Genomic DNA, 55,476 nt, shown 5'->3' with positions numbered 1-55,476 from the left:
ACACGCTGCGTCCATCGCCGGTCTGCTGCTGACCACTGATTGCATGGTGGCCGAGCTGCCGAAGAAGGATGCTCCGGCAATGCCGGACATGGGTGGCATGGGCGGCATGGGCGGCATGATGTAATTGCCGGTCAGACGACCTTTTGCACCAACAACAACGCCACCCTCGGGTGGCGTTGTTGTTGGTGCTTTCAGTTGAACGGTTGTTTGCAATATGTGATGTTCGTGATAGATTTCAGGTTACTGTCAATTTTCTGACGCTATCATGGAGAGAAGGGTATGGCTAGTTATTACGCGAAAGAGTTCTACAACTACACCACAGCAACCGGCACAACTGGGAATGACTATTTCCAGCCGAACGTCGGTGATTCCACTACTACGGCGCTGGCTGGCAATGACTACTTGTTCATCCATAATGGCGGCAACCATATTGCTGATATGGGTGATGGGAACGATCTTGTTGAAATTGGTAGTGTAGGTTCTTCACGGATCAATCTGGGAGCGGGCAACGATACCCTTGAGGTTTGGGGATGGAATGCCGACAATAAATCTTCTGTCCATGTCATCGGTGGCGCGGGTAATGATGTAATTATTGCTGGTGACGGTTCTTCCTTCGACCGCATTGATTACAGTTATGTCACTTCTACTACTGGATTTAATATCAACCTTGATGCTGGAATTGCCACGTCAGGTGCTGAAAAAGATCTAATTTCTGGATTCGAGCTCGTAGTTGGCACCAAGAATGCAGACACTATCGTTGGTGATGAAAAGTCGAATGTCTTGGGTGGTGGTGCAGGTAACGATAAGTTGTATGGCGGTGCCGGTGGTGATGAGCTTGAAGCAGGCGCTGGTAATGACTACGTTGATGGCGGTGCCAATGATGGTTTTGGTTGGAGCGCTGATTGGTACGAAGTTTATTCTGATGCCGCCATGCGCGTTGATTTGACCAAGCAGGGTGTAGGTCAGCTTGTTTCCACTCTTGAGGGAACTGATACGCTGGTGGGGATTGAAAATGTTCGTACCGGTCAGGGTGATGATGTGATCATTGGCGATGCTGTTGACAATTCCCTCAATGGGGGCATGGGCAAGGATACCATTACCGGTGGAGCTGGGAATGACACTCTGCGAGGAAACTGGGAGCAAGAGCAGGCAGCTGACTCGCTGGTTGGTGGCACGGGCAATGATTACTACCAAATCAGCAGTGGCGACATTGTCGTCGAGGCTGCGGATGCCGGATGGGATCGTGTTTATTCGGATATTGACTATACCCTAGGAGCCAATCTCGAGGGACTTATCCTGGGGGGGCGTGCCCGTAATGGCAATGGTAACTTTCTTGCCAATCAGCTCGATGGCAATTCGGTGGCTAATAACCTGTATGGCGGAGCTGGCGACGACTCCATTAGTGGCGGCGGTGGCAGTGATACACTTATTGGATCTACTGGAACAGATCAGCTGACTGGCGGCACGGGTGCTGACACATTCGATTTCAATGCGCTTTCTGAGCTAGGCCTGAACGGAACGAAAGACATGATTATGGATTTCGCTATCTGGCAAGATGATAAGATCGACCTTTCCAGCATTGACACCAATGCTGCCTTGGCTGGCGATCAGGCATTCACATTCAGTTCGACCGTACCAGTTGCCGGAGGTGGCTTGAACAAAGTATGGTTCAACGGCTGCATTAACATCAGCATTGATGCAGACAATACTGCTGAATACCAAATTGAACTGGTGGGGCTCACATCTGTGACGGCCGACAGTTTCATTCTGTAAATGATTTCGGAGGTCTGGTAGTTCCGGATCAATAACATCGCCACCTTCGGGTGGCGGTGTTGCTTCATGGGGGTATGATTCAGGAGTGAATAAGCTCTATCAACTTAGGCAAGCAAACACTCTGAAGATCATATTGGCTGATCGCCGTCAGCCGTGCCTGCTCACGCAGGGGGTGGTACTTCGTTGGATTGCTCATTGCGCGGGTGATGGTAGCAGCAATGCCTTGATGATCAAAGAAATCAACCAGCAGGCCATTTCGGCCATCCTTAATGACCTCGGTAACTGGCGTGGTATTTGAGCCGATGACGATGCACCCCGCTGACATTGCTTCGATCATGGACCACGACAAGACAAACGGGTAAGTCAGATACAGATGTGCGCTGGAAATCTGCAATAGGCTGAGGTAGGCGTGGTAGGGCAGTTTTCCCGTGAAATGCACTCTTGCATGGTCAATCTTGTCTGCTACCTCTTTCAGGTAGAGCTTGCGATAGCCCCCTTCGGGTGGCTTGCGACCATATGAGACATCATCTCCTCCGACCACTACAAATTGAGCGTGAGGATTTTGTGCCATCATGATCGGTAATGCGCGCATGAACGAATGAAAGCCCCGGTAGGGCTCCAGGTTGCGATTGACAAAGGTCACTACCTGATCGCGGCGGGTGAGCACGCGGCCATCTGCCAGCGTGAAAGAGGCTTCTGGGTTGGGAGCAACCTGAACAGTGTCAATGCCGTCGTGTACGACAGCAATTTTATGATGAAACTCCGGGGGATGCACGCTTTTCTGCCATTCTGTTGGCGCAATTCCGAGATCGCAATCGAGCAATGCTTGAGTAAGGGTCGAATTCTTAACCCTGATTCGGCAATAATCATCCAGATTGGATCCGAACTCTGGGTCAAACCCAACGTCGGCGCCCGTGCCTCGGTAGTAAAATTCACAAAAAGAGATGATTTTTGACTTCGGAAATACATCTCTGGCGAATAGCATCTCTCCCCAGCCGGGGTGTCCTAATAGAATGTCCGGATAAAATCCCCTTTTTTTGAGATCCAGTAATACGCGGGTTACTTGCTGCCCCCTACGAATATTGCCTTCGAATCCCTTGAGGTATGGGTGGGTGTGTTCACCCGCAGCATGTGGTGATTTATAGCCAATCAGCTTCATATTGTGGGGTAGTTCCGCCCCGTTGAAGCGCTGCCGAACAAGATGCTCCTCTCCGATGCCCACGACCAAATTGTCCGGTTTTTTCGCAAGTGCGGGGAATAAATGCTTGTATTGGCCGGGGAAGTTCTGATGGATTAGTAGATAGCGCATAATACGGAGCTCAAAATTCCAGACGATAATTAATCACAAATTGCCTGATAAGTATGCCTTGCAGGGGCCTGTAGCAGCATTCGCTTATCCAGCTCCAGTCCGACCAGCATCCCGCCCCACACGCAGCCAGCATCAAGTGCAATGACGTCAGGGGTGATTTTTACTCCCAGAGCGGACCAGTGGCCGAACAGGATAGGCTTGGGGAGTGACTGACGCCTGGGCCAGTCAAACCACGGCAGGAAACCGGGCTGGGCGCGGTCCCCTTTGAAGGCCATGGCGAGTTCACCGCCGTCATTCAGAAAACGCATGCGGGTGAAGGCATTGATGGTGAAACGCGCGCGGCTCAGTGGATGCCGGCTGGCGGTCGGCCAATCAGCAGGGCTGCTGCCATACATGGCCCCCAGCAGGTTTGCAAACTCTGGGGCTGCGAGTTGCGCTTCCACCTGTCGGGCTTCATTGTGGGCGTCATCCAGTGACCAGCCGGGCCAGATACCGGCGTGACACAGCAGATAATCTTCCAGTTCGATCAAGAGCGGCTGCTTGCGCAGCCAGTGCATCAGCACATCGACGTCAGCGGCGGCCAAAACGTGCAGGGTGGAGTCATCCGGCTTGCGAGTGGTCGCCTTGGCCCAGCACGCCAGCAGATGCAGGTCATGATTGCCCAGCACCACGCGCGTGCAGTGCTGATGACTGTGCACCCAGCGCAGCACATCAAGCGACTTTGGGCCGCGGCTAACCAGATCCCCTAGCAGATAGAGACGATCGTGGCCGGGGTCAAAGCGGATTCGGGCCAGCAGGGCCATGAATTCGTCAAAACAACCCTGCAGGTCGCCAATGGCATAGCGCGCCATCCCCTGTGCTCCGCTTTTTTCGAGCTTGCAAGGGTAACAAGCCCGGCGTGCAGGTCCAAGTTCCTTTTCGCGATTGTTGCACGACAACACGCGTCGCTCCGAGTTGCTCATAATGGGGTAAGGGAATGCGGTGGAGAGTGTGATGGGGCGATACGGGTTAATCGTAATAACGCTGCTGGCTGGTCTGGTCATGACGGCATGTCAGCGCACCGGGACGACTGCCTGGCAAGGCTATGTGGAAGGCGAGTTTGTCGCGATCGCCAGTCCGCAATCGGGGCAGCTGGATGCTTTGCTGGTGCAGAAGGGGCAGCGTGTCACGGCCAGTCAGCCGCTGTTTGTGCTCAATGCCGTACGTGAGCGGTCCCAGCTGGAACAGGCGCAGCAGCAATGGTTGGCTGCCCGCGCGCAGTTGGCTGATCTGGAGCAGGGCAAGCGAGCTCCAGAGGTTGCCGAGGTCGAGGCACGCCTGGCTCAGGCACTGGCTGATGCCGAACGGGCGAAACAGGTGTTGAAGCGCAATGAGGCCTTGTATCGCGAAGGAGGGGTCTCGGGGCAGCAACTGGATGATGCGCGCAATCTGGCTGCAGTGAGCGATGGGCAAGTGAAACAGCAGCAATCAGCCCTGCAGGTTGCCCGGCTCGCTGCACGTACAGACCAGATCCGCGCACAGAGTGCGCTGGTTGCGGCCGCCAGTGCGGCGGCGACACAGGCCACTTGGCAGTTGGAGCAGACGGCCCAGCGTGCGCCGCAGGATGCGCTGGTGAGCGACACACTCTACCGGGCCGGCGACTGGGTTGCTGCCGGCCAGCCTGTGCTGCGCTTGTTGCCGCCACGGAACGTCAAGCTGCGGTTTTTTATCGGCGCCGAGGCTCTTGCTCGTCTGCCTGTTGGCGCAAGTGTGGGTGCCCGGTGCGATGGCTGTCAGCCCTTTGCGGCACAGGTCAGCTGGGTGGCTCCGGGGCCGGAATTCACCCCGCCGGTGATCTACAGCAATGAACAGCGGCACAAGCTGGTCTGGCTAGTCGAGGCTCAGCCCGCCAGCGGAATTGCCATGGCGCTCCACCCCGGTCAACCCGTTACGGTCCATCTGCCATGACCATCGGAAACGAGTGGGCGATTGCGGTCGATGGATTGAACAAGCACTTTGGCGACAAGCATGTGGTCAATAATCTCTCCCTGCGCGTGCGCCCCGGTGAGATATTTGGCTTTCTCGGCCCCAATGGCAGTGGCAAAACCACCAGCATCCGCCTGATGTGCGGCCTGCTGACACCGGATTCGGGCAGTGGCTCCTGTCTTGGCTACGACATCGTGCGCGAGGCTGAGCAGATCAAGCGCAATGTGGGTTATATGACGCAGAAGTTCTCGTACTGGGATGATCTGACGATTCGCGAGAATCTGGATTTTGTCGCGCGCATGTATGAGATGCCGGATCGATCGGCAGTTGTTGCCCGTGCCCTGGACGAGCTGGGGCTGGCATCGCGCGCCGGGCAGCTGGCCGGCAGCCTGTCCGGCGGCTGGAAGCAGCGGCTGGCGCTGGCAGCGTGCATGCTGCACCAGCCCAGACTGCTGCTGCTGGACGAACCGACTGCTGGCGTGGATCCAACTGCAAGGCGGGATTTCTGGGCTGAATTGCACCGGCTGGCGGCGAAGGGCATCAGCGTGCTGGTGAGCACACACTATATGGATGAAGCCGAGCGCTGTCACAAGCTGGCCTACATCGCCTATGGCAGTTTACTGGCGCAAGGCACGGCCGGTGAAATCGTTGCGGCTGCGGGACTGGCAACAGTATGTGTGCGTGGCAGCGGGCTGGGCAGTGTTGCCGAGCAGCTGGAGCGGCACCCTGCTGTGAGCCAGACGGTGGTGTTCGGTGACACCTTGCATGTCAGTGGCCGCGATTTGCCGGCACTGCAGCATGCCGTCGGGGTGGAACTTGCCGGGCGGGGGCTAGGGATTGAAGTGATCCCGACCGGGCTGGAAGATGTGTTCATCCATCTGATGAAGCAGGCCCGGGACAATTTCGCGGGAGCAGACGCATGAGTGGCTGGTCCTGGACACGCTGGTGGGGCATCGTGCTCAAGGAGTTCCGGCAATTACGCCGCGACCGTGTGAGTTTTGCCATGGTGATTGGCGTGCCCATCATCCAGATGGTGCTGTTTGGTTATGCGATCAACAGCGATCCCCGTCATCTGCCCACCGCCGTGATCGTGCACGAGCCCTCCGAGTTCACCCGCAGTTTTGTGGCTGCGATGCAGCATTCCAGCTACTTCGACGTGCTGCCCGCATTGGATTCGGAGGCCTTGGCCACGGCGGCACTTGATCGGGGTGAAGTGATGTTTGTGCTGACGGTTCCTCCCGGCTTTACCCGTTCGCTGTTGCGGGGTGAGCGGCCGGACTTGTTGGTCGAGGCCGACGCGACTGACCCGACCGCCACCGGCATGGCGCTCTCGGTCTTGCCCGAATTGGCGCGCCAGGTGGCCTTGCGCGAGCTGGATGGGCCATGGCTCAAGCTGAGGCCTGCCGATCCGCCATTCGGGGTGATTGTGCATCGCCGTTACAACCCGGAAGGCATCACCCAGTACAACATCATTCCCGGCCTGATGGGGGTGGTGATGAGCATGACACTGGTGATGATGACCGGGCTGGCGATGACACGTGAACGCGAGCGGGGCACGATGGAAAATTTGCTGGCCACGCCGGTGCAGCCGCTCGAAGTCATCACCGGCAAGATCGTGCCCTATGTGCTGATCGGGCTGGTTCAGGCCACGGTGATTCTGCTGGGCGCACGCGGACTGTTCGACGTGCCGTTCTCCGGAAATCTGCTGGCGGTCTACCTGGCCGCCTTGCTCTTTATCGCGGCCAGCCTGGCTGTGGGCATCACGCTGTCTTCACTGGCGCGCAACCAGCTGCAGGCGGTGCAGCTGACCATCTTCTATTTCCTGCCGAATATCCTGCTGTCGGGCTTCATGTTTCCATTTCGGGGAATGCCCGAGTGGGCGCAGCGAATCGGCAGCATCCTGCCGCTGACGCATTTCAACCGGCTGATGCGCGGAATCTTGCTCAAAGGCAATGGCTGGGCCGAGCAGTGGCCCCATATCTGGCCGCAGCTGCTGTTTACCGCGCTGGTGATGCTGGTGGCTGTGCTGGCGTACCGCAAGACACTGGATTGAGGGGTATGTGCACAGGTGCTCAATAAACAATGGATCAATTGTGTATGGGGTGTAGGGTATGATGGTGCTGCTCTGGGCGTGTGGTTTTCGGTATGGCGCTGTCTATAGTAGACATGCGCTTGCCCGAAACCTTGAGTTCTCTTGAAAGACTGAACCATGACTGAAAAAACCAGCACATTTTCGCCTGAAGAACAGCAGCGAGTAGCAGAAGCTGCATTGCGCTCGATTACACTGGCCACCTCGCGCAAGCAGGGTGAGGCCTTTTACCGGGCGCTGGTTCAGGAACTGGCACAGGCGATGGATGTGCACTACGTGATCGTCGGCGAACTGGTGCGCACCGAGACCGGGGCCGAGGCAATCCAGACATTGGCCGTCAGGGCTGGCAATGACTTTATGGCCAATATCCGCTACGAACTGGCGAACACGCCGTGTCGCAATGTGGCGGATCAGTCGATGTGCTTTCATCCCTGCAATATCCAGCAGGATTACCCGCTGGATACCCTGCTGGTTGCCATGCAGGCCGAAAGCTATATCGGCATGCCGATGATCGGTTCCCAAGGCAAGACCCTAGGGATTCTGGTCGCACTGGATGTGCGACCGATGGATGAAGCCAAGCGGGTGTTTGCTTTGTCCCTGTTGTCGATTTTCTCGGCGCGGGCCGCTGCAGAGCTCGAACATCAGCACCGGCAGGCGGAGCTGGAGGCGGTAATCAGTGAGCGCACCAGCCATCTGAAAAAGGCACACCGGCGGCTGCTGGAGCAGGAAAAACTCGCGGCCCTGGGCAGCATGGTGGCGGGCATTGCGCACGAGATCAACACGCCGCTCGGCGTGGCTGTGACGGCATCCAGCAGCATCCAGCATGAACTGGGCGAGCTCAGGGCGGCACTCAATGCTGAGAAAGTCTCACGCAGCGAGTTGCTGCGCCTGCTGGCAACGCTGGAGGAGGCGACCGAAATGACGGTCAGCAATTTGCTGCGTACTGGTCAGCTGGTCAACGACTTCAAGCACCTCGCCGTGGCTCAGGAGCGCGAGCAGGTGGAATGTTTCCCGCTGGCGCAGCAGGTGGACGTCGTCATGAAAGCCTATTGCAGCTTACTGGAGTCCGGCAGGGTGCGTGTCGAGTGCGATATTCCCGAAGGATTGCAGGTCTGCATGGCGCCAGGAATCCTGACGCAGTTGCTGGCGCAGTTGCTGCAGAATGCCTTGCAGCATGCGTTTCCCGGTATTGACGATCCATTGGTCCGTATCACCGCCCGCCCGCAGCAGGGGGCGACCCTGCTGCAGTTTGCCGATAATGGTGTCGGCGCCAGTGCGGTTGTCCGGCAGCAGATGTTCGACCCGTTTTTTACCACCCGTCGTGCCGAAGGAAATACCGGACTGGGCCTGAACGTAGTGTTCAATCTGGTCCAGCAACTGCAGGGCGATATCGAGGTTCAGGGTGAGCCAGGGCAGGGGCTGTGCTTCGAGCTGACGCTGCCTGATCAGCCGCTTAGCCCTGCTGGCTAGCCTCCAGACGCAGGGCGCGACGGCGCTCGGCGGCCCGCCAGCGGCTATGTGCCAGTTCCGTCTGCGGTTCGAGTGGCGGCACCGGTACCGGCTTGCCGTCATCCCCCAGGGCAACCATGGTGAAATAGCAGCTGTTGGTTTCGCGCACCGACTGCTGCCGGATGTTTTCCGCAATCACCTTGATGCCGACTTCCATCGACGTGCGTCCGGTGTGGTTGATGCTTGCCAGAAAGGTGACCAGCTCACCGACATGGATCGCCTGCTTGAAGAGCACCTGATCGACTGACAGTGTCACCACATAGGTGCCGGCGTAGCGGCTGGCACAGGCAAAAGCGACTTCATCCAGCAGCTTCAGTAACTGGCCACCGTGGACATTGCCGGAAAAATTCGCCAGGTCGGGGGTCATCAGCACCGTCATGGTCAACTGGTGGCGAGGCAGGTCGGACATGCGGATCTCCTTTTTGATACGTTGTTATGTATTGCCTTGTAGGCTTTTTGAAATTTCAGCTTCCCGGCTATACCCTTAGTAGTGCTTCGCGTCCCGGCAGCCAGCGATCAAGGTGCTGCTGCACGATATCGGCGCGAGTTGCCAACAGGGTTTCGGCGACCTCGCGGGCAACGTCCAGCAAATCCGCATCGGCTTCCAGATCGGCAAAACGCAGCATCGGTACGCCCGACTGCTTTACTCCGGCCAGCTCGCCCGGCCCGCGGATCTGTAGATCCTGGCGGGCAATCTCGAAGCCGTCGGTGTTTTCAAAAATCACCTTGAGTCGCGCCTTGGCGGTGTCGCCCAGCGGCCCGGTGTAGAGCAGCACGCACAGGCTGGCGTGCGCGCCACGGCCGACGCGACCGCGCAGCTGGTGCAGCTGCGACAGCCCCATGCGCTCGGCGTGCTCGATGACCATCAGGCTGGCGTTCGGCACGTCGACACCGACTTCGATGACGGTGGTGGCGACCAGCACCTGGATGCGGTTGGCCAGGAAGTCAGCCATGATCGCGGCCTTTTCGTCAGGCTTCATGCGCCCGTGCAAGAGGCCCACCGTGATGTCTTCCAGTTCTTCCGCGAGCTGTTCGTGCGTGTCTACCGCGGTCTGCAATTGCAGGGCTTCGGATTCCTCGATCAGCGGGCACACCCAGTAGACTTGCCGGCCTTCCGCCACCTTGGCTGCGATGCGCTCGATGACCTCATCGCGGCGGGCCTCGGAGATCAGCTTGGTAACAATCGGCGTGCGCCCTGGCGGTAGTTCGTCGATGATGCTGACATCCAGATCAGCGTAGTAGCTCATTGCCAGTGTGCGCGGGATCGGCGTCGCGCTCATCATCAGCTGGTGCGGGCTCATGTCGCCAGCCTTGTCACGCAGCGCGAGGCGCTGGGCGACGCCGAAGCGGTGCTGCTCATCCACCAGTGCCAGCCCCAATTTGGCAAATTCGACCTTGCTCTGGAAAATCGCATGCGTGCCGCACACCAGTTGCGCCGAGCCGTCCGCCGCGGCTTCCAGCGCCTCGCGCTTGGCCTTGGCTTTCAGCGAGCCGGCCAGCCACACCACCTTCACGCCCAAGGGCGTCAACCAGTGTTCCAATTTGCGGAAATGCTGTTCGGCGAGAATTTCGGTGGGCGCCAGCAGCGCCACCTGATAGCCCGCCTCGATGGCCTGGCAGGCGGCCAGCGCGGCGACAATGGTTTTGCCCGCGCCGACGTCGCCCTGCAGCAGCCGCTGCATCGGGTGCGCCTGCGCCAGATCGGCGTTGATCTCTGCAACCACACGTGTTTGCGCGCCGGTCAGTGGAAAGGGCAGGGCGGCAAGCAGTTGCGCCGCTAGGGTGCCGGCTGGCGCTAGTACAGGCGCATTGCGCTCGCGCCGCACCGCGTGCGCCATGCGCAGGCTCAGTTGCTGGGCGAGCAGTTCGTCGAACTTGATGCGCCGCCAGGCCGGGTGGATGCGCTCGGTGAGGAGTACGCGGGCAATGTCGGGTGGCGGCGCGTGCAGCAGCGCGACACTTTGTGCGAAACCGGGCAGGCCCAGTTCGTCGAGCAAAGCCGGCGGCAGGGTTTCCGGCTGTGGCGTGTGGCGCAGCGCCATGTGGATCAGTTTGGTCAGCGTGTTCTGGTTGAGCCCGCTGGTGGTCGGGTAGACCGGGGTCAGCGCGTCATTGAGCGATTTCTCTTCCCCACCGACACGGATTTTCGGGTGCACCATCTCGTCGCCGAAATAGCCCCTTCTGATCTCGCCATATAGACGCACGGTATTGCCCGGTGTGAGCTGCTGCGCCTGGCTGGGATAGAAGTGGATCAGTCGTACATTCAGCGTGCCTGACGCATCCTTCACCCGCGCGATCAGCTGCTTGCGCGGCTTGAATTGTTTCTCGACGCTGGTGACGGTGGCCTCGACCAGTACCGGCTCGCCCAGCGGCGCATCGGCAATCCGGTACAGATGCGTTTCGTCCTCGTAGCGTAGCGGCAGGTGCAGCACCAGATCGAAGGCACGATGAATCCCCAGCTTCGCGAGCCGGGCTTGCGTGGCAGGAGAGAGGGCGGCGAAATCCATGCGCTTATTGTACGTTCGTTCGCCAGCCCGCTCCAGCGGCGAAGCTCGGGCTGCAACATCGGCGGACAAGGCGGTTTTTATTTCCTAGCATGAAAGCACCTTTTCTGGAGTAAGTACCCCTATGCAGATTCGCCAGGCTTGTGTTTCCTCGCTCGCAGCGCTTCCGGCAGCAGCTGCACCATTGGCCGCACTCAATCCTGACTGGGTGCTGGTCTTTGCCGCCCCGGCGCTGCTCTCCGAGCCGGGGTGTTTCGCCGCATTGCGCCAGTCGTTTCCCGGGGCGGTCTTGCTGGGCTGTTCCACTGCCGGCGAAATCAGTGCACGGGGTGTCGACGATGCCACGCTCAATATGACTGCGGTGAGCTGGCAGTATGGTCGGCCTGTGCTTGCCTCAACCAGGCTGGACGGAATGGACGACAGCGAAGCTGCCGGTCAGCGCCTGGCGACGCAACTTGCCAGTAGCCGGCCAGCGGGGGTGCTGGTGTTCGGGCAGGGGGTGAATATCAACGGTAGCGCGCTGGTGGCCGGACTGACTACCGGCTTGCCGCCGGAGACGCCCATCATGGGGGGGCTGGCCGGTGATGGTGCCGCCTTTGCCAGAACCTGGGTCCTGGACAATGACGGTGTGCATGATGATGTGGTGGTGGCGATGGCCTTGCCCGCCGGCCTGTGCATCGGTCATGGCTCCTTTGGTGGCTGGAAGCCGTTTGGCCCTGCACGCCGGGTCACGCGCTGCGCCGGTAATGTGCTGTTCGAGCTGGATGGCGAGCCGGCGCTTGAGGTGTACAAGCGCTATTTGGGCGAACACGCCGCCAGTTTGCCGGCATCCGGCCTGCTGTTTCCATTCGAAATGCTCGGGCATGATCACAATGTGCTTGGCCTTGTTCGGACCATTCTGGCTGTTGATGAGTCCGCCGGCTCGCTGGTGCTGGCCGGCGACATCGAACAGGATGGCTATTTGCGGTTGATGCATGCCAGCACCGATGCGCTGGTCGATGGTGCCGAGGCCGCGGCCAATGCGGCGCATGCCATGAATCAGGCTCCGGGGGATGCATTGGCCATTCTGGTGAGCTGTGTCGGGCGCAAGCTGGTGATGGGGGGACGCATCGATGAGGAGGTTGAGGCGGTGGGGGATGTGCTGGGCCAGAAGGCGGTACTGGCCGGCTTCTACTCCTACGGTGAAATCAGCCCCTTCTTGCAGACTACCGAATGCCGTCTGCACAACCAGACCATGACTATCAGCCTTGTGAGTGATGCCGGAGCATGAACCGCCTGCTGTTGCGCCAGCTCAAGCGGCAACTGGGCTGGCAGGATGAAACGGCGGTTGCTGCCGCACTGGCTGCGCTGGCTGAGGGGCGTTGTCCGGATGGTTTGACCGAAGGATTGCCTCGGCTGTTGCAGGCCATCGATGAAGCCTATGCGCAGTTCGAACGTGATGTCGAATTGCGTACTCGCAGCCTGGAACTGAGCTCTGCCGAGCTGACCGGTGCCAATGAAGCATTGCGGCAGGAAGGGAGTGCCCGGCAACGGGTGCTCGATGCCTTGCTGGATACCGCCAATCGTCTGCTGGCTGATCTGGGCAGGCCCGCGCTTGGGCGGGATACGGCCGATTTGGAGCGGCTGAGCAGTTTGATGGGCGAGCTGCTGGCAGATCGCCAGCGCGCAGAACGGGCGCTGGCGCAGCGTGAAGCCCAGTTCCGGACGCTGGTCGATAATATTCCGGGCGTCGTGTTTCGTTGTCAGGTCGATTACCCATGGGGTATGGAGTATATCAACGAGGAAATACAGCGCCTCACGGGCTATACCCAGGAGGATTTTCTGCTGCCACTCCCCAGGCGCAGCTATGGCTCGCTGGTGCTGGCGGATGATCTGCCGCAGGTCGAGGCTGCGATTGCGCAGGCGCTGCAGGGGAGCGATCGCTACGAGGTCGAATACCGTCTGCGTACGGCGGACAACCAGATCCGCCAGGTGTTCGAGCGTGGCCAGATTGTTCGGGACCATGCCGGAGCTCCGCAAACCCTGGATGGCATCATTTTCGATGTGACCGAGCAAACCCGTGCGGCCAACCAGTTGCGGATGCTGTCGGCCGCGCTGGAAGCCAGTCCGAGTGCCGTCATGATTACCGATGTGGCAGGACTGATCGAATATGTGAACCCCAAACTCGAGCAGGCGACTGGCTATGCACTTCCCGAGTTGCTGGGGCGTACGCCGCGGGTCTTCCAGTCTGGGCTGGAAGACCCCGCACTGTTCAGGCAGCTGTGGCAGCAAGTGCTCTCCGGCGAAGAATTCCATGCAGATCTGCGCAATCGCACCCGCGATGGCGAGATCTTGTGGGTCTCGGCATCCGTATCGCCGATACGCAATCGTGACGGGAAAATTACCCACCTGGTTGCGGTGTATGAAGACATTGGCTTGCGCAAGGCTGCCGAAGCCGAGTTGCTCCGGGCAAGGGATGCGGCGGATCAGGCCAACCGGCTCAAGAGCGACTTTCTCGCCAATATGAGTCATGAGATCCGCACCCCGATGAATGCCATTCTGGGAATGACCCACCTGGCACTGAAAACCAGGCTGGATGCCAAACAGCATGACTATCTCAGCAAAACCCGGGTCGCCGCCGAGTCACTGCTGCATATCCTCAACGATATTCTCGATTTTTCGAAAATCGAAGCCAACAAGCTGCACATGGAGCAGGTACCGTTTCGCATTGGCGAAGTGCTCGAGCAGTTGCTGGCGATTCATCTGAATCGTGCCGAAGAAAAGGGACTCGCGTTGCGGGTCGCACTGGCAGACGATTGCCCGCCATGCCTCAAGGGGGACCCGGTGCGGCTAGGGCAGGTGCTCAGTAATCTGGTTAGCAATGCCATCAAGTTCACCGCGCAGGGCGAGATCACCGTCAGGATTGACTGCCTGGCCCGCCAAAATGAGCGGGTGCAGTTGCAGGTTTCGGTCAGGGACTCCGGTATCGGCCTCTCGGATGAGCAGATCGCCCGGCTATTCCGGCCTTTTGTCCAGGCTGATGGTTCGACGACCCGTCAGTTTGGTGGTACCGGCCTTGGCTTGTCGATCAGCCGTCGTCTGGTCGAGATGATGGGCGGGCAGATCGGTGTGCTGAGTTCCCCGGGTCAGGGGAGTACCTTCCGCTTTGATTGCTGGCTGGAGCTCGCCGAGAGTGTCTGCGAGCTGCAGGCCGCGACGGCAAGAGGCGAAGATATCCGGCTGGATGGTTTGCGCGTGTTGCTGGTTGAGGACAATCCGCTGAATCAGCTGGTTGCCCGCGAACTGCTGCAGGGGGCTGGCGCGCAGGTCTTGCTGGCGCAGCATGGTGGCGAAGCACTGGGCTGGCTCAGTATCGATCCGCTGCCGTGTGATGTGGTGCTGATGGATCTGCAGATGCCGGTGCTGGATGGCCATGAAACAACCCGCCTGCTGCGAGCCGAAGAACGGCTCGCGGGTTTGCCCATTATTGCGATGACGGCACATGCCTTATCGGACGAGCGCACGCGTTGTCTTGAGCTGGGAATGAACGATTACATCACCAAGCCGATCGAGCCCCATGTGCTGTTTGGCACGCTGCAGAAGTGGTGTGATAAGGCGATCATCCCGGAGCGTTCCGGGGAAATGCAGTCGCCCACCGAGGAACACCGTGAGCCGGTCAATGAGGATGCCTTGCCGCAGATTGCCGACATTCGCTGCGATCTGGTATTGCAACAGCTCATGAACGACCGGCAGTTGTTTGAGAGTCTGTTCCGGCAGTATCTCGCGGATTATGGCGATCTGGCCGGGCAGTTTGCCGGATTGCTGGCAAGCGATCCGGCGGGGGCTGAACGGCTCGCTCATTCGCTCAAAAGCGTAGCTGGTATTCTGGGGATGCAACGATTCGCAGAACTGGCGGCTGGGCTTGAGCAGCAGTTACGCAACCATCCCGGAATTGATGGAGGATTGTTGCAGCCATTTCTGGACGAGCACGCGCGTCTCTATGCTGCGGTGCGCCAAGCTTATCCCGAGCGTAGCCTGTCCACGGGTGAGGATGGAGTGCTGGACGAGCGTGTACCGGCGTTGCTGGAGCGGCTTGCACAATTACTGGGCGAGTGCGACGGGGATGCCGTCGACGTGTTCTATGCATTGTCCGAACTGCTTGAAGGGCATGTACCCGCTGCGCAGCTGGCACCGCTGGGTGACGCAATTACCAATCATTTTGATTTTGCGGCCGCCGCAGAGCATCTGACTGCATTGCAGGGCTGGCTGAAGGGGAGGTGCGCATGAGCGAGCATGAACGGCGTCTCTTGCTGCTGGTGGATGACACGCCGGCCAATCTGTCCCTGCTGAATGCCGTACTGAAAAATGACTACCGTTTGCGCATTGCCGGCTCCGGTGCGCTGGCGCTGGAACTGGCGCGGCGTCTCCCGCATCCGGATCTGGTGCTGCTGGATGTGATGATGCCGGAAATGGATGGCTACGAGGTCTGCCGGCAGATGGCGGCGGATCCGGCACTGGCCCACATTCCGGTGATCTTCCTGACTGCCCGGACCGAAGAAGAGGATGAGGCCAGAGGCTTTTCCCTTGGTGCGGTCGATTACATCCATAAGCCATTCAGTCCCCTGCTGGTGCAGATGCGGGTGCGTAACCAGCTCGAGCTCTACGATGCGCGTGAGCGTTTGCGGCGGCAGAACGAGTGGCTGGAGCAGAAGGTGGGTGAGCGCACCGCTGAACTGGTCAAGGTGCAGGATGCCACCATGCTGGCCATGGGGGTGATGGCCGAACTGAGGGACAATGAAACCGGCATGCACCTCAAGCGTACCCAGGAATACCTGCGCTTGCTGGCGCTGGCCGCGCGTGAGCGGTGCCCCGATTATGCTGTCGAACTGGATGACCCCGCCATTCACTGGATGAGCAAGTCTGCACCACTGCATGATATCGGCAAGGTGGGGGTGCCCGACGCCGTGCTGCACAAGCCGGGGCCGCTGAGTGAGGCCGAATTTGCCCTGATGAAACATCATCCGACTTATGGCCGCGACATCATTGTGCAGGTCGAGCAGATCCTGGGCGAGGAAACCAGTTTCCTGCGCTATGCCCGGGAAATTGCCTACGGCCATCAGGAAAAGTGGGATGGTTCCGGTTACCCACAAGGGGTGTCGGGGACAGCCATCCCATTATCTGCGCGCTTGATGGCATTGGCGGACGTCTATGATGCGCTGATCAGCAGGCGGGTTTACAAACCACCACTTGCACATGACAAGGCCGTAGAGATCATCGCGAAAGGCAAGGGAACTCATTTCGATCCCGTGCTGGTGGAGGTATTTCTGGAGATCCATGCCGAACTGCATGCGATCGCACTGCAGTATGCAGATCCGGCTGACCCCGGGCTGTATCATGACATACGCGAGGCGGCCGAAAGTTATCAGGGCGCCCATATCTGATCCAATACGTGTGGATCTATATAGCTGATAGGTGCTTGCCCGTCTGCTCGTGGTTTTATACCCTATTTTGCTGGCCAGCTTCTGGTTCGGAGCTCGCCGCTCTCCCAAGCCAGATAGGCACCATGACCGGCATGCCAGTCCGACAGAACGTGACGGATTCCGTTGGTGTGTTGGTGCGTGGCCGGGCGGTGTGTATGGCCATGTATCAGCAAGCTGCAACCGCTGTTCAGGAACGCCTGCTCTATGCTCCTGGCGTTCACATCCATGATGCGGTAGTCCTTGTTGCGGTTGCTGTTGCGCGAACGTTTGCGCAGCTGTGCCGCCTTGCGCTGGCGCCAGGTCCGCGGCATGGCCAGCAGGAGTGCCCGGCTGAGCCGGCTGCGGATCAGCCGGCGAAAGCGTTGATAGGCCACATCGTCGGTGCAGTAGGCATCACCGTGCGCTAGCAGCAGTCGCAGCCCGTCAAGTTCGATCACGCAGGGGTCGCTCAGGATGGTCAGTCCCGCCGAGGTGGCAAAGCGGCGCGAGCACAGGAAATCCCGGTTGCCTGGCATGAAATGGATGCGCACCCCGCGCGTGGCGAGGGCCCGCAACGCCGCGGCCTGTGCTGCGTAGAAGGGATCGTCGAGCTGATCATCGCCCAGCCAGTAGTCGAACAGGTCGCCCAGAATGTAGAGCGCGTCCGTGCCTTGCACCGGGCCTTCCAGGAAGCGCAGAAATGCCTGTGCCGTGGCCGGATCGGCGGGCGACAGGTGCAAGTCGGCAATGAAGAGGGCGCTGGAATGCATGGCGGCAGGGCAAAACAAAGCGCGGCCCGCAGGCCGCGCCCTTGCAATGACATCAGGCCAGAACTTCGGCCTTGGTGATCAGTACGTCTTCCTTCGGAACATCCTGGTGGAAGCCGCTGCTGCCGGTTTTTACGCCCTTGATCTGGTCAACGACGCTCTGGCCTTCGACGACCTTGCCGAATACCGCGTAGCCCCAGCCCTGCGGGGTTTCGCTGCGGAAATTCAGGAAGTCGTTGTCGCCGACATTGATGAAGAACTGTGCCGAGGCCGAGTGGGGATCCGGAGTGCGGGCCATGGCGATGCTGTAGGCAACATTCTTCAGGCCGTTCTGCGCTTCGTTCTTGATGTTGTCGCGGGTTTTCTTTTGCTTCAGGCCTGGCTCGAAGCCGCCACCCTGGATCATGAAGCCGTCGATGACGCGATGGAAAATCGTGCCGTCGTAGTGGCCGTCATTCACATACTGCACGAAATTCGCGACGGTGATCGGCGCCTTGACTTCGTCGAGTTCCAGAACGATGTCGCCCATCGAAGTGGACAGTTTTACCTTGGTCATGGTGTTTCCTTGTCAGTGTGTGCCGGTTGTTGCCGGCAAGGCAAAATCGGGTTACTTGGCTTGGGAAGCCTTGCTCGCCGCCTTGGCGGGTTTGCTTGCGGCCGCGGGCAGTTCTCGGGCGCTCAGGATGACCACGGGAGTGGCCGGAACATCCTGATAGTAGCTGACGGTCGTGGTCGGTACGACCTTGATCTTGTCGACGACCTTCTGGCCTTCGACAACCTTGCCGAATACCGCGTAGCCCCAGCCCTGAACGCTTTCATTGCGGAAATTCAGGAAGTCGTTGTTTTTCACGTTAATGAAGAATTGCGCAGACGCCGAATGCGGGTCCTGCGTGCGCGCCATCGCAATGGTATAGCTGTCGTTCTTCAGGCCGTTATTGGCTTCGTTCTTGATCGGTGCACGGGTCGGCTTTTCCTTCATGTCGGGGGTGAAGCCGCCGCCCTGGATCATGAAATCGCTGATCACACGGTGGAAGATCACGCCGTCGTACTGCTTTTCCTTCACATACTGCAGGAAGTTGGCGACGGTTTGCGGCGCCTTCTCCGGATACAGCTCCAGAACGATCTTGCCCTGGCTGGTGTTGAGTTCGACTTGCGGATTGGCCGCAAAGGCTGCACAGCTGGCGGCAGCCAGCACAAAGGATGCAATCAGGCGTTTCATGGAAAGTCCCGCAATAAAAAACCGGAAAGCGCGAATATAGCATGCACTGCACCTGCTGCTGTGCAGTGCTAGAATCGTCGACGGTCGGAAGCGCCATCCATGCCTTCCGGTCTTGATCCACCAAAGAGGTCATTCATGCTCAAGCTTCCGCCCCTACCATCTCTGGATGCGCTGATCTGCGAATTTGATACCGCCCTGCGAACGCTGGCCGCACCAGCACAGAGCGTGCGCGAACATCCGGATCGTCATGTGGACGATGTCGAGCTCTCTGCCGCCGACAAACAGCATGCAGCCGGGCTGATGCGGGTTAATCACTGCGGCGAAGTCTGTGCCCAGGCTCTGTATCAGGGACAGGCTCTGACTGCGCGTGATCCGGCTGCTCGCGAGGCACTGCGTGAGGCGGCGCACGAAGAAGTGGAGCATCTGGCGTGGACCGAGCAGCGTCTGGCCGAACTGGGGAGCCACAAGAGCCTGCTCAACCCCCTGTGGTATGCGGGTAGCCTGGCGATCGGTGTGACCGCCGGACTGATCGGTGACAAGTGGAATCTGGGCTTTCTGGCCGAAACCGAGCGCCAGGTGGGGGCTCACCTGCAGTCCCATCTGCAGACTCTGCCGGAGGCGGATCAGAAGAGTCGGGCAATCGTTGCGCAGATGTATACCGATGAGATGAGCCATGCCGAGAAGGCAATCGAACTGGGGGCGGCCGAGCTGCCGGCATCGGTCAAGGCGGTGATGCAGGGGAGCTCAAAAGTGATGACGAGCCTCAGTTATCGTGTCTGATGCATTCAAGATCACTCCAGCATCGATCCAGCCACCCTCCGGGGTGGCTTTCCTTTTAACTGTCGGATGTTCTGTCACGGGGCTTTCTCGATGTTATTTTTTGTAAAAGAATAACCGGATCAGTGCGTTGCTGGCGCAACAACGACTCAACTCGTTCTGTCCCGCTTGATGCCAGTCAACTCCGCTAATTAGCCAGAGTGGCAATCTTCCCGTTAACAAAACGAACTATTTACGTTGCGAGGAGTGGAAGATATGGCCAAGAACAGATGGTTGATTGCCGCATCGGGGGTGGGTATCCACATCTCGATCGGCTCGGTATATGCGTGGAGCGTGTTCTCCAAGCCCCTGATGGCGCAATTTGGCTGGAGTCTCAAGGAGGTCGGCTTCGCCTTCGGACTGGCCATCTTCATGTTGGGTATGTCCGCGGCGGTCATGGGCCATGTCGTGGAAAAACGCGGTCCGCGCTTCTCCGGTACACTTTCCGGCATTTTCTGGTCGGTCGGTCTGCTGGGGGCTGGCGTGGCGACGTCAATCGGCAATCTCTGGCTGCTGTATCTCTGCTACGGGGTGATTGGCGGTATCGGTCTCGGAACCGGTTACGTCACTCCTGTCTCGACCCTCATGAAATGGTTCCCTGACCGTCGTGGCCTCGCTACCGGCTTGGCAATCATGGGCTTTGGTTTCGCGTCCTTCTTCGGGGCGCCCTTGATGGCCAAGCTGATCGCCAGTGTCGGTATCGCCAATACCTTCTTTATTCTCGGTTCGCTCTACGCCGTGATCATGCTGGCTTCGGCCCGTTATCTTGAGCCGCCTCCGGCAGGCTGGAAGCCGGCTGGTTTTGAAGAGGCGCTGGCTTCGGGCAAGAAGAAGGCCGCCATGGATCTGATGCCGATGACTGCCAACGAAGCTGTCAAAACCAAGCCATTCTATGGTCTGTGGGTCATGATGTTCATCAACATCACCTGCGGCATCGCCGTGATTTCGGTGGCCTCGCCAATGGCGCAGGAAGTGACTGGCATGAGTGCGCTGGCTGCGGGGGCCGTGGTTGGTATGATCGGCCTCTTCAACGGGGGCGGCCGTCTGGCTTGGGCGTCGTTCTCCGATGTACTGGGGCGCCCGAATACCTACATCACCTTCTTCGTGATTGAAGTTGTAGCTTTCTTCCTGCTGCCGACACTGAAAGATGTGCTCATCTTCCAGGTGGTGCTGTATCTGATCATGACCTGCTATGGCGGTGGCTTCTCCACCTTGCCGGCCTATATTGGCGACCTGTTCGGTACCAAGCAGGTTTCGGCGATCCACGGCTATGTGCTGACGGCCTGGGCGATGGCCGGCCTGGTAGGCTCTTCGTTTGCATCCTTCCTGCGCGAGGCAACAGGCAGCTACGCCGCAATGACGACGGTTTTTGCCGGGGTGTTCATCGCAGCGCTGGCCGTGTCCGTAGCCATGAAAGTCTTTGTCAACCGTGAACTGGCCCGTCGTGAACTGGGCTATGCCCAGGTCGAGGCTGATGGCCTGGCTCTGGCTGCTGCTGACGAAGAAACTCGCTGATTGACTTGTCGCAAACAAACGCACAAAAGGGGGCCGGAAGGCTCCCTTTTGTGTTTTATTACCACTTTCGAACTAGTGCGGATGGCGTAGAGTTTTGCCATTCCTCTGTCATGATCGTCAGCAGCTATGGCCCAGATACTCGCTCCGAATTTCATCGTCAATTACATCAATGAAGCCGCCCGCAGCAAGGTGACGCTGCAGCCGCCACGGTTGCTGGTTATGGCATTTCTGGGGGGCGTCTATATCGCGCTTGGGGCGCTGCTGGCGCTGGTTGTTGCCGGTGGTGCCACCACGCTTGCGGCGCAAAACCCGGGACTGGACAAGCTGCTGTTTGGTGCGGTTTTTCCTGTCGGCTTTATTGCGGTAGTACTGACTGGCGCAGATCTCTTCACCTCCAATTGCGCCACGCAGATGGTGCCGCTGTATCGTCGGCAGGTGCGCCTGACTGAAGTGCTGCGGGTATGGTCGGTTTCCTATGCCGGCAATCTGGTAGGCGCCCTGTTTGCTGCAGGGGTGTTTGCCTATATGACGGGGTTGTTGGATGCCTCTCATCCCTGGTCGCCATTTGTGCTCTCGCTGGCCGAGCACAAGGTACACAGCCCGTTTCATGTGGTGTTCGTAAAGGGGATTCTGGCCAATATGCTGGTCTGTGTGGCCGCCTGGCAGGGCTATTCAGCGAAGGATACGCTGGGTCGCATGGTCGGGATCTGGGCGCCAGTCATGGCCTTTGTTGCACTGGGAATGGAGCACAGCATTGCCAATCTGTTCTTTGTTCCGGCTGCCATGCTGGCGGGGGCAGACATTTCGTTGAGTCAGTTTGTGCTGAACAACCTGATTCCGGCTACGCTGGGCAATATCGTTGGTGGGGCTTTGCTGATCGGTTTGCCGTATGCATGGCTTTATAGTGAAACGGATGGCAAGGTGGAAAATCCCACCGACATTGATCTGCCCTGAGCCTACGGAGCTCGTCATGCATGATTCGGTAACGCACCCTTATCATCCACTTTCAGTCGTAGGGCACTGGCTGTCGGCGCTGCTGGCGCTTGCCTGCATGCTGGCGATTCTGCTGGCTTCATTCGCAGGCAGAGGGCATCCGGCTTATTCGCTGCTGATGGGGCTGCACCTGTGGAGTGGGCAGGGGCTCTTTCTGGTCAATCTGCTGCGGCTGCTGGCGCTTAGCGCATTCGGCACGCCTGCGCCTGCGGCCTGTGATGACGCTCAGCGACTGGTTGCGCGGGTGTTGCACGGCCTGCTCTACGCGTTGATCGGCTTTCTGGCGTGTTCCGGAGGCTTGCTGATGCTGGCTCATGCTGCCGGGCAGCAGTGGCTGGGGATGAGCATCCCCTTGCTGCTTACCGGTGGTGCGGTGCTGATGGTGGGGCAAGTGCACCAGTTGGCTGGCATGGCGCTGGTGTTCGTTTGTCTTGCGCATGTCTTGTTTTCATTGGCATTGCAACTGGTCAGTGAGCAGCGCCCCCTGCAGCGCATGGCGCCTGAGGGAGATTTGCTGGACTATCTGGCTGCCCCGCAAGATTCTAAGGGGTATGCACGGCTGGATATCGCTGATAATAAGTCCTTGGGCAATACATGAGCAGGTAAATCATGACGTATGCGCTGAGGCAGCGATTCTGGGCGGTGGTTGCCGGTGCCGTCATGGCGGTGCTGGTGACCGGGCTCATCGGATTTTTCAGCTCGCAGCAGATCAGCGAGGAGCTGGAGTTCACGGACGAGAACATCATTCGCAGCCTGGCCATTCTATCGAGTGTCGAGCGGGATTTTCTGCTGATCCGAGTCAATGCGCTATACCACCTCTCTTATCAGGATGCCAGCAAACGGGCTCCGCACGAAAACACCATCCGCCACAATATCGCGCAGATCAACGAGCATCTGGATGCCTACGCTCGCGATCTGGTTGTTAACCGGCAGGATGGTGAGCTACTGCAACGGGACCGGCAGTTGCTCGGCGAATACCTCACTGCACTGGAGAAGGTGCTGGCGGCGTCGAATGCCGGGAAACGGGAAGAGGCGCTGGTGGTGGTGGAAAGCGAATGGAAGCCGGCGGGTGAGCGGCTGACCGCGGCCTTTGCCGATCACACGCGCTACAAGGAACGGCTGGTCGATCAGGTCGTGCAGCAGTCCATGCACAGCGGCCGGCGCAACGCCTGGATTCTGTTGCTGGTGACCGCGGCCGGCGTGCTGCTGGTGCTGGCCGTGGCCTGGTTATTCCGCCGCAGCCTGCAGCATACACAGACTGGGCGCTAGCCGGCTGTTGCGGCCGGCTGAGGGTTATTCGATCTCGATAACCTCGAAATCGTGCGTTACTTCAGCGGTCTTGGCGAGCATGATGGTTGCCGAGCAGTATTTCTCGGCAGACAGATTGATGGCGCGCTCGACCTGCTCGGTTTTCAGGCCCTTGCCCTTGACGGTGAAATGCAGGTGAATTTTGGTAAACACCTTGGGCTCGGTCTCGGCGCGCTCGGCTTCGACATCGACCACGCAGTCCCGCACGTCGGCGCGACCTTTCTTCAGGATGTGGATGACGTCGTACGTCGAGCAGCCGGCAGCCCCCATCAACACCATTTCCATCGGGCGCGGACCGTGATTCTTGCCGCCGCCTTCTGGCGGACCATCCATCAGCACCGAGTGGCCGGAGCCGCTCTGTGCCAGAAAACTCACATCTTCCACCCACTTCAGACGAACTTTCATCGCGCTCTCACTTGTTATTCGGGACGAATTGGCGCATTGTAGCGGGTTCATGCAGGCTGCGGCACGCCCGATTCATACTGAGCACGAGTCCGAAAGCCAGCATCGTCGCAACGCGGAGCATCTTGGGTTTGACATGCCCTTGCTCCGTCGTTTATTATTTGCGACTTTCTCGAAATCAGAAAACGTGGAATAGCAGTCATGAAAACCTTTTCCGCCAAGCCGCATGAGGTAAAGCGCGAGTGGCTCGTAGTCGATGCCACCGATCTGGTGCTCGGCCGTGTTGCGGCTGAAGTTGCCAAGCGCCTGCGCGGCAAGCACAAGGCTGAGTACACCCCGCACGTAGATTGTGGCGACTACATCGTTGTAGTCAATGCTGACAAGCTGCGCGTGACCGGTGACAAGGCCACCAGCAAGAAGTATTACCGTCACACCGGTTTCCCGGGTGGCATTTATGAGCGTACTTTCACCGAGATGCAAAACAAGTTCCCGGGTCGTGCGCTGGAAATGGCCGTAAAGGGCATGCTGCCGAAAGGCCCGCTCGGCTACGCCATGATCAAGAAGCTGAAGGTTTATGCCGGTAGCGAGCATCCGCACGCTGCGCAACAACCGAAAGCCCTGGCTCTGTAAGCCGGCGTATAGGAAAGGATTGCAAAATGGTAGGTAAGTACAACTACGGTACCGGTCGTCGCAAGAGCGCTGTTGCTCGTGTATTCCTGATGAAGGGTACTGGCAACATCGTGGTTAACGGCAAGCCGGTTGACCAATACTTTGCCCGTGAAACTGGCCGCATGGTCGTTCGTCAGCCGCTGGTGCTGACCAACAACCTCGAAGCCTTCGACATTCTGGTTAACGTAACCGGCGGTGGCGAAACTGGCCAGGCTGGCGCGATTCGCCACGGTCTGACCCGTGCTCTGGTCGACTTCGATGCAGCCCTGAAGGGGACCCTGAAGGCTGCTGGCCTCGTTACCCGCGACGCTCGTGAAGTTGAGCGTAAGAAAGTGGGTCTGCGCGGCGCTCGTCGTCGCAAGCAATTCTCCAAGCGTTAATCTTCCGATTACGCCGGACTGCTTGCCCACGCAAAAAGCCACCCTCTCGGGTGGCTTTTGTGTTTTCTGCATACCGCGCGGCGGTGTGTTCCGTACCGCCCATCGGAATTTTGCATTACTATCTGACGCTATCCGGAAATGAAGGATCGAGGCATGTGGGCAGACAGGATGGTACCCGCACCAGTCGTGGCGACGGGTAGGCAAGGATATGCGGCATGCCGCTGAAGCGCTGGCATCGTGCGCGACGCATGCGGCTGGCTTCGCTGCCGCCACAGGTTCGTACCGGGCACCCGGTGCGGGATTGGCTGTTGCGCCTCGTGCTAGCAGTGGCTCTGCTGGTCGCCGGGTTTGTGTCTGGCCGACTGACTCATTCCTCCGTTGAGTCCGTGCCGGCTATTGCCAGTGCTGCTTCGGGGGCAGGAAGGGCAGCAAATCTGGAGACCGAGCTTGCCGCAGTGCTGGCCCGAGAAGCCCTGCTGGCGCAGCGGGTGCGCATCAGCGATGCAGCACGAACGGCGCAGGCCAGCGAGCTGGCGAGCCTGCGAGGCCAGTTGAGTACTCAGCAGGAGACGCTGGCTTTCTTCCAATCGCTGCTGCAGGCAAATAACCGCAGCAAGCCGGTAGATCTGGCCGTATGCAACGCCGTGGCAGAGGCAGATAATGCCTGGCGTTACCGGCTACTGCTGGTGCAGGGCATCAACCGTGATGCACAGTTCAGCGGCACGCTGCGCGTGAGTATGCAGTACCGTAGCGAAGGCAAGCAGGCCGAACTAACTGTGCCCGACCAGCCGGTAAGCTTCCGGCATTATGGCAATCGGGAAGGGGTGCTCAAACTTCCGGCGGGGGCAAGGCCTGTACTGCTGGAGGCCAGGCTCGTGGGCGAGAACAACAACGTGCTGGCCAGCTGCCAGCATAAACAGGGGGAGTGACATGTTCGGCAACAAGAAAGGCAGTACCAAGATCGACAGTCTAATTGGCCAGGGTAGTACGGTAACGGGTAATCTGGCTTTTGCCGGTGGCTTGCGCGTGGATGGTCAAATCGACGGCGATGTCGTTGCAGCAGACCCGAAAAACGGGACACTGGTGGTCAGTGAAAAAGCTGTCATTACCGGCAGCGTGCGCTGCAGCCATCTGATCCTGAACGGCGAAATCAATGGCCCGATCGAAGTGCTGAAGTATGTCGAATTGCAGCCCAAAGCGCGCGTGCGTGGTGACCTGAGCTATCAGACGCTGGAAATGCATGCCGGAGCAATCATCGAAGGGCGGCTGATCCATCTAGCCAATGGCCAGCGCGTCGAAGTCGACCCGGCCAGCGTGGAGACGGTCAAGGAAGCCAATTGACCGCACGCGTGCGAGCGCGGATAATCCTACTTGTTTAGTCAACTATTTCGGAGCACCCGATGAGCACCGCAACCGATACTCCGCTGCCGTTTATTTTCACTGACAACGCTGCAGCCAAGGTCAACGAGCTGATTCTGGAAGAGGGCAATCCGGATCTGAAGCTGCGCGTGTTCGTGACCGGTGGCGGCTGTTCCGGCTTCCAGTACGGTTTCACGTTTGACGAGATTACCAACGACGATGACACGGCCGTACAGAAGAATGGCGTGACGCTGTTGATCGATCCGATGAGCTACCAGTATCTGGTTGGCGCTGAAATCGATTACGTCGAAAGTCTGGAAGGCTCGCAGTTCACCATCAAGAATCCGAATGCCGTTTCCACCTGTGGCTGTGGCTCCTCGTTCTCGGTCTGAGTCCGGGCAATACCCAACAAAAAACCTCGCCGCGGCGAGGTTTTTTGTTGGGTATTGCGTGGTAGCCCCCGCAAATCAATGCAGGGCGATACATTAAGCAGGTACCGCACGAGGCACCAGTGCTCGCGCCTTGGCTACCTTGCGGTTCAGCTCTTCCTGGTTGTAACGCCCGCCGGCCTGGAGGTGGCGTACCCCCTCCCAGACGCTGTAGAAGGCCAGCCGTGCATGCAGTCCATCGTCCAGCGGGAATTTGGCCAAGTAGGTCTCCAGAAGCCGGAAATCTGGCCTGACTTCGCGCAAGTGGCGCAGATCGAGTTCGCGGTGCGAAAAACGTACCCAGCCTGGATCCAGCACGCCGCAGAGTCTTTGTGTGTCCGGATCCACCAGGAAATTGGCTGCATGGCATTCGTCGTGGATCAGGCTGGGGTGTGTGGCGCTGGACGCGGGCAACTGATCGAACTGGCGAGCCAGATCAAGCAGTGCGTCGCGCTGGCTCAGGTAGAGCAACTGTGCCGCCATCGGGCCGTGCAGCCAGTCGCATAATGCGGCCAGCTCGGCGCGGTAACTGCTGCAGAAGTCATCGCTGGCAACCCCGGCACGGGTCTGAAAGACGCCATCGCCGTGCAGGGCGTGCCAGCCCAGCAGTAGATCGGTGCATTCATCGGCAAAGCGGTCGATCAGTACCGGGGAGTCGAGTACATGGCTGGCCGGTTCGCCAGCCAGCACTGTCATCAACAGCGCTTCACCATTTTCTCCGGCACGATGTACGTCGATGATCTCGGGCAGTGCGATCCTGCTGTGCTGGCGCAGCAGTTCCAGGCTGGCGGCCTCGCGTGCGGCCTGGCCTGGCTGGCGATAGCACTTGGCAATCAGTTCGCCATCTTCACCGCGGATGCGGTAAATGTCGGCCAGGCTGCCGGCCGACTTGTCGACCCGTATGATGGGGGTGCCCAGATGCTTGCGGATCAGTGCCGGCAGGCCGGCTGGCAGCAATCCTTCGATTCGTTGCGTGGACATAAGCGATACTCCGGTAGTCTCTGCCCCGAGAATGCCTGTCTTATGTGACCAATGTTTTGCGCGCGCGCAAACCGGTTGCGGATGATGCCTGTGGCGTATTACCGCAACAGTGCTGCCGGTGTGCTGTTGGCCAGTCTCTGCAGTCGCCACATGCTCACCGATACCGCCAGCAGCATGCCAGCTAGCATCGCCAGCAAAGGGAGCCACAGATTGAAGGCAACGGGCACTTCGAGGGCAAAATGTCCCAGTGCCCAGCCCGTGCTGCTGGCGGCCATGCCGGCGGTCAGGCCACTTACCGCACCCAGCACGCTCTGCTCAGTCAGCCAAAGGCGGCGCAGGCGTGACTGCGTGGCGCCCAGTGCGCGCAGTAGCGCCGCCTCGCGACTGCGCTCCGCGGCATTCAGCTCAAGTGCGGCGGCCAGTACGGTCAATCCCGCGGCCAGGCAGAAAGCCAGTACCAGCTGGAGTGCCTCGGTGGCCAGCAGCAGAATTCGCCGCACTTCGTCGAGCAACTGCCCGATATCGAGCAGGGTGATGTTCGGATAGTGGTTGGCGATCTCTGGCAATATGCCGCGCCGATCCGTTGGCAAGTAGAAGCTCGTGATCATGCTGCTTGGCTGTCCGGCCAGCATTCCCTCTGTGCCTGTGACAAAGAAATTCGGGCGAAAGGAGTCCCAGTTCACTTCACGCAAGGCCAGTACCGGTGCCGTGACCCGGGTGCCGGCGATATCGAATTCCAGCGTATCGCCGAGCCCGATGCCCAGTGTCTTGGCCAGCCCGGCTTCAACTGTCCAGCCCTGCTCGCCAGCAGCGGGAATACGACCGGCCAGCAGGCGGTTATCCGCACGCAATGCCTCTCCCCAGGACAGGTTGAATTCACGCTCGGCCAGTCGCTGTGCACGCTCATCTGGATAGCTGGCCGGCTCGACCGGCTGGCCGTTGCGCGCCATCCAGCGCCCCCGGATCATGGGTTGAAACGCGGGCTCTGACAGGCCATGGGCCCGGAAGAGTGCCCCCAGTGGCTGGGCTTGTTCCGGCTGGATATTGATCGCAAAGTGATTGGGTGCCTCGCTGGGCACACGTTGCTGCCAGCCGGCCAGCAGATCGTTGCGGGTCACGGTCAGCAGGCAGAGTCCGGTGATGCCGAGGGTCAGCGCGCCAAGCTGTACGACGGCCAGTCCAGGCTGCCGCGCCAGAGGCCGAAGGGCCAGTCGCCAATGAGCACCGGGCAATGACAGCAGCAGGCGGATTAGCAGCCAGCCGCCCAGTCCGCACAGCACAACGGCCAGCAGCAGGCCGCCGGCGGTGAGCAAGGCGAGTTTGAGGTCACGCGCGGTCAGCCATAGCAGCACGAGCGTGGCCAGCGCGGCAATGCTCCATTGCAGTCCGAGACGCAGGCCGGGCTGCAGTTCCCGGCGCAGTACACGCAGTGGTGGTGTCCGGCTGAGTGCCAGTAGCTGGGGCCCTGCGGTGCCAGCCAGCAGCAGCAAGGCATAGGCGCAGGCCCATAGCCACGGTAGTGGGGTACTGGCTGGCAGACTTTGATTTCCGGTGCTTTCCAGCCAATACCCCATGATTTCTGCCAGTGCCCCCTGGCCAAGCCAGCCAAGCAGGCCGCCACTCAGGCTGGCAAGTAGTACCAGTGCGAGCAGTTCGCCGCCGAGCAGTTGCCGGATCTGTTGCTGGCTGGCACCAAGCGTACGCAGCAGTGCCACACTGTCGTAATGCCGCTGTACGAAACGGCGCGCGGCCAGCAGGATGGCGACACCTGCGAGCAGGGCTGCCAGCAGCCCGGCTAGCTGCAGAAAGCGGTCTGCTCTTTCCAGCGCCTTTTTAACTTCGGGGCGCGCTTCGCGGGCATCTTCCAGTCGTTCTCCGCGTTGCAGTTGCGGTTTCAGTTGCGCAGTCCAGGCCGCTACAGCAGAGGCTTCGCCTGCATACAGCAAGCCGTATTTGACACGACTGCCGGGGCCCTGCAGGCCGGTGGCCGGCAGGTCGGCCTCGTTGATCAGTACGCGAGGTTGCAGGCTGCTGAAATCAATGACTGCATCCGGTTCGCGAACGATCACGGCGCGTACCGTCAAGGTGCTTTGCCCGAGCTGGAAGCGCGAACCGGGTTTCAGTTGCCATTGCTCGGCAATGCGCCGGTCAATATAGGCTTCGCCCGCGAGTGGCGCAGGTGCATTGCCCAGGGTTGTGTCGAGCTTGCCTCGCAGAGGATAGTGCGCACTCACCGCCTTGATGGCCGCCAGCATGGTGCGACCGTCGCTGCGGATCATGCTTGGAAAAGTTGCCGTGTTGGCCATCCGCAATTGTCCGTTGCGGTAGTGCTGTGGCAATGGATGATCGCTCAGCAGTGCGGCATCGGCCGCAAGCAGCCAGTTGGCCTGCCCGGTCAGAGCCCCTTTGACGCGCTCGGCCAGCATTCCGACCGCCGTGATGGCCGCGACCGCAATCACCAGCGCGATCAACAGCAGCCGGAAATCCGCCGCCGCCAGATCGCGGCGCAGCAGTCGGGTCGTCAGTCGTATCATGCCGGCCACCCGTCTGGCATGGACTGGACGTGCAGCGCACCCTGCCGCCCGCCTTGGATCTGCAGCTGCATGCTGCAGCGTGCGGCAAGCTTCGGGTCGTGGGTGACCAGCACCAGCGTGGTGCCAGTCGCGGCATTCAGCTCGAACATCAGGTCGGCGATGCGCTCGCCGGTGGCGGTATCCAGGCTGCCGGTCGGTTCGTCGGCGAAGACCAGTCGGGGCTCGGTGGCAAACGCGCGCGCCAATGCAACACGCTGCTGTTCGCCTCCCGAAAGCTGACGGGGCGTGTGTCCCAGGCGCTGTCCCAGTCCTACCCGCTCCAGCCAGTGTCTTGCCCGTGCTTCGGCTGCGGGCGTGCCATGCAGCTCCAGCGGTACCAGTACGTTTTCCAGTGCGCTGAAGTCCGGGAGCAACTGGAATGATTGAAAGACAAAGCCTGCCAGCCGTCCGCGCAGCGCTGCGCGGCCATCTTCATTCAGGCTGCTTAGCGAAACGCCATCGAGCAGCACGTCGCCCTGGCTGGGGGTGTCGATGCCGGCCAGCAGTGCCAGCAGGGTCGATTTGCCCGAGCCTGATGCGCCAACAATCGCCAGAGATTCTCCCGCCGGCAGGCTGAAATCAATATCATGCAGGATGGTAAGTGATTCATCGCCGGCCGTGACCGTTTTACCGAGCTGGCGGGCGGCGAGCAGTGCGTTGCAGTTCAAAGAGGTGGTCGGCATGGTCGGGAAATTCTGGGCAAAGTTGTTGGGCAGTGTACTGCTAATTCTGCCGCTTGCGGGGTGGGCGGCAGCACCCAAGGCACTGGTACTGGGCGACAGCCTGTCTGCAGGTTACGGCTTGCCAGCCAGTCAGGCCTGGCCGGCGCTGTGGCAGCTGGCGCTGCAGCAGTCCGGCTCGCCTTGGCAGGTAATCAATGCCAGTGTCTCCGGTGAAACGACCGCAGGAGGGGTGACGAGGTTCCCGGCGCTGCTTAAACAGCATGCGCCGGCGCTGGTGATTATCGAGCTGGGAGCCAACGATGGTTTGCGTGGCCTGCCGGTGCGCGACATGCGGATGAATCTGACGCGCCTGGTGCAGCAGGCCCGCGCAGCCGGAGCTCGTGTACATCTGGTCGGCATGCGCATTCCGCCCAATTATGGTCCGGAATACACCAGCGAATTCGAGCAGGCGTTTGTCGGGCTGGCCAGAGAGCAGAAGCTGTCGTTCACACCGTTCCTGCTCGCGCCGCTGGGGGATGACCGGCGGCTGTTCCAGGCTGATCAGCTGCATCCCACAGCCGCGGGACAGGCGCGTATTGCTGACCAGATGGGGCGAGAACTGCGGCCCGTATTGGCGGGATTCCGTCCTTAAGGATTGGGCCAGGCAGGATTTTGTTCACGAATCCGGCTAATCAGCAATTCGGTCATGCGCCGATGATCGGCGAGGCTGGGATGCCAGCTGCAACCTGTCAGCTCCAGCTTGCCCCAGTCCAGAAAGCTGATCCGCTGGCCGCTCTGCTGTTCGTCGGCTACCAGCTTTTGTAGCAGGGGCCGCAGGCGGTCATCCGGCCACAAATAGGCGCCGGTAACAATGATGACTGGCTTGCCGTAGCGAGTACGCACCTCGCCCAGCAAGCCCTTGTAGGCGGCCAGCCAGTCGCGCGCCAGTTGTTCCTGGTTGCGCGCTTCACCAGCGCGCACGGGCGTCGAGAAATCGTTGGTTCCGAGCCCGATGACCACCACCTGTGGTTTCCAGGCGAAGTCGTAGCGGCTGGATGGCTCGGTCTGCAGTGTCAGCGGGTAGAAGGTTCGGAAGTCGTGCTCGGGGTTGTTGCCGTTCCAGTTGCGCAGCACACCCATTCCCGACATGGCGTTGGTCTGCCAGTCGGCCTGCAGGGCACGCGCTGTCTGCGCAGCAAAGCCTTGTGTGATGTCGGTATTCAGCCAGACCTGTTCTTCAGTGCATTCGCGTTTGCCAGACAGATTGCCCAGTGCGGCGGTATACGAGTCGCCAATGAATTCGATGCGTCGGGTGGGCAGTTCCGGTGGGGGCAGCACTTTGCCGTTGTCCAGCTGGAAGCCCAGCACGGTGCCTGTGTCCTTGGGGGATTCGGTGCGTTTGATCAGCCGTACCTGATGCTCGCCATCGCCCAGATTTCGCAACCAGATGCTGCGCTCGCCGGCTTCGGGGCTAATCTGGCGGGCAACCTTGCCGTCGATTTCCACGTTGAAATAGTTTTTGGCATCGTTTAGCCGGATACCCAGCGCACTACCGCTGAAACGCAGACTCCAGTTCACCCCGGGCCAGGTGGCTTGCCACTGTCCTTCGGCAAACCGGGTGCGCCCGCTGACCGAAATCTGGTTGGCGGGGAAGTCGGTTACGACGGCCAGTGCAGCGGTGCTGATGAGTGGCAGGAATGAGCAGAGTAGGAGCGTGGATTTGGACATGGAGGGGTATCGGCTCAGATCATTTGGGAAACGCCTGCTTTGGGTCTATACCCTGCGGCTTATTGGGTAAATGTCATTGACATGACGATTGGGTGTTTGTGACAGCAAGAGAATTGTAACAGCGGGTAAACAAATGCGGAAAAGGCGAGTACCATGCGCTCCGTAGTGGCAATACCGTATTCCCGTTTCCAGGGCCGGTGGCCCGATTTCAGGAGTGAGTGTATGAACCGCAGCCAGACCGCAACCCAGGCCAAGCACCGCAGCCATCCGACCGGTCTTCCGGCCTGGACCAGCCCGGGACGTGTTTTCCAGCAGATCCGCGATACCTTGCTGCCGCAGCCGGCCAGAACCCGTAGCCGGGTCGAGCGCGCCGACTAGTTTTGCGCCTCGGGCTCGCAAAAAAGGCCAGTCACTGACTGGCCTTTTTGATTATTCGGCGCACTCAGTTGCTGATGCGCGCCAGTTCCTCGAAATAGGTCGGAAAGGTCTTGGCGGTGCACTTGGGATCGAGAATCCGCACCGTCACGCCGCCGAGCGCCACCAGCGAGAAGCACATCGCCATGCGGTGGTCATCGTAGGTTTCGATGGCAGCATTGGCAATCAGCTGCGCCGGGGGGGTGACGACGATATAGTCCTGGCCTTCTTCGACTGTGGCGCCGACCTTGCGCAGCTCGGTGGCCATGGCAGAGAGACGGTCGGTTTCCTTCACGCGCCAGCTTTCGATATTGCGGATGGTCGTCGTGCCCCTGGCGAACAGCGCGGCCACGGCAATGGTCATAGCCGCATCGGGGATGTGGTTCAGATCCACGTCGATGGCCTTGAGTTGCCCGTCCGCGGGGGGCGCTGCTTCGATGAAATTGTCGCCCCAGGTGATCTGAGCGCCCATTTGCGCCAGCGTGTCGGCAAAGCGCTTGTCACCCTGGATGGCATCACGGCCGACGCCTTCGACGCGCACGGTGCCGCCACCGATCGCGCCGGCGGCCAGGAAATAGGACGCCGACGAGGCATCGCCCTCGACAAAGATCTGACCCGGGCTGCGGTAAGTCTGGCCGCCCTTGATGAAGAACTCCTTCCACTCGCGGCGGACAACTTCGATGCCGAATTTCGCCAGCAGGTTCAGGGTGATTTCGATGTAGGGCTTGGAAATCAGCTCGCCAACCACTTCGATGGTCATGTCGCGGCCAGTCAGTGGCAGCGCCATCAACAAGCCGGTGAGGAACTGGCTGGACACGTTGCCCTTCACCGCGATGCGGTCGCTGGACAGCTCCGCCGGGTGGATCTGCAGCGGCGGGAAACCCGGATTGGCCAGATAGTCGATCTTTGCGCCAGCCTGCACCAGGGCGTCGACCAGATCGCCGATCGGACGCTCGTGCATGCGCGGCACGCCGTGCAGGTGGTACTCCCCGCCCGACAGCGCCAGCGCCGCCGTCAGCGGGCGAAAGGCTGTGCCGGCGTTGCCCAGGAAGAGGTCGGCCGCTTTATTCGGAAAACTTCCGGCGCAGCCATGCACCAGAAAATCGCGGCTGTCGCCCTGTTGCTCGACCTTCACGCCCAGTGCTTCCAGTGCTTCGAGCATGCGCTGCGTGTCGTCGGAAGCCAACAGGCCCTGTACCAGCGTGCTGCCTTCGCATAGCGCGGCCAGCAGTAGCGTGCGGTTGGAAATGCTCTTCGAGCCGGGCAGGACAACGCTGCCGTTGACGCCAGCGATCGGTGCAAGGTCGAGGTGTTCGAGGTGCGACATGGGGTATCCTTCAGACGCCGAATTTAGTAATGGGGGAGGGGAGCATGGGTAGCAGGGTATCAAGTACCCGCTGTGGTTCCAGCTCGTTCAGGCAGTTCATGTGTCCTAGCGGACAGGTGCGCTCGAAGCACGGCGCACAATCCAGATCCAGCGATACAATTTGCGCCCGGTGCGATAGGGGGGGGGTGAATTCCGGCGAGCTGGAGCCGTACAGTGCCACCAGCGGCAGGTTCAGTGCCGCTGCCACATGCATCAAGCCGGAATCATTGCAGACCGCTCCGCGTGCGAGACTCATCAGGTCAATGGCTTCCGACAGGCTGGTCTTGCCGGTCAGATCGACGACACCAGGGGCCTGTGCGGCAATCTCGCCAGCAATGGGCGCGTCCTTGTCCGAGCCGAATAGCCACACCTGGTAACCGCGCTCCAATAAGGCGAGACTCAGCGCGGCGGCATGGCGTGCCGGCCAGCGCTTGGCCGGGCCGTATTCGGCACCGGGGCAGATCGCCACAATCGGCAGGTCGGTTGGTAGTTTCAGGCGGGCGCGCGTGGTATCGCGCTGGGCGGTATCAACACTCAGGCGCGGCTGTGCCGGACGAGGGAACGCTTGCCCGGCAGGTTCCGCCAGTGCGACAAAGCGCTCGACCATCAGTGGCAGGGCGTAAGGGTCGAGCTTGCGGGAATCGTTGAGCAGACCGTAGCGCGCCTCGCCGACCCAGCCGGTTCGCAGCGGAATGCGGGCAAACCACGGCACCAGTGCCGATTTCAGCGAATTCGGCAGCACGATGACCTGATCATAATGCGCGGCTTTCAGCTGCCGTCCGAGTTGCCAGCGCTTGCGCAAGCCCAGCTCGCCATGCCCGAAGGGGTTGTCGATGGCCTGGTGGACTTCAGGCATGCGGGCGTGCAGCGGACGCGTCCAGGCCGGAGCCAGTACATCCAGTTGCAGGCCGGGGTGGCGCTGGTGCAAGCGCATGTACAGCGGCTGCGCCATGATGGCATCGCCAATCCAGGCGGGGGCGACAATCAGTATTTTTTTCATCAGGCAATACAAAGGCCAAAGCGGCGCGGGATGCCCGGCGCCGCTTTGGCAGATGGGAAACGCTTAGTGGTGACCCTTGATCACTTCGCCGGCACGCAGTTTGTAGCGGGTGCCACAGTAGGGGCACAGCGCCTCGCCAATCTTGGTGACATCGAGGAAAACGCGCGGGTGCGAATTCCATTTCACCTGATCCGGGGTCGGGCAGTGCAGCGGCAGGTCGGCGGCGCCGACTTCGATTTCACGTTGGGTATTTTCTTTCAGTTCCATGTTCTCTTCCAGTCGTCGCTGGCGGGTATGGCTCTATGGGCCATATCCCGCTTGGTCTTACGGCTTATACCAGGGTGAGCCAGTCTTCGTGCTTCGGGTCGCGGCCCTGTACGCAATCGAAATAGCGCTGCTGCAGGCGGGCAGTGACCGGGCCGCGGATACCGGCGCCAATCGGGCGGTTATCCAGTTCGCGGATCGGCGTCACCTCTGCGGCGGTGCCGGTGAAGAATGCTTCATCAGCGGTATAGATTTCATCGCGGGTGATGCGCTTCTCGATGACTTCGATACCTTCCTCGCGCGCCAGCGTCAGCACGGTGTTGCGGGTAATGCCGTCCAGGCAGGAGGCCACGTCCGGCGTGTAGAGCTTGCCCTTTTTCACGACAAACAAGTTCTCGCCGGCGCCCTCGGAGGCATAGCCTTCGGTATCGAGGACCAGCGCCTCGTCGTAGCCGTCGGCGGCCGCTTCCTGGTGTGCCAGGATGGAGTTGATGTAGTAGCCACAGGCCTTGGCTCGCACCATCGACACGTTGACGTGGTGGCGGGTGAAGCTCGAGGTCTTCACTCGGATGCCCTTTTCCAGGCCTTCGGCGCCGAGGTACGCACCCCAAGGCCAAGCGGCCACGACGGTGTGGATGGTGTTGTTGGTCGCGGCGATCCCCAGCTTTTCGCTGCCGATGAAGGACAGCGGACGCAGGTAGCAGGATTTCAGGCCGTTTTCACGCACGACGGTTTTTTGCGCTTCGTTCAGCTCTTCGGCGGTGAACGGGATCTTCATCTGGAAGATCTTGGCGGAATTCAGTAACCGTTCGGTGTGGTCCTGGAGGCGGAAAATCGCTGTGCCTTTCGGGGTTTCGTACGCACGCACGCCTTCGAATACGCCCATGCCGTAATGCAGGGTGTGGGTCAGCACGTGGGTGGTGGCATCGCGCCACGGCACCAGCTTGCCGTCATACCAGATGACTCCGTCGCGATCAGCCAACGACATGTGTACTCTCCTTGAGCGTATTTTGGGTGTGCGGAAAAACCGCAATTGTAGCGCAAAGTGCCGGCGGTGTACGTGGTGTTCTGCCCTGGCCGGAGGGATTGGCTGCCCTGTGGCTGTTGCAAACGCTGCCAAGATTTATACAATCTGCGAGACAGTTTTTTGCCGTGCAAACATAATATTATTGTCAGTTTTCAGGTTGGCCGTCATGCAGGCATCCATGATTCAGGGTCTGGCCGAAGCGGTGCGCACCGCAGCGCCGGAGCGGTTGGGCATCACGCTGGTCGAAGGCTTTGCCTGTGCACTGCAGGCACGCCGTGTCGTGCTTCTTTTCGAAGACCAGGGTCGCTTGCGCGCGCGGGCGCAGTTCGTTCAGGGGCAGGCTGCGCTTGAGTATCCGGAACTGCAGGGGCTTGATACGTTCTACGGTTTGCCGGCACAGGCCCTGCAGAACCAATTGCAATCCCCGGCCCTGACCATGCTGGCCAGTGCCGCGCCAACCGACGAGTTATGGGTGCCGGCCGGTACGCAACCCAGCCCGCGCTACCAGCTGATCCTGCCGCTTGTTGACGAAGGGCGGCTCATCGCCGTGCTGTTTGCCGAGGCCGAGCGGATGGGTGATTTCGAAACCTTGCGTGCCAGTCCGGTGTTTCTGGGCGAATGTGCCGCACTGGCGGCGGTGCTTGTCTACCGGCGGCAACAGGATGAAGCCGGCCGTTTCTGCCACCTGGAGGCCGGGCAACTGCATGCCAGCCTCAGCCGCATTGAAGATGAGCGCCTGCTGTTGCAGCGTCTGGGCGAGGTGACACTGGAGCTCACGCGAGCCGCCGATCTGGATCAGCTCTACCACCGCGCCGTGTCGTTGGCGATCAGCCAGCTCGACATCGACCGCATGGGCTTGTTCGAGTACGACGCGGACAGTGGCGACATGCTGGGGACCTACGGAACCGATAACGAGGGCAGGGTGACCGATGAGCGCTGGTATCGCAGCGCTTGCCCGGTGCATGACATGTTTGGTGTCGCGCGCGCGCGCCCCGGCGAAGTCGTGGTCAAGGAAGATGCCGCGCTGTATTACGACAAGCAGGTGGTCGGGCGCGGCTGGAATGCACTGGTGGCGTTGCATCATGAAGGCGAGATCCTCGGCTGGATCGCCTGTGACAACTTCATCCGGCACCGGCCGATGCCGCCTGGTCAACGCGAAGTCATCAAGCTGTTTGCCGCCATTCTGTCGCAGCTGATGCGCAGCAAGCGTTTTGAAGCAGGCTTGCGTCAGGCGAACCAGCAGTTGTCGCTGCAGACCGAAGAGCTGCGCATCGCGCGTGATGCTGCTGAGGAAGCCAGCCGGGCCAAGAGCGAATTTCTGGCCACGATTTCGCATGAAATCCGTACCCCGCTCAATGGTGTGCTCGGATTTGCCCAGCTGCTGGCGGCTTCACCGCTCAATCACGAGCAGCGCGAGCAGCTGGCGAGCATCCGCCATTCCGGCGAGGCGCTGCTGGCGCTGATCAATGATTTGCTGGATTTCGCCAAGATCGAAGCGGGCAAGCTTGAGCTGGATCATCTGCCTTTCGACCTCGTGCAGGTCACGCGCGAAGCCTGCCGCATGCTGGCCCCCCGGGCAGCAGAGCGGCGGATTGAATTCCTGCTGGATATTGCGCCTGGTGTGCCGGTGCGAGTCTTGGGAGATGCGCTGCGTTATCGGCAGATCGTGCTCAATCTGCTGGCCAATGCCGTCAAGTTCACCGAAGCGGGCGGGGTGAGGGTGTCGGTACGCTGGCGCTCGGGCTGCATCGAGCTGGAGGTCCGTGATACCGGAATCGGTATCGCTGCGGAGCGGCAGCAACGGTTGTTCGAGCGCTTTTACCAGGCGGATTCGAGTTCGACTCGCCGCTTTGGCGGTACCGGGCTGGGGCTGGCCATCTGCCGGTTGCTGTGCGAGCTGATGCGCGGACACATCACGGTCGAGTCAGCTCCGGGGCGAGGTTCAACGTTCTGCTGTGTACTGCCGCTTGAGGCAGAGCAATTTGCCCCGGTGGATGCCGATGCACGTGCCGCCGCATTCCTGCAGGGGCGTCGCATTGGCTGGGTGGGCGACCCCGCCTGGCGCGACGAGCGGCTGCTACAGGTGCTGCGGGCTGCAGGAGTGGTATTGCTGGATCTGGCCGCTACCACCGAGTTGCCGCTGCTTGATCTGCTGATTATTGATGAATCACCCCGCGCGGTTGTTTCGCCGCTGCTGGACTGGTCGGGAGCGCCACCCCTGCTGTACAGCGGCTGGCATGCTCCAGCGGGCTGGGTGGAAGGCAGTAAGCGCCGATTGTTGCTCAAGCCGGTCTTCGGTCTGGATACCTGGCTGCAGGCCTTGCACCAGCTGCTCGGTGGTACGGGGCCGGTGCTGTTGCAGGAGCCGATCCCGGTGGTGGCCACGCTGCGTGGACAGGTGCTGGTCGTGGAGGACAATCCGCTCAACCAGCGCGTGGTAGCCATCGGCTTGCAGCGACTGGGGTGTGAGGTGGCGCTGGCCGCCAATGGGCTGGAAGCACTGGAAAAAGCCGCGGAAAACCAGTTTGACCTGATCCTGATGGATTGCCAGATGCCGGTCATGGATGGTCTGGAGGCGACCCGCCGCCTGCGGCAGCAGCCGCAAACTGCTACCCTGCCGATCATTGCTTTGACGGCCAATGCCTTGCAGGAAAGCGAACAAGCCTGCCTTGATGCCGGCATGGACGATTTCCTGACCAAGCCGATCAATTTTGATCTGCTGCGGCAAGTGCTTGCGCGTTATCTTGTCTAGGGTATGGGGCTATAGCCCTTTGGGCTGGCAGGCTTCCCGCCTATACCTGGTTCTTTATGCGCTTGTCGAACGGCGTAGTAGCCGGGCGGCGACCCATTCGGACTGGATGCGCTGCCCCTCCCGTAGCGCCAGGACTCGAGCCAGCGCGGCGGCGGCGAGCCCCGCGCTATCCTGGACGATGCTGTCGACGGCAACCGGCAGGCAATCCAGCAGATCGTGGTTGTCGAATGACGCCAGTCGCGGCGGGTTGCGGAACAGGTGGTGTTCCTTCATGTATGCCAGCACGCCTTCCAGTAGCGTGATCGAGGCGGCAAACACCACCTGCGGATAATGCCCCAGCGCCGCGTGGCAGGCTGCCATCAATTCGGCACCGGACTGGCGCTGGAACGTCCGCTGCCATACCCAGCCTTCCTGTTCGGGCAAGGCGGCGCGGGCCAGCCCGGCGCGGTAGCCTGCCAGCCGATCAATACTGGGCGAGAAATCCGGCTGCCCGCCGAAGAAAACCACTTCGTTCACGTCCGGTGCTGTGGCAAGTTCAGCGACCAGATCGGCCACCATGCCTTCGGCGGCCGTCACGACAAAGGGCAGGGGGCTGTCGGGAATCCGGCGATCGACCAGCACCAGTGGCGTGCGCTGGGCGTATCGGGAATAGGCCTCGGCGTCGACGGCGCTGGGCACCACCAGCAACCCGTCAACCTGACGCGACAGCAGGTGGCGAATGCCCTCGTCCTCGCGCTCCGGATCATCTTCACTGGTAACCAGCAGCAACTGGTAGCCCAGCGCGCGTGACTGGATTTCCAGCTCCTGCGCCAGCATGGCATGGGCAAAGTTGGTCAGCTCGGGGATAACCAGGCCGAGTGTGCCACTGCTGCGGTTGCGCAGTGTGCGCGCAGATTGCGAAGGGCTGAAATGATACTCGGCGGCGACCGCGAGTACCCGGTCTCGGGTGGCTGCCGCAATCCGGTATTCCGCCGCCCGGCCATTCAGCACCATGCTGGCGGTGGTTTTGGAGACACCGGCCAGTCTGGCAATGTCGTCAATGGTGAGGCGTTCGTACTGGCTCATGCCTGCTGGCCTGCAACTGGTCCGGTGCGGGACGCCGGACGTGTGGTTGATCGGGGTGGGCGGATTGCGCGCCGGATATGCAACAGGCCGGTCTGTACCGGCCTGTTGCGTCACGTCAGCCCCGGAACCGGGGCCGTGGCTTATTGTTTCACCAGATCCAGCGGTACCGGAATGCTGGCGTCGACCGCTTTGCCGTCAATGACCTGCTTGGCCGTTTGCACGCCCATCTTGCCGATCAGATCCGGTTTTTGCTGCACGGTGGCGGCCATTTTACCTTCCTTCACGGCCTTCACGGCATCATCGGTGGCATCAAAGCCGACAACGACGACGTTTCTCACCCCGGCAGCCTCGATGGCCTTGAGCGCGCCCAGTGCCATTTCGTCATTGTGGGCGAATACGCCGACCACATTTTTGTTGCCCTGCAGGATGTTTTCCATCACCGACAAGCCCTTGGCGCGGTCAAAGTCGGCTGGCTGCTTGGCAACCACTTTCACGTCCGACTTGCCGGCGATGCCGGCATTGAAGCCTTCGCCCCGCTCACGGGCGGCGCTGGAGCCCGGAATCCCCTCCAGCTCGACGATATTGCCCTTGCCGCCGATTTTTTCCAGCAAAAATTCCGCCGCCATCTTGCCGCCGGCTTTGTTGTCCGATGCGATGTGGCTGGTGACCGGTGCGCCGTTGACGCTGCGATCCAGCGAAATTACCTTGATGCCCGCATCTTCGGCCTGTTTGACCACACCGGCCACGGCATCGGAATCGGCCGGGTTGATCAGGATGACGCTGACCTTTTTCTGGATCAGATCTTCGATATTGGCGATCTGCTTGGCCGGATCATTCTGTGCATCCACGGTGATGAGGGTGATGCCCTGTTCCTTGGCCGCCGCTTCGGCCCCGTCTTTGAGACTGACGAAGAAGGGGTTGTTCAGTGTCGAGATCGACAGGCCTACGGTGTTGTTGCCGGCTGCCGCCGGGGTCGCGCTGGCGGCAGGCTGGCTATCCGGGCCTTGCTTGGTGCAAGCGATCAGGCCGACGGTCAAGAGGCCGAGCAACAGGGGGGAGAGAAAGCGTTTCATGGATCGACTCCTGATAGTGTTATGGGTATGGTTCTGTAACCAACTGCTTTCAATGGCCGGGTGTGGATACCCCGGCTTTCTTCTTGGTGGGCTGGCGCTGGCCAGCCCCTGGGTCCTTATTTCTTGCCTCCGCGATCGATCAGCACTGCCAGCAGGATGACGACGCCCTTGATGACCTGCTGGTAGAAGCTGGAGACGCCCAGCAGATTCAGGCCATTGTTCAGTACGCCGATAAGCAGTGCGCCGACCAGCGTGCCGAAGATCCAGCCCCGCCCGCCGGTGAGGCTGGTGCCGCCCAGCACGACCGCGGCGATCGCATCTAGCTCGTAGCCGGTGCCCGCGGTCGGCTGGGCCGAATTCAGGCGCGAGGTCAGGATGATCCCGGCCATGGCACTCATAGCCCCGGATATCGTGTAGACCCAGATCTTCACACTGTCGACCGAGAGGCCCGACAGGCGCGAAGCTTCTTCGTTGCCCCCCACGGCATACACGTGGCGGCCGAAGACGGTTTTCTTCAGTACAAACCAGAACACGACGAACAGCAGCAGCATCCAGATCACTGGAACCGGGATCAGGTTGGCCACATAGCCGCCACCGAGCATGCTGAAGAAGTCACTGTTGAGCCCCGTCACCGGGCGGCCTTCGGAAAAGACCAGCGAGAGTCCGCGCAGGATGGTCATCGTGCCCAGCGTCGCAATGAAGGGGGCCACCTTGCCCTTGGCAATCACGACACCGTTGGCGGCGCCCATCAGCGCCCCGGCCAGAATGCCGATCATCGTTGCCAGTGCCGGATCCAGCCCCAGCGCGCTGATCAGCTTGGCGGTCAGCACGGACGAGAGCGCGAGAATCGAGCCGACGGACAGATCGATCCCCCCCAGCAAAATCACCAGCGTCATACCAAAGGCAATCAGTGCATTGATCGATACCTGGCGCATCACGTTGAGCAGGTTGCCCATCGTGAGGAAATCCGGGCTGGCGATGGACAGCCCGGCACAAACGACCAGCAGGGCGATAAAGGGCCCCAGCTTCTGCAGCAGGGCTTTCTGTTCTTGAGTCATGATTACTGACCTCCGGCCGCAGCGGCCATGATGGATTCCTGGGTAGCGGTTCTGGCATTGAAAATGCCGGCCTGGCGGCCCTGATGCATCACGAGGATGCGGTCGCTCATGGCAAGGACTTCCGGCAGCTCCGACGACACCATCACGATGGCGACGCCCTGAGCGGCAAGTTCATTGATGATGTGGTAGATCTCGGCCTTGCCGCCCACGTCAACCCCGCGGGTAGGCTCGTCCAGCAGCAATACCTTCGGCTTGATTTCCAGCCATTTGGCGAAGACCACCTTCTGCTGGTTGCCACCGGATAGTGATTTCACCTCCAGCTCCGCATCGCGGGTGCGAATCTTCAGCCTGGCGATCTGCTCGTTCACAGCCTGCGTTTCACTGCCGCCGTTGATGACGCCACTGTTTGCATAACCGTGCAGATTCGTCAGTGTGATGTTCTCCCGCACCGACATCCCCAGCACTAGCCCCTGGCTCTTGCGGTCTTCGGTGACAAAACCGATCCCGGCACTGATGGCGTCCTGGGGTTTACGTATGTTCAGCGGTATGCCTTCGAGCTCCACTAAGCCCGCTGATTTGCGGTTGATGCCAAACAGGGTTTTAAGGATCTCACTGCGACCCGCTCCCATAAGCCCGGCGATACCGAGCACTTCTCCGGCGTGTACGGCAAAATCGATGCCGCTGATCTGTCCCTCATCGGCCAGCCCCTCCACGCGCAGACGGACGGCTCCTTGTGCCACCGTGCGCCCAGGGAAGCGCTCGCCAATTTCCCGGCCAACCATCATCGCGACAATTTCATCGAAATTGGTTTCGGGAATATTGCGCTCACCGACAAACTGGCCGTCGCGCAGCACGGAAATCTTGTCGCAGATCTGGAAAATTTCCTCCATGCGGTGCGACACATAGACGATGCCGACACCGCGCGCTTTCAGGTCGTGCATGATTTTGAACAACAGCTCGATTTCACGGTCGGTGAGGGCGGCGGTGGGCTCGTCCATGATCAGCACCTGAGCGTTGAGCGAGAGTGCCTTGGCAATTTCCACCATCTGTTGCTGGCCGATCGACAACAGGCCGGCTTCGGTCTGCGGATCGATCTGCCCTGCGCCGAGCAGGGCCAGGTATTCCAGGCAGTCGCGTTTCATCTTTGCCCTGTCGATCACCCCGTAGCGGCGCGGCTCCCGGCCAAGAAACATATTCTCCATGACCGTCAGCTGCGGGATCAGATTCAGCTCCTGATGGATGATGGCGATGCCAAGCCGTTCGGCATCCCGGGTGGAGCGGATCTGTACCTTTTGCCCGTCGATGCCGATTTCACCGGCATCGGCCTGGTGAACGCCGCAGAGAATTTTCATCAGGGTTGATTTTCCGGCGCCGTTTTCACCCATCAGGGCATGAATTTCACCGCCACTGAGCGTGAATGCCACCCCTTCGAGTACGCGCACCGGGCCGAAGGCCTTGCTGATGTCGTGCATGCGGATCTGCATGATGGTCTCCGCTTCAGAAAATCACGCCGGAATACAGCACGACATTGGCGTATGGGCTGGCTTCGCCTGTACGGATAATCGCGCGGGCTTGACGGCAAGCAGCCTTGAATTCTTCGTGTGGAACCATGCGGACTGCGCAGCCGCTGGCTGCCAGCCCCTCGGCGCTGTGCACGACGGCCGGGTTGTGCTCGCGCGATTCGCTGGCGAAGAGTGCTTGTTCGCACTGGAAATCCGCGAGGACCGCGTCAAGCACGCTGAAGAAGTCCGGGCTGCCGAGTGTGACGGACAGATCGATGCATTCGACACCTGCCGGAATGGGCAGGCCGCAGTCGGCAATCACGATGCTGTCGGTGTGCCCCATGCCGGCAAGAACACGAGCGATGTCACGGTTGAGAATGCCATGTTTTTTCATGCTTGCTGCTCCAGAAAACGGGTCAGTTCTGCCAGTGTTGGCATGCCGCTCTGTGCACCGGCACGGGTGACCGAGAGCGCGCCTGCGGCGCAGGCCAGGCGCAGGGCTGCCGCTGGGCCTTGTCGCCAGAACGCTGCTAGTGCGCCGTTGAAGGTGTCCCCGGCGCCCGTGGTGTCAATGGCGCGAACCGTGAAACCAGCCTGCTCGATGATCTGGCCAGTCGGGGTGATATAGGCGGCACCCTCCTTGCCCAATGTCATGACAACCCGTCCGGGCAGACTGGCAAGCTGGGCTCGCCAGTCATCCCCCGAGACATCCAGTGCGGTGGCTAGCTCGTGCTGGTTGGGAGTCAGCAGGGAGACCAGATCAAGTAGTTCCTGCGGCAGCACTACCGCAGGTGCCGGGTTCAGTATGAAAGGTTTGCCGTGCAGCCGGGCCCGCTGCGCCGCGGCCAGAATTGTGGGTAGCGGAGTTTCCAGTTGTGCCAGCACAACGTCGGTCGCCGCAAAGGCGGCATCGGCCTGTGCAATGTGTTCCACGCTCAGTGCATGGTTGGCGCCGGGAATGACCGTAATGGCATTTTCCGCCTCGCAAACAGTGATACTGGCTACCCCGGTAGGCGTGCCAGGGATGCGGGAAATCCATTGCGTATCAATGTTTTCTGCCTGCAGTCCCGCCAGCAGGTTTTGGCCGAAGCTGTCGTCCCCGACGCAGCCCAGCATGGTGACGCTGGCACCGAGCCGGGCTGCCGCGACAGCCTGGTTGGCGCCCTTGCCACCGGGAAACGTGGCGAAATGCGAGCCGCAAAGGGTTTCGCCCGGACGGGGGAACTGGCTGGCGGTTACCACCAGATCCATGTTGATGCTGCCGACTACCAGAACGCTGGTCATGTTCGACTCCGTTGTGTTGTGACTCTCGATACCCGAAGGCGGAATCTGCTCCGCTCTTTGACTGTTAGTGCATGCTAAACCGTAATCAGCATCTGGATTTGATTTATATCAAGTGGATGTAGTCAATGCAATGGGACTACGGAAATCCCTTATGGGCGCTGAGTGGGCGCAAACGCCCATTCGACCCGGTTGCGCCCCTGTTGCTTGGCACGGTAGAGCGCCTGGTCGGCTAGCCGCAGCAGGGCAGGGCCGTCGAAAGGAGGGGCTTCACAGCAGGCGCCGCCGAAGCTGGCCGTGACGTGAAGGGTGCTTTGCAATTCCGTCCAGGCGTACTGCTCGATCGCCATGCGCAAGCGTTCGGCTACTTGCTGGGCAGCAGAGCCACCGGTATCGGGCAGTAACAGGACAAACTCTTCGCCGCCATAACGTGCGATCAGCTCGTGATTACGGCAGGTGCTGCGCAGCAGTTCCGCCAGTCGGGTCAGCACGACATCGCCCAGATCATGGCCGAAGCGGTCATTGATCTGCTTGAAGTGGTCGGCATCGAGAATCAGAATCGAGCACGGTAGCCTCGGATGCTCGCGCAGTTCGCTGAAGTGCTTTTCCAGGTGGCGGCGATTATGCAGCCCGGTGAGCGGGTCGGTACTGGCTGCCTGCGCAAGATTGAGGATTTCGTTGCCCTGCCGGGTGATGGTCAGTCGCAGGTTGTGGTATTCCTGCTCTTGCAGGGCCAGATTGATCCGGTCTTCCAGTTGCAGTAGCCGTCGCCGTGCGGCCGTGGATAACCTGGGGAGCTTCTGCAGGGCATGGTTGTGCGCAAAATGGTGCAGGAACGCCTTGTAGTGCTGCAGGGCGGCCGGATAGTCGCCGCGAGCTGCCGCGTCTTCACTGGCTTTGAGGGTGTAGCGCTCGAGCAGGGTGGCCGAGTTGATGGCCTCGGCGCTGCGGATGGCCTCGGCAAAATGAAGTTCGGCGGAGACATTGTCCCGTGCATTGCAGAAACGTTGCCAGGCCACCTGGCTCAGCACCCAGCCAAATCCCAGCTCACGCGCGATGAGCTCTGCCTGATCCAGTTGCTGGTTGCTCTGTGCGGCATCGTCCTGGGCGCTGACGGTGGCGCGGTACAGCCAGTACTCGGCTTGCCAGTGCCGGTTGCGGCACAGGCTGATCGGGCGGGCGAGCAGGGCCAGCGTGCAGTTGGCCGTGTCCAGATCGCCCAGTGCCAGCAGATCGACTGTCAGGCAGAGATAGGCGGCACAGAGGATGTCGCGGTTCAGCAAGGGCAGGGCAAATTCGACCGCCCGATTGTGATAATGACGTGCGCTGGCATGATCCTGCAGCACCCAGAAGCTTTTGCCCAGGCCTGTGAGAGCCCGAGCCGCGTAATCGGCCTCATGCTGTTCGAGGGCAAGCTCCAGGCAGGCCGACCAGTGCTGGATGGCTTGTTCCAGTTCGCCCGTGACCATGCAGTGCCCCCCGGCCTCATCGCGCAGCTCCAGCCAGTCGCGGATCAGTTTGCTGCGCCGCAAGGGACCCAACATGCCGTTGATTTCCCGGATTGCCGCAGGGTAATCGAAGCGCCCGAGCGCACGGGCTGCCAGAACGCGCGCCTGCAGTCCCGCAGTGCTGCTCCAGCCGCTCTGGCGAGCGAGTGCCAGCGCCTGCTGTCGGGTGCAGTGCGGATCGTGATCGAGCAATGCCAGCAATTCAGCCAGAGGCATGCGTGCTCTCCAGCTGCGCGAGGCGCTGTGTGAGGCGATGGTTGGCTAGTCGCAAGCGAATATTGTCGAGTTGCAGTGCCAGTTGCCGGCGCAGGCCGCAAGGCAGAGTCTTGCTTCTTGCGCTGCCGGCCAGTGCCTGCACCCGCAGGGCATGCCATTGTTGATAGACTGCCAGAGCGGGCTGTGCCTGGCCGGAGGCTTCGAGCCACTGCGCCAGTTGCCATTGCTGTGCGGCGGGCAGCGCACGGGGAACCGGGTCATAGGTGCTTTGCTGCAGTAGTGCTATCGCTTCGGACCATTGCTGCTGGCCCGCCGCGATTTCGGCGCGGTTCTGCAGCGCCTGTTGCAGCCCCCACTGATAATGGCTGCGGCGAGCCAGATGCTCGGCCTTGCTGGCGCGCAGCTGGGCTGTGCGGTAATCCTTTTCCCGGTTGGCCAGACGCGCCTGCAAATTGGCGAGATCGACCAGCCAGTGGTGATCCATGGTGTGCTGGTCTGCTGCTTCGAGTTCATCAAGCCAGCCTTGCAGTTCACTGCGCGGGCTGCTGTCAACCAGTTGGCTGAGCATGAAGAGGGCGCAGCGAAAGCGCAGGCGTGCCAATCCGTAATCGCAGGCGGTGTGATGGGCGAACGCAATTGCTTCCAGTGCCAGGGTGGGCTGCTGTTCCTGCAGCAGCAGATTGCTCAGTCCAAGGCAGGCGTCACAGAGCGCGGCTGGGCGTTCCTGTTGTTCAGCCAGTGTCATCACGGTGAACCACAGGCGCAGGGTGAGCTGATGGCGCTGCTGTTCCTGCGCAGCACGTGCCTGGATCTGTAGTGACAGTAAGCGGTAATCGAGACTGTCGCCGCGTAGGGCCAGTCGGCCTAGCAGTCTGGCGTAATGCTGCAGCTGCCGATAGTCGAGCACCCCCCAGGCGGCGCGGGCGGCGAGCTCGGCCAGCGGCATGGCGCAGTCGAGATCGTCGCGGGCCTGGGCTCGACGCAGGGCTTGTTTGAGCAAGGGACGTACCTGCGGATCACCTTCGCGCACCCGCTGGCGCAGACTGTCCAATTCCTGTGCGGAGACTGTTGCGGGGGCATCCATCCGAGCTCTGCCATGCTGCATCGTTCAGCTCATTATCGGTGAGCCTGCTGCTTTCGCCAGCCGCCGAGCCGGATGGGGTGTCATTTTGCCCGTGGCTTCCTGGGTATGAGCTCCTGTTTATTTCATTTTGAGGTCTGGGTGTCGATGGGGGGGCGGGTATGGGTCAGGCAAACAGCACGAATACGGTCGGTTTCTTGTGCAGATCCGGTGCAGGCTGGCGCTGCCAGTCGCTGATGCGATGGCTTTGCAGGTATTGATCCGGCAGGCTGAGATTGCAGGCCACCGTCAGTAGCGTGCCGGGGCGCGCGGTCGCCAGCAGCGCCTCGAAGAGTGCCTTATTGCGATAAGGAGTTTCGATAAACAGTTCGGCCTGCTTTTCCTTGTGCGAACTGGTTTCCAGTGCGCGGATCGCCGCGATCCGTTCGGTGTCGCTGGTGGGCAGGTAGCCGTTGAAGCGGAATTTCTGGCCGTTGGCGCCGGAGCCCATCAGCGCCAGCAGAATCGAGGAGGGTCCTACCAGTGGTTGCACACGGATGCCTTGCCGATGCGCGAGTCGCACCAGATTGGCGCCGGGATCGGCCACGCCGGGGCAGCCAGCCTCACTCATCAGGCCGACATCGTGGCCAGCCAGTAGTGGCTCCAGCAGGTTGGCGAGTTCGCTGTCCTTGCTGTGCTCGTTCAACTCCTGCATCCACAGGCTGCGCAATTCGTGCGGAGTACCAAAGAGCTTGAGATGGGCGCGCGCCGTTTTCGGGGCCTCGACAATGAAATGCGTGAGCTCTTGTGCAATGGCGATCACATCCGCAGGCAGGATGTCGCTCAACGTGTCGCCACCCAGCGGGGTCGGGATCAGATAGAGGGTGCCGCTCATACCAGTTGCACTCCTTCTTCGAGTAGCATCGCGGTGAGGGCGATCATCGGCAGGCCAATGATCGCTGTCGGGTCGCTGTTGTCGATGCGCTCGATCAGGATGACGCCCAGGCCTTCCGTTTTCGCGCTGCCGGCACAGTTGTAGGGTTGTTCGTGGCGCAGGTAACGTTCGATGGTGTCGTCGCTGTACTGGCGCATCGTTACCCGGGTGATGTCGACATGCGTCTGGGTGGTGCCACTCTGGCTGTTGTACAGCGCCAGTGCGGTATGGAATTCAATGCTGCGTCCGCGCATCTGCTGCAGTTGTGCCACGGCACGCTCATGCGTGCCCGGTTTGCCTAGTTGTACCCCGTTCAGCAGCGCGACCTGGTCCGAGCCGATCAGCAAGTGGGCGGGGAAACGGGATTGCAATGCCTGAGCCTTGGCAATCGCCAGCCGCAGGCTGGTGGCGTGTGCACTCTCTCCGGCCTGTGGTGTTTCGTCCACTTCGGGGCTGGCGACCTCGAACGGGTAGGCCAGTCGTTGCAGTAATTCGCGACGGTAGGGTGAGGTCGAGGCCAGTACCAGTGGCAGAGTGGCTTGTTTTTGCGACATATAATCGGTGCTCCGGGGTTACGGAAGCTTTTGACAGCTCAACGGCGGGCATTGTATCATGCGCGGTTTCTCGGTGACCCAGGCTTGCCATGTCGGTGATTGATAGCGCAGAATTCGCGGTTTCCCGTGCGCGGATGTCCGGGCAGGTTGCGGTTGCGGAGCTGTCCCGCCTGGCCGAGCTGGTGCTCGATCCGGTTGCGCAGCTTGACTGGGAGCTGGAAGGTGGGGTCGACAAGCTGGAGCGTCCCTGGCTGTATCTGGCCGTGTCTGGCGAGCTGCAGCTCGCCTGTCAGCGCTGTCTGAAGCCGATGCGCCTGCCGGTCAAGTGCGAAACCGTGCTGACGCTATTTGCCGACGAGTCCGCCATTGATGAGGCGGAAGCCGCCGACGAAGACCTCGAAGGTATGGTCATTGATCCGGAGCTGGATGTGCTGGCTCTGGTGGAAGAAGAAGTATTGCTGGCGCTGCCGTATGCGCCGCGTCATGAGGTGTGCGCCGAAGGCGATGTCACCATCGTGGCGGAAAAACCGAATCCGTTTGCTGTCCTGGCTCAGTTGAAAACCAGGAAAGCGGAATAACTGAAACTGAAAAACTGGTTTTCAAGGAGTAGTAATCATGGCCGTTCAACAGAACAAAAAGTCCCCGTCCAAGCGTGGCATGCATCGCGCTCACGATTTTCTGACCGCTCCGGCGATCGCGGTTGACGAGCGCGGCACCGTGCATCGTCCGCACCACGTTAGCCCGGATGGCTTCTACAAGGGCCGCCGTGTCGTTAAGGCCAAGGGCGAGTAATTCAATAATCCTTGCGCAAGCAAAGGGTTACGCTAACGGCGCAAGCAGGATTTCCTGTTTGCGCCGTTCGTCATTCTGGAAAGCCTGATGGAAATTACCATTGCCGTAGATGCCATGGGCGGTGACCATGGTACGCATGTCACCATCCCCGCCGTGCTGCGCTTCCTGCGCGAGCATGCCGATGTGGACGTTGTTCTCGTCGGCTTGCCCGATGCGATCACGGCCGAGCTGAAGGCGCGCAAGGCCGAAACCGGCCCGCGCCTGCGCCTGCATCCGGCCAGCGAAATCGTCACCATGGATGAATCGCCGCAATCGGCGATGAAGAACAAAAAAGATTCGTCGATGCGTGTGGCGATCAATCTTGTCAAAACCGGCGAAGCCAGTGCCTGTGTGTCGGCCGGCAATACCGGTGCACTGATGGCCACTGCCCGCTTCGTGCTCAAGACCATTCCCGGCGTGGATCGTCCGGCAATCGCCAAGATGCTGCCAACTCGGAAGGGTGGGGAGACCTGTGTGCTTGATCTGGGGGCCAATGTGGATGCCACCTCCGAGCAACTGGTGCACTTCGCCATCATGGGGTCGGCGCTCTATTCGGCCGTACAGCATGTACCCAGCCCGCGTGTCGGTCTGCTCAATGTCGGTGAAGAAGAAATGAAGGGTAACGAGCAGGTGAAGGGGGCGGCTGAGCTGCTGCGCCGCACGCACCTGAACTTCATCGGCAATGTCGAGGGCGATGATCTGTATAGTGGCAATGTCGATGTGGTTGCCTGCGATGGTTTCCCCGGCAATATCGCACTGAAGGCATCGGAAGGCCTGGCCAAGATGATGTCCGATTTCATCAAGGAAGAGTTTAACCGTAGCCTGCTCACCAAGCTGATCGGGCTCGTTGCTTTGCCTGTACTCGGGCGCTTCAAGAAGCGTGTCGATCCCCGGCGCTATAATGGCGCATCGCTGCTGGGCTTGCGCGGCATTGTGATCAAGAGTCATGGCGGTGCTGATGAGCTGGCTTTTTACTGGGCGCTCAAGCAGGCGCTGGAAGAGGCGCGTGCTGGTGTGATCCAGCGAATTACCGATCAGGTGCAGCAGCAGCTGGCCGATCTCAGTGCTGCGCCGGCTGACGCCGTGCAGGCCTGACGAATTCACCAAGGAGTGCTTATGTTTTCACGCATTGCCGGTACCGGCAGCTATCTGCCGGCCAAGGTGCTGAGCAATCATGATCTGGCGCAGCGGGTCGATACCAGCGATGAATGGATTGTCGCGCGAACCGGTATTCATCAGCGCCATATTGCAGCTCCGGAAGAAATGACATCGGACATGGCCCTCAAGGCGGTCGAAGCTGCGCTGGCCAGTGCCGGCGTCACTGCCGAAGACGTTGATTTGCTGATCGTGGCGACCACCACGCCGGACAGCATTTTTCCGTCGACTGCGTGCATCCTGCAGGAAAAGCTGGGTGTACATGGTTTTCCCGCATTTGATATGCAAGCGGTGTGTGCAGGCTTTGTCTATGCGCTGACCACTGCGGACCAGTTCATCAAGAGCGGCGCGTCAAAGTGTGCCGTCGTTGTCGGCGCAGAAAAGCTCTCGAATATCGTCAACTGGGACGACCGCAATACCTGCGTACTGTTTGGCGATGGTGCCGGGGCAGTGGTGCTGAAAGCCGATGCCGAAACTGGCATTCTGGCTACCCACCTGCATGCCGACGGGCGCTATAACGGTATCCTGAAAACGCCGGGGCGTGCGGTTGCCAACGCCATTGACGGTGAAGCTTATATCCATATGGATGGCAGTGCTGTGTTCAAGTTTGCCGTAAAGGCGCTTTCAGCCGTTGCCGAGGAAACGCTTGCCAAAGCCGGTCTGGCCAAGGAAGCCATTGACTGGCTGGTGCCGCATCAGGCCAATATCCGCATCATCGAGTCCACTGCCAAGCACCTGCATCTGTCGATGGAGAAGGTCATCGTGACTGTTGGCGAGCATGGCAATACTTCGGCTGCGTCGATTCCTTTGGCGCTGGATGCCGGGGTGAAAAGCGGCCGCATCCAGCGCGGACAAACCATTCTGATGGAAGGCATTGGTGGCGGGTTTGCCTGGGGTTCGGTGCTGGCCCGTTTCTGATTAACTGATTTGATCATGCAATGGGCGAGCTTTGCCCGTTTTGCAGCTAGGAGCAGAAAATGTCGCTTGCGTTTGTTTTTCCGGGGCAAGGTTCGCAATCCCTGGGCATGATGGCCGGTTTTGCCGATGATGCCAGCGTGCGTCAGACCTTCGAAGAAGCCAGTGCGGTTCTGGGGCAGGATCTGTGGGCCATGTGCCAACCGGATGCTGATGCGGCGGTGATCAATGCCACCGTCAACACCCAGCCATTAATGTTGACAGCCGGCGTGGCTGTGTTCCGTGCATGGACTGCGCGGGGTGGAGCGCTGCCGGTGGTAGCTGCAGGCCATTCGCTCGGTGAATACACCGCGCTGGCCTGTGCCGGCTCGATCGCCTTCGCTGATGCAGTGCGTCTGGTACGCCTGCGCGCCGAAGCGATGCAGGCTGCGGTACCGGAAGGTGTTGGTGCCATGGCGGCGATTCTTGGGCTGGCCGATGCCGATATTATTGCTGCTTGCTCAGAGGCTGCGCAGGGGGAAGTGGTCGAGGCGGTCAATTTCAATTCGCAGGGACAGGTCGTGATTGCCGGTAACAAGGCGGCGGTCGAGCGTGCCATGGGTCTTTGTAAAGACAAGGGGGCCAAGCGCGCGCTGCCGCTGCCGGTATCGGTACCATCGCACTGCGCGCTGATGAAGCCAGCCGCCGAGAAGCTTGCTGCCGCGCTGGCCGGCATTGCCGTTTCAGCTCCGACTTTCCCGGTGATTCACAACGCTGATGTCGCCGCCTACACCGATCCGGCCCAGATTCGCGATGCCTTGACGCGGCAGCTGTATCAGCCGGTGCGCTGGGTCGACACCGTGCAGAAGATGGCTGCCGATGGTGTATCGGTGATTGCCGAATGTGGTCCGGGCAAGGTGCTGGTTGGGTTGAACAAGCGTCTGGCCGCCGAGGCGCAGCATGTGGCGCTGACCGGGCTGGCCTCGTTTGACGAGCTGAAGGCTGTAATCTAAGGGTATGGGGCTGAGGCCAGCTTAAGTGCTTGCCTCTGGCTATATACGTTACGATCTATATGCTGCTCCCGCATGGATGGGTGCACACACGAAGGGGATTTTCGATGAGTCTTGCAGGCAAGATCGCGCTGGTTACCGGCGCGTCCCGTGGCATCGGTCAAGCCATCGCGCTGGAACTGGCCAGCCAGGGGGCAACCGTAATCGGCACCGCAACCAGTGACACTGGCGCAGATGCCATTACCGCTTATCTGAAGGCTGCCGGTGCCCAGGGTGCGGGCATGCGGCTGAATGTGACCGAAGCAGGTGCCTGCGAAGCCATCATCAGCGCGATCGAGAAGGAGTATGGTCCGGTCGCCATTCTGGTGAACAACGCCGGCATTACCCGTGACAATCTGCTGATGCGCATGAAGGATGAAGAATGGGATGCCATCATGGATACCAATCTGAAGCCGGTGTATCAACTCAGCAAGGCGGTCATGCGCGGCATGATGAAGGCGCGCTGGGGGCGCATCATCAATATCGCTTCTGTAGTAGGCGCAACCGGTAATGCCGGCCAGACCAACTATTCCGCGGCCAAGGCCGCGCTGTTCGGCTTTACCAAGTCGCTCGCGAAGGAAATCGGTAGCCGCGGTGTAACCGTGAATGCGGTGGCGCCAGGTTTTATTGATACCGACATGACCAAGGTTCTGCCGGAAGAACAGAAAGCCAAGTTGCTGGAGAACATCGCTCTGGGTCGTCTGGGCGAGCCCAAAGAAATCGCCGATGCCGTTGGCTTCCTCGCCAGCGATCGTGCCTCGTACATTACCGGCAACACCATTCACGTGAATGGCGGTATGTTCATGAACTAAATGCGACGAACGTCTGGCGACGGTTTGCAAGCCGCCAGTCGTACGTTAGACTGCGCCCATTTGACCGAATGCAAATACGTGCTGCTACACGCGCGCGGTTTTTTTGGTAGAATGCGGTCGTTTTTTCATCCACACAGCTAGGAAGCTTGGGAAACAAATCCATGGAAAACATCGAACAACGCGTTAAGAAAATCGTAGCCGAACAACTTGGCGTACCGGAAACCGACGTCAAGATCGAGTCGTCCTTTGTGAACGACCTCGGCGCCGACTCCCTTGACACCGTTGAACTGGTGATGGCCCTCGAAGAAGAATTCGAGTGCGAAATCCCGGACGAAGAAGCTGAAAAGATCACTACCGTTCAGCAAGCTGTTGACTACGTTACTGCTAACCTGAAGTAAGCAGTTTCGTTCCCAGACCTCTGCCCTGGCCCTGAACCGGCTGGCGCAGGGGTCTTATTGCATTGGCGCTCCGTCAGCGAAGCGCGCCCGGCACGATAGTGCCGGTCTAGTTCTGGAGAATTCCACCGTGTCCAAACGCAGAGTAGTAGTTACCGGTCTGGGTCATGTGTCCCCGGTCGGCAACGACGTTGCCACCGGCTGGGCCAACCTGCTGGCCGGCAAGTCCGGTATTGGCCGTATTACCCGCTTCGATGCCAGCGATCTGGCGTGCCAGATTGCCGGTGAAGTCCGCGATTTCGATATCAGTCAGTACATCAGTCCGAAAGATGCCCGCCGCATGGATCTCTTTATCCATTTCGGCATTGCAGCCGCTCTGCAGGCGGTTGCTGATTCCGGGCTGGACGATGTCGCCGGCCTCGACAAGACCCGCGTGGGCGTGAACATCGGCTCCGGTATCGGTGGCTTGCCGCTGATCGAAAATACGGGTGTTGACCTGATGGAAGGTGGCCCGCGCAAGATCGGCCCGTTCTTTATTCCAGGCTCGCTGATTAATCTGATCGCCGGTCATGTGACCATCCTCAAGGGCTACCAGGGCCCCAGCTACGGTATTGTTTCTGCCTGCACGACCGGCGCTCACGCCATTGGCGATGCTGCGCGCATCATTCAGTACGGCGATGCCGACGTGATGGTGGCCGGCGGAGCCGAGGGGGCCATTTCGCGTCTGGGCGTGGGCGGCTTTGCTGCCATGAAGGCACTGTCTACCCGCAATGACGATCCGGCTAGTGCTTCGCGTCCGTGGGACAAGGGGCGTGATGGTTTCGTGATGGGGGAAGGCGCTGGTGTGCTGGTCCTGGAAGAATACGAACACGCCAAGAA

Annotated in this window: 56 protein-coding genes (2 of these 56 cut by a window edge); 30 read left to right on the top strand and 26 right to left on the bottom strand. The window is 60.3% G+C overall.

What is annotated here, in order from left to right:
- On the top strand, positions 1–124 hold the final stretch of the coding sequence (gene groL / locus INR99_RS13325) for a chaperonin GroEL (RefSeq protein WP_028454912.1). The gene continues 1,514 nt to the left of window position 1, outside the view; the window shows 124 of its 1,638 coding nt (coding positions 1,515–1,638); its start codon lies beyond the left edge, outside the window; its stop codon occupies positions 122–124.
- Between the two features lie 155 nt (positions 125–279).
- On the top strand, positions 280–1,773 hold the full coding sequence (locus INR99_RS13320; protein WP_194116845.1) for a calcium-binding protein: 1,494 nt from the start codon (positions 280–282) through the stop codon (positions 1,771–1,773).
- Positions 1,774–1,852: 79 nt separating this feature from the next.
- On the opposite strand, the gene INR99_RS13315 is transcribed toward INR99_RS13320, so the two are convergent.
- The gene (locus INR99_RS13315) at positions 1,853–3,082 is read right to left on the bottom strand and encodes a glycosyltransferase family 4 protein (RefSeq protein WP_194116844.1); all 1,230 of its coding nucleotides are present in this window, start codon (positions 3,080–3,082) and stop codon (positions 1,853–1,855) included.
- Between the two features lie 29 nt (positions 3,083–3,111).
- Positions 3,112–3,933 (bottom strand): symmetrical bis(5'-nucleosyl)-tetraphosphatase, encoded by an 822-nt coding sequence (locus tag INR99_RS13310; RefSeq protein WP_194116843.1) that lies wholly within the window; start codon positions 3,931–3,933, stop codon positions 3,112–3,114.
- 190 nt (positions 3,934–4,123) lie between these two features.
- Between INR99_RS13310 and INR99_RS13305 the strand changes: the two genes are divergently transcribed.
- From INR99_RS13305 to INR99_RS13290, 4 genes are all read left to right on the top strand, one after another.
- Entirely contained in the window at positions 4,124–5,029 is a 906-nt protein-coding gene (locus INR99_RS13305) for an HlyD family secretion protein (RefSeq protein WP_228098311.1), read from the top strand.
- Positions 5,026–5,970 carry an ABC transporter ATP-binding protein gene (locus INR99_RS13300; RefSeq protein WP_194116841.1) on the top strand — a complete coding sequence of 315 codons (945 nt, stop codon included), beginning with the start codon at positions 5,026–5,028 and terminating at the stop codon, positions 5,968–5,970. Before INR99_RS13305 ends, INR99_RS13300 begins: the two co-directional genes overlap by 4 nt.
- Entirely contained in the window at positions 5,967–7,100 is a 1,134-nt protein-coding gene (locus INR99_RS13295; protein WP_194116840.1) for an ABC transporter permease, read from the top strand. The genes INR99_RS13300 and INR99_RS13295 overlap by 4 nt, the downstream gene beginning before the upstream one ends.
- A gap of 156 nt (positions 7,101–7,256) precedes the next feature.
- Positions 7,257–8,606, top strand: a complete 1,350-nt coding sequence (locus INR99_RS13290; RefSeq protein WP_194116839.1) for a sensor histidine kinase — start codon at positions 7,257–7,259, stop codon at positions 8,604–8,606.
- On the opposite strand, the gene INR99_RS13285 is transcribed toward INR99_RS13290, so the two are convergent.
- Entirely contained in the window at positions 8,590–9,054 is a 465-nt protein-coding gene (locus INR99_RS13285) for an acyl-CoA thioesterase (RefSeq protein ID WP_194116838.1), read from the bottom strand. The two genes, INR99_RS13290 and INR99_RS13285, sit on opposite strands and share 17 nt — an antisense overlap.
- Positions 9,055–9,121: 67 nt before the next feature.
- A complete protein-coding gene (gene recG, locus INR99_RS13280; protein ID WP_265588346.1) occupies positions 9,122–11,188 on the bottom strand; it encodes an ATP-dependent DNA helicase RecG in 2,067 nt (688 codons plus the stop codon).
- An 85-nt stretch (positions 11,189–11,273) separates the two neighbouring features.
- Here recG and INR99_RS13275 point away from each other — a divergent pair, with 85 nt between their 5' ends.
- Genes INR99_RS13275 through INR99_RS13265 form a run of 3 tightly spaced genes read left to right on the top strand, consistent with a single transcriptional unit; the run spans position 11,274 to position 16,569 of the window.
- Positions 11,274–12,419: an FIST signal transduction protein gene (locus INR99_RS13275; protein ID WP_194116836.1), complete on the top strand. Its 1,146-nt coding sequence runs from the start codon at positions 11,274–11,276 to the stop codon at positions 12,417–12,419.
- Positions 12,416–15,415, top strand: coding sequence for an ATP-binding protein (locus tag INR99_RS13270; RefSeq protein ID WP_194116835.1), 3,000 nt, complete (start codon positions 12,416–12,418; stop codon positions 15,413–15,415). The genes INR99_RS13275 and INR99_RS13270 overlap by 4 nt, the downstream gene beginning before the upstream one ends.
- Positions 15,412–16,569 carry a response regulator gene (locus INR99_RS13265; RefSeq protein ID WP_194116834.1) on the top strand — a complete coding sequence of 386 codons (1,158 nt, stop codon included), beginning with the start codon at positions 15,412–15,414 and terminating at the stop codon, positions 16,567–16,569. Before INR99_RS13270 ends, INR99_RS13265 begins: the two co-directional genes overlap by 4 nt.
- A gap of 62 nt (positions 16,570–16,631) precedes the next feature.
- Here INR99_RS13265 and INR99_RS13260 read toward each other — a convergent pair whose 3' ends face one another.
- The 3 genes from INR99_RS13260 to INR99_RS13250 are packed head-to-tail and all read right to left on the bottom strand — an operon-like array spanning position 16,632 to position 18,573.
- Positions 16,632–17,357: a UDP-2,3-diacylglucosamine diphosphatase gene (locus INR99_RS13260; protein ID WP_194116833.1), complete on the bottom strand. Its 726-nt coding sequence runs from the start codon at positions 17,355–17,357 to the stop codon at positions 16,632–16,634.
- A gap of 52 nt (positions 17,358–17,409) precedes the next feature.
- Positions 17,410–17,910 (bottom strand): peptidylprolyl isomerase, encoded by a 501-nt coding sequence (locus INR99_RS13255; protein ID WP_194116832.1) that lies wholly within the window; start codon positions 17,908–17,910, stop codon positions 17,410–17,412.
- 51 nt (positions 17,911–17,961) lie between these two features.
- Positions 17,962–18,573, bottom strand: a complete 612-nt coding sequence (locus INR99_RS13250; RefSeq protein WP_194116831.1) for a peptidylprolyl isomerase — start codon at positions 18,571–18,573, stop codon at positions 17,962–17,964.
- A 135-nt stretch (positions 18,574–18,708) separates the two neighbouring features.
- On the opposite strand from INR99_RS13250, the gene coq7 reads away from it, so the two are divergent.
- The 5 genes from coq7 (at position 18,709) to INR99_RS13225 (ending at position 23,166) form a co-directional block, all read left to right on the top strand.
- Positions 18,709–19,353, top strand: a complete 645-nt coding sequence (gene coq7, locus INR99_RS13245) for a 2-polyprenyl-3-methyl-6-methoxy-1,4-benzoquinone monooxygenase (RefSeq protein WP_194116830.1) — start codon at positions 18,709–18,711, stop codon at positions 19,351–19,353.
- Positions 19,354–19,605: 252 nt separating this feature from the next.
- A complete protein-coding gene (locus INR99_RS13240; RefSeq protein ID WP_194116829.1) occupies positions 19,606–20,904 on the top strand; it encodes an L-lactate MFS transporter in 1,299 nt (432 codons plus the stop codon).
- Positions 20,905–21,030: 126 nt separating this feature from the next.
- The gene (locus INR99_RS13235) at positions 21,031–21,858 is read left to right on the top strand and encodes a formate/nitrite transporter family protein (RefSeq protein WP_194116828.1); all 828 of its coding nucleotides are present in this window, start codon (positions 21,031–21,033) and stop codon (positions 21,856–21,858) included.
- 16 nt (positions 21,859–21,874) lie between these two features.
- Positions 21,875–22,495: a cytochrome b/b6 domain-containing protein gene (locus tag INR99_RS13230; RefSeq protein WP_194116827.1), complete on the top strand. Its 621-nt coding sequence runs from the start codon at positions 21,875–21,877 to the stop codon at positions 22,493–22,495.
- A gap of 11 nt (positions 22,496–22,506) precedes the next feature.
- A complete protein-coding gene (locus tag INR99_RS13225) occupies positions 22,507–23,166 on the top strand; it encodes an MCP four helix bundle domain-containing protein (protein ID WP_194116826.1) in 660 nt (219 codons plus the stop codon).
- A 24-nt stretch (positions 23,167–23,190) separates the two neighbouring features.
- On the opposite strand, the gene INR99_RS13220 is transcribed toward INR99_RS13225, so the two are convergent.
- The gene (locus INR99_RS13220; RefSeq protein ID WP_194116825.1) at positions 23,191–23,610 is read right to left on the bottom strand and encodes an OsmC family protein; all 420 of its coding nucleotides are present in this window, start codon (positions 23,608–23,610) and stop codon (positions 23,191–23,193) included.
- Between the two features lie 198 nt (positions 23,611–23,808).
- Between INR99_RS13220 and rplM the strand changes: the two genes are divergently transcribed.
- The 5 genes from rplM to erpA all read left to right on the top strand — a co-directional run bounded on the left by rplM (position 23,809) and on the right by erpA (position 26,407).
- Positions 23,809–24,237, top strand: coding sequence for a 50S ribosomal protein L13 (gene rplM, locus INR99_RS13215; RefSeq protein WP_194116824.1), 429 nt, complete (start codon positions 23,809–23,811; stop codon positions 24,235–24,237).
- 26 nt (positions 24,238–24,263) lie between these two features.
- Positions 24,264–24,656, top strand: a complete 393-nt coding sequence (gene rpsI, locus INR99_RS13210; protein WP_194116823.1) for a 30S ribosomal protein S9 — start codon at positions 24,264–24,266, stop codon at positions 24,654–24,656.
- 215 nt (positions 24,657–24,871) lie between these two features.
- Complete coding sequence (locus tag INR99_RS13205) at positions 24,872–25,585, top strand: DUF6776 family protein (RefSeq protein WP_194116822.1); 714 nt, start codon at positions 24,872–24,874, stop codon at positions 25,583–25,585.
- A 1-nt stretch (position 25,586) separates the two neighbouring features.
- On the top strand, positions 25,587–25,997 hold the full coding sequence (locus tag INR99_RS13200; protein ID WP_194116821.1) for a bactofilin family protein: 411 nt from the start codon (positions 25,587–25,589) through the stop codon (positions 25,995–25,997).
- Positions 25,998–26,056: 59 nt separating this feature from the next.
- Positions 26,057–26,407 carry an iron-sulfur cluster insertion protein ErpA gene (erpA, locus tag INR99_RS13195; protein WP_194116820.1) on the top strand — a complete coding sequence of 117 codons (351 nt, stop codon included), beginning with the start codon at positions 26,057–26,059 and terminating at the stop codon, positions 26,405–26,407.
- Positions 26,408–26,500: 93 nt separating this feature from the next.
- On the opposite strand, the gene INR99_RS13190 is transcribed toward erpA, so the two are convergent.
- The 3 genes from INR99_RS13190 to INR99_RS13180 form a co-directional block, all read right to left on the bottom strand.
- The gene (locus INR99_RS13190; protein ID WP_194116819.1) at positions 26,501–27,424 is read right to left on the bottom strand and encodes a phosphotransferase; all 924 of its coding nucleotides are present in this window, start codon (positions 27,422–27,424) and stop codon (positions 26,501–26,503) included.
- Between the two features lie 98 nt (positions 27,425–27,522).
- Positions 27,523–29,958 (bottom strand): ABC transporter permease, encoded by a 2,436-nt coding sequence (locus INR99_RS13185; RefSeq protein WP_194116818.1) that lies wholly within the window; start codon positions 29,956–29,958, stop codon positions 27,523–27,525.
- The gene (locus INR99_RS13180; RefSeq protein WP_194116817.1) at positions 29,955–30,680 is read right to left on the bottom strand and encodes an ABC transporter ATP-binding protein; all 726 of its coding nucleotides are present in this window, start codon (positions 30,678–30,680) and stop codon (positions 29,955–29,957) included. Before INR99_RS13180 ends, INR99_RS13185 begins: the two co-directional genes overlap by 4 nt.
- Between INR99_RS13180 and INR99_RS13175 the strand changes: the two genes are divergently transcribed.
- Positions 30,679–31,311, top strand: coding sequence for an arylesterase (locus tag INR99_RS13175; RefSeq protein ID WP_194116816.1), 633 nt, complete (start codon positions 30,679–30,681; stop codon positions 31,309–31,311). The genes INR99_RS13180 and INR99_RS13175 overlap by 2 nt on opposite strands.
- Here INR99_RS13175 and INR99_RS13170 read toward each other — a convergent pair.
- Complete coding sequence (locus INR99_RS13170; RefSeq protein ID WP_194116815.1) at positions 31,308–32,387, bottom strand: SGNH/GDSL hydrolase family protein; 1,080 nt, start codon at positions 32,385–32,387, stop codon at positions 31,308–31,310. The two genes, INR99_RS13175 and INR99_RS13170, sit on opposite strands and share 4 nt — an antisense overlap.
- Positions 32,388–32,609: 222 nt before the next feature.
- Between INR99_RS13170 and INR99_RS13165 the strand changes: the two genes are divergently transcribed.
- Positions 32,610–32,765 carry a hypothetical protein gene (locus tag INR99_RS13165; protein WP_194116814.1) on the top strand — a complete coding sequence of 52 codons (156 nt, stop codon included), beginning with the start codon at positions 32,610–32,612 and terminating at the stop codon, positions 32,763–32,765.
- Positions 32,766–32,829: 64 nt separating this feature from the next.
- On the opposite strand, the gene aroA is transcribed toward INR99_RS13165, so the two are convergent.
- The 4 genes from aroA to INR99_RS13145 form a co-directional block, all read right to left on the bottom strand.
- Entirely contained in the window at positions 32,830–34,128 is a 1,299-nt protein-coding gene (aroA, locus tag INR99_RS13160) for a 3-phosphoshikimate 1-carboxyvinyltransferase (protein ID WP_194116813.1), read from the bottom strand.
- A 10-nt stretch (positions 34,129–34,138) separates the two neighbouring features.
- A complete protein-coding gene (gene waaF / locus INR99_RS13155; protein WP_228098316.1) occupies positions 34,139–35,170 on the bottom strand; it encodes a lipopolysaccharide heptosyltransferase II in 1,032 nt (343 codons plus the stop codon).
- 60 nt (positions 35,171–35,230) lie between these two features.
- Positions 35,231–35,434 (bottom strand): zinc-finger domain-containing protein, encoded by a 204-nt coding sequence (locus INR99_RS13150; protein WP_194116811.1) that lies wholly within the window; start codon positions 35,432–35,434, stop codon positions 35,231–35,233.
- Positions 35,435–35,498: 64 nt separating this feature from the next.
- Positions 35,499–36,419: a branched-chain amino acid transaminase gene (locus INR99_RS13145; RefSeq protein WP_194116810.1), complete on the bottom strand. Its 921-nt coding sequence runs from the start codon at positions 36,417–36,419 to the stop codon at positions 35,499–35,501.
- Positions 36,420–36,624: 205 nt separating this feature from the next.
- Between INR99_RS13145 and INR99_RS13140 the strand changes: the two genes are divergently transcribed.
- Entirely contained in the window at positions 36,625–39,210 is a 2,586-nt protein-coding gene (locus tag INR99_RS13140; protein WP_194116809.1) for an ATP-binding protein, read from the top strand.
- A 54-nt stretch (positions 39,211–39,264) separates the two neighbouring features.
- Here the strand turns inward: INR99_RS13140 and INR99_RS13135 are convergent, their stop codons facing one another.
- From INR99_RS13135 to INR99_RS13090, 10 genes are all read right to left on the bottom strand, one after another.
- Positions 39,265–40,275: a LacI family DNA-binding transcriptional regulator gene (locus tag INR99_RS13135; RefSeq protein ID WP_194116808.1), complete on the bottom strand. Its 1,011-nt coding sequence runs from the start codon at positions 40,273–40,275 to the stop codon at positions 39,265–39,267.
- A gap of 140 nt (positions 40,276–40,415) precedes the next feature.
- Positions 40,416–41,348, bottom strand: coding sequence for a ribose ABC transporter substrate-binding protein RbsB (rbsB, locus tag INR99_RS13130; protein ID WP_194116807.1), 933 nt, complete (start codon positions 41,346–41,348; stop codon positions 40,416–40,418).
- A 116-nt stretch (positions 41,349–41,464) separates the two neighbouring features.
- The gene (locus tag INR99_RS13125) at positions 41,465–42,406 is read right to left on the bottom strand and encodes an ABC transporter permease (protein WP_194116806.1); all 942 of its coding nucleotides are present in this window, start codon (positions 42,404–42,406) and stop codon (positions 41,465–41,467) included.
- Between the two features lie 2 nt (positions 42,407–42,408).
- Complete coding sequence (locus INR99_RS13120) at positions 42,409–43,890, bottom strand: sugar ABC transporter ATP-binding protein (protein WP_194116805.1); 1,482 nt, start codon at positions 43,888–43,890, stop codon at positions 42,409–42,411.
- A 13-nt stretch (positions 43,891–43,903) separates the two neighbouring features.
- Positions 43,904–44,302 (bottom strand): D-ribose pyranase, encoded by a 399-nt coding sequence (rbsD, locus tag INR99_RS13115; protein WP_194116804.1) that lies wholly within the window; start codon positions 44,300–44,302, stop codon positions 43,904–43,906.
- A complete protein-coding gene (gene rbsK, locus INR99_RS13110) occupies positions 44,299–45,192 on the bottom strand; it encodes a ribokinase (protein ID WP_194116803.1) in 894 nt (297 codons plus the stop codon). The genes rbsD and rbsK overlap by 4 nt, the downstream gene beginning before the upstream one ends.
- A 149-nt stretch (positions 45,193–45,341) precedes the next feature.
- Positions 45,342–46,913: a GGDEF domain-containing protein gene (locus INR99_RS13105; protein WP_194116802.1), complete on the bottom strand. Its 1,572-nt coding sequence runs from the start codon at positions 46,911–46,913 to the stop codon at positions 45,342–45,344.
- Positions 46,900–47,997 carry a hypothetical protein gene (locus tag INR99_RS13100; RefSeq protein ID WP_194116801.1) on the bottom strand — a complete coding sequence of 366 codons (1,098 nt, stop codon included), beginning with the start codon at positions 47,995–47,997 and terminating at the stop codon, positions 46,900–46,902. Before INR99_RS13100 ends, INR99_RS13105 begins: the two co-directional genes overlap by 14 nt.
- Before the next feature lie 163 nt (positions 47,998–48,160).
- Positions 48,161–48,868, bottom strand: coding sequence for an SAM-dependent methyltransferase (locus tag INR99_RS13095; RefSeq protein ID WP_194116800.1), 708 nt, complete (start codon positions 48,866–48,868; stop codon positions 48,161–48,163).
- Positions 48,865–49,461, bottom strand: a complete 597-nt coding sequence (locus tag INR99_RS13090) for a Maf family nucleotide pyrophosphatase (RefSeq protein WP_308431496.1) — start codon at positions 49,459–49,461, stop codon at positions 48,865–48,867. The genes INR99_RS13095 and INR99_RS13090 overlap by 4 nt, the downstream gene beginning before the upstream one ends.
- Before the next feature lie 89 nt (positions 49,462–49,550).
- Here INR99_RS13090 and INR99_RS13085 point away from each other — a divergent pair, with 89 nt between their 5' ends.
- The 8 genes from INR99_RS13085 to fabF all read left to right on the top strand — a co-directional run.
- Positions 49,551–50,039: a YceD family protein gene (locus INR99_RS13085; RefSeq protein ID WP_194116799.1), complete on the top strand. Its 489-nt coding sequence runs from the start codon at positions 49,551–49,553 to the stop codon at positions 50,037–50,039.
- Between the two features lie 37 nt (positions 50,040–50,076).
- Positions 50,077–50,253, top strand: a complete 177-nt coding sequence (gene rpmF / locus INR99_RS13080; RefSeq protein ID WP_028454261.1) for a 50S ribosomal protein L32 — start codon at positions 50,077–50,079, stop codon at positions 50,251–50,253.
- Between the two features lie 87 nt (positions 50,254–50,340).
- Positions 50,341–51,387 carry a phosphate acyltransferase PlsX gene (gene plsX / locus INR99_RS13075; RefSeq protein ID WP_194116798.1) on the top strand — a complete coding sequence of 349 codons (1,047 nt, stop codon included), beginning with the start codon at positions 50,341–50,343 and terminating at the stop codon, positions 51,385–51,387.
- 21 nt (positions 51,388–51,408) lie between these two features.
- Positions 51,409–52,365 carry a beta-ketoacyl-ACP synthase III gene (locus INR99_RS13070; protein ID WP_194116797.1) on the top strand — a complete coding sequence of 319 codons (957 nt, stop codon included), beginning with the start codon at positions 51,409–51,411 and terminating at the stop codon, positions 52,363–52,365.
- 59 nt (positions 52,366–52,424) lie between these two features.
- Positions 52,425–53,354, top strand: a complete 930-nt coding sequence (gene fabD / locus INR99_RS13065; protein WP_194116796.1) for an ACP S-malonyltransferase — start codon at positions 52,425–52,427, stop codon at positions 53,352–53,354.
- 104 nt (positions 53,355–53,458) lie between these two features.
- Positions 53,459–54,202: a 3-oxoacyl-ACP reductase FabG gene (gene fabG, locus INR99_RS13060; protein ID WP_194116795.1), complete on the top strand. Its 744-nt coding sequence runs from the start codon at positions 53,459–53,461 to the stop codon at positions 54,200–54,202.
- A gap of 161 nt (positions 54,203–54,363) precedes the next feature.
- Entirely contained in the window at positions 54,364–54,600 is a 237-nt protein-coding gene (acpP, locus tag INR99_RS13055) for an acyl carrier protein (RefSeq protein WP_194116794.1), read from the top strand.
- Positions 54,601–54,727: 127 nt separating this feature from the next.
- Positions 54,728–55,476, top strand: the 5' portion of a protein-coding gene (fabF, locus tag INR99_RS13050) for a beta-ketoacyl-ACP synthase II (protein WP_194116793.1). It continues 493 nt past the right edge of the window; 749 of the gene's 1,242 nt are visible here — the first part of the coding sequence; the start codon lies at positions 54,728–54,730; its stop codon lies off the right edge, out of view.

Origin of the sequence: Chitinilyticum piscinae (assembly GCF_015223195.1) — a bacterium.
GTDB classification, from domain to species: Bacteria; Pseudomonadota; Gammaproteobacteria; order Burkholderiales; family Chitinibacteraceae; genus Chitinilyticum; species Chitinilyticum piscinae.
Note: the sequence above shows the minus strand (reverse complement) of the source record. Positions and strands in the feature narration are given on the sequence as shown.

What these genes read in the sequence shown, in the direction of transcription:
- INR99_RS13265 (WP_194116834.1), top strand. Translation starts at nt 15,412, where the DNA reads ATGAGCGAGCATGAACGGCGTCTCTTGCTGCTGGTGGATGACACGCCG.
- INR99_RS13240 (WP_194116829.1), top strand. Translation starts at nt 19,606, where the DNA reads ATGGCCAAGAACAGATGGTTGATTGCCGCATCGGGGGTGGGTATCCAC.
- INR99_RS13260 (WP_194116833.1), bottom strand. Translation starts at nt 17,357, where the DNA reads ATGCATTCCAGCGCCCTCTTCATTGCCGACTTGCACCTGTCGCCCGCC.
- INR99_RS13070 (WP_194116797.1), top strand. Translation starts at nt 51,409, where the DNA reads ATGTTTTCACGCATTGCCGGTACCGGCAGCTATCTGCCGGCCAAGGTG.
- INR99_RS13250 (WP_194116831.1), bottom strand. Translation starts at nt 18,573, where the DNA reads ATGAAACGCCTGATTGCATCCTTTGTGCTGGCTGCCGCCAGCTGTGCA.
- INR99_RS13270 (WP_194116835.1), top strand. Translation starts at nt 12,416, where the DNA reads ATGAACCGCCTGCTGTTGCGCCAGCTCAAGCGGCAACTGGGCTGGCAG.
- INR99_RS13105 (WP_194116802.1), bottom strand. Translation starts at nt 46,913, where the DNA reads ATGCCTCTGGCTGAATTGCTGGCATTGCTCGATCACGATCCGCACTGC.
- INR99_RS13095 (WP_194116800.1), bottom strand. Translation starts at nt 48,868, where the DNA reads ATGAGCGGCACCCTCTATCTGATCCCGACCCCGCTGGGTGGCGACACG.
- rpmF (WP_028454261.1), top strand. Translation starts at nt 50,077, where the DNA reads ATGGCCGTTCAACAGAACAAAAAGTCCCCGTCCAAGCGTGGCATGCAT.
- INR99_RS13185 (WP_194116818.1), bottom strand. Translation starts at nt 29,958, where the DNA reads ATGATACGACTGACGACCCGACTGCTGCGCCGCGATCTGGCGGCGGCG.
- INR99_RS13150 (WP_194116811.1), bottom strand. Translation starts at nt 35,434, where the DNA reads ATGGAACTGAAAGAAAATACCCAACGTGAAATCGAAGTCGGCGCCGCC.
- INR99_RS13230 (WP_194116827.1), top strand. Translation starts at nt 21,875, where the DNA reads ATGCATGATTCGGTAACGCACCCTTATCATCCACTTTCAGTCGTAGGG.
- erpA (WP_194116820.1), top strand. Translation starts at nt 26,057, where the DNA reads ATGAGCACCGCAACCGATACTCCGCTGCCGTTTATTTTCACTGACAAC.
- INR99_RS13145 (WP_194116810.1), bottom strand. Translation starts at nt 36,419, where the DNA reads ATGTCGTTGGCTGATCGCGACGGAGTCATCTGGTATGACGGCAAGCTG.
- INR99_RS13295 (WP_194116840.1), top strand. Translation starts at nt 5,967, where the DNA reads ATGAGTGGCTGGTCCTGGACACGCTGGTGGGGCATCGTGCTCAAGGAG.
- INR99_RS13315 (WP_194116844.1), bottom strand. Translation starts at nt 3,082, where the DNA reads ATGCGCTATCTACTAATCCATCAGAACTTCCCCGGCCAATACAAGCAT.
- INR99_RS13125 (WP_194116806.1), bottom strand. Translation starts at nt 42,406, where the DNA reads ATGACTCAAGAACAGAAAGCCCTGCTGCAGAAGCTGGGGCCCTTTATC.
- aroA (WP_194116813.1), bottom strand. Translation starts at nt 34,128, where the DNA reads ATGTCGCACCTCGAACACCTCGACCTTGCACCGATCGCTGGCGTCAAC.
- fabD (WP_194116796.1), top strand. Translation starts at nt 52,425, where the DNA reads ATGTCGCTTGCGTTTGTTTTTCCGGGGCAAGGTTCGCAATCCCTGGGC.
- INR99_RS13165 (WP_194116814.1), top strand. Translation starts at nt 32,610, where the DNA reads ATGAACCGCAGCCAGACCGCAACCCAGGCCAAGCACCGCAGCCATCCG.
- INR99_RS13090 (WP_308431496.1), bottom strand. Translation starts at nt 49,461, where the DNA reads ATGTCGCAAAAACAAGCCACTCTGCCACTGGTACTGGCCTCGACCTCA.
- INR99_RS13235 (WP_194116828.1), top strand. Translation starts at nt 21,031, where the DNA reads ATGGCCCAGATACTCGCTCCGAATTTCATCGTCAATTACATCAATGAA.
- INR99_RS13285 (WP_194116838.1), bottom strand. Translation starts at nt 9,054, where the DNA reads ATGTCCGACCTGCCTCGCCACCAGTTGACCATGACGGTGCTGATGACC.
- INR99_RS13305 (WP_228098311.1), top strand. Translation starts at nt 4,124, where the DNA reads ATGACGGCATGTCAGCGCACCGGGACGACTGCCTGGCAAGGCTATGTG.
- INR99_RS13275 (WP_194116836.1), top strand. Translation starts at nt 11,274, where the DNA reads ATGCAGATTCGCCAGGCTTGTGTTTCCTCGCTCGCAGCGCTTCCGGCA.
- coq7 (WP_194116830.1), top strand. Translation starts at nt 18,709, where the DNA reads ATGCTCAAGCTTCCGCCCCTACCATCTCTGGATGCGCTGATCTGCGAA.
- INR99_RS13100 (WP_194116801.1), bottom strand. Translation starts at nt 47,997, where the DNA reads ATGGATGCCCCCGCAACAGTCTCCGCACAGGAATTGGACAGTCTGCGC.
- INR99_RS13205 (WP_194116822.1), top strand. Translation starts at nt 24,872, where the DNA reads ATGCCGCTGAAGCGCTGGCATCGTGCGCGACGCATGCGGCTGGCTTCG.
- INR99_RS13140 (WP_194116809.1), top strand. Translation starts at nt 36,625, where the DNA reads ATGCAGGCATCCATGATTCAGGGTCTGGCCGAAGCGGTGCGCACCGCA.
- plsX (WP_194116798.1), top strand. Translation starts at nt 50,341, where the DNA reads ATGGAAATTACCATTGCCGTAGATGCCATGGGCGGTGACCATGGTACG.
- acpP (WP_194116794.1), top strand. Translation starts at nt 54,364, where the DNA reads ATGGAAAACATCGAACAACGCGTTAAGAAAATCGTAGCCGAACAACTT.
- rbsD (WP_194116804.1), bottom strand. Translation starts at nt 44,302, where the DNA reads ATGAAAAAACATGGCATTCTCAACCGTGACATCGCTCGTGTTCTTGCC.
- INR99_RS13190 (WP_194116819.1), bottom strand. Translation starts at nt 27,424, where the DNA reads ATGTCCACGCAACGAATCGAAGGATTGCTGCCAGCCGGCCTGCCGGCA.
- INR99_RS13200 (WP_194116821.1), top strand. Translation starts at nt 25,587, where the DNA reads ATGTTCGGCAACAAGAAAGGCAGTACCAAGATCGACAGTCTAATTGGC.
- INR99_RS13085 (WP_194116799.1), top strand. Translation starts at nt 49,551, where the DNA reads ATGTCGGTGATTGATAGCGCAGAATTCGCGGTTTCCCGTGCGCGGATG.
- INR99_RS13170 (WP_194116815.1), bottom strand. Translation starts at nt 32,387, where the DNA reads ATGTCCAAATCCACGCTCCTACTCTGCTCATTCCTGCCACTCATCAGC.
- INR99_RS13220 (WP_194116825.1), bottom strand. Translation starts at nt 23,610, where the DNA reads ATGAAAGTTCGTCTGAAGTGGGTGGAAGATGTGAGTTTTCTGGCACAG.
- INR99_RS13135 (WP_194116808.1), bottom strand. Translation starts at nt 40,275, where the DNA reads ATGAGCCAGTACGAACGCCTCACCATTGACGACATTGCCAGACTGGCC.
- INR99_RS13290 (WP_194116839.1), top strand. Translation starts at nt 7,257, where the DNA reads ATGACTGAAAAAACCAGCACATTTTCGCCTGAAGAACAGCAGCGAGTA.
- rplM (WP_194116824.1), top strand. Translation starts at nt 23,809, where the DNA reads ATGAAAACCTTTTCCGCCAAGCCGCATGAGGTAAAGCGCGAGTGGCTC.
- INR99_RS13175 (WP_194116816.1), top strand. Translation starts at nt 30,679, where the DNA reads ATGGTCGGGAAATTCTGGGCAAAGTTGTTGGGCAGTGTACTGCTAATT.
- fabG (WP_194116795.1), top strand. Translation starts at nt 53,459, where the DNA reads ATGAGTCTTGCAGGCAAGATCGCGCTGGTTACCGGCGCGTCCCGTGGC.
- rpsI (WP_194116823.1), top strand. Translation starts at nt 24,264, where the DNA reads ATGGTAGGTAAGTACAACTACGGTACCGGTCGTCGCAAGAGCGCTGTT.
- INR99_RS13255 (WP_194116832.1), bottom strand. Translation starts at nt 17,910, where the DNA reads ATGACCAAGGTAAAACTGTCCACTTCGATGGGCGACATCGTTCTGGAA.
- INR99_RS13320 (WP_194116845.1), top strand. Translation starts at nt 280, where the DNA reads ATGGCTAGTTATTACGCGAAAGAGTTCTACAACTACACCACAGCAACC.
- rbsK (WP_194116803.1), bottom strand. Translation starts at nt 45,192, where the DNA reads ATGACCAGCGTTCTGGTAGTCGGCAGCATCAACATGGATCTGGTGGTA.
- INR99_RS13300 (WP_194116841.1), top strand. Translation starts at nt 5,026, where the DNA reads ATGACCATCGGAAACGAGTGGGCGATTGCGGTCGATGGATTGAACAAG.
- INR99_RS13180 (WP_194116817.1), bottom strand. Translation starts at nt 30,680, where the DNA reads ATGCCGACCACCTCTTTGAACTGCAACGCACTGCTCGCCGCCCGCCAG.
- rbsB (WP_194116807.1), bottom strand. Translation starts at nt 41,348, where the DNA reads ATGAAACGCTTTCTCTCCCCCCTGTTGCTCGGCCTCTTGACCGTCGGC.
- INR99_RS13120 (WP_194116805.1), bottom strand. Translation starts at nt 43,890, where the DNA reads ATGCAGATCCGCATGCACGACATCAGCAAGGCCTTCGGCCCGGTGCGC.
- INR99_RS13310 (WP_194116843.1), bottom strand. Translation starts at nt 3,933, where the DNA reads ATGGCGCGCTATGCCATTGGCGACCTGCAGGGTTGTTTTGACGAATTC.
- INR99_RS13225 (WP_194116826.1), top strand. Translation starts at nt 22,507, where the DNA reads ATGACGTATGCGCTGAGGCAGCGATTCTGGGCGGTGGTTGCCGGTGCC.